Source organism: Nocardia sp. NPDC050630 (assembly GCF_044457245.1).
In the GTDB taxonomy this organism is placed as follows: Bacteria; Actinomycetota; Actinomycetes; order Mycobacteriales; family Mycobacteriaceae; genus Nocardia.
The window spans coordinates 172,527-230,197 of record NZ_JBITGN010000012.1 but is presented as its reverse complement, the minus strand read 5'-3'; the positions used below and the strand labels follow the sequence as shown (position 1 = coordinate 230,197).

53 protein-coding genes (2 of these 53 cut by a window edge) are annotated in these 57,671 nt (G+C 65.6%); 28 read left to right on the top strand and 25 right to left on the bottom strand.

Translation table 11 applies throughout. The features are described from left to right. On the bottom strand, positions 1-603 hold the 5' portion of the coding sequence (locus ACIBG0_RS27835; protein ID WP_397036196.1) for an SOS response-associated peptidase. Its footprint begins 189 nt before the window's first position; 603 of the gene's 792 nt are visible here — the first part of the coding sequence; the start codon lies at positions 601-603; its stop codon lies off the left edge, out of view. Between the two features lie 132 nt (positions 604-735). Between ACIBG0_RS27835 and ACIBG0_RS27830 the strand changes: the two genes are divergently transcribed. The 5 genes from ACIBG0_RS27830 (at position 736) to ACIBG0_RS27810 (ending at position 5,498) form a co-directional block, all read left to right on the top strand. Beyond that, entirely contained in the window at positions 736-2,244 is a 1,509-nt protein-coding gene (locus ACIBG0_RS27830; RefSeq protein ID WP_397036194.1) for an aldehyde dehydrogenase family protein, read from the top strand. A 365-nt stretch (positions 2,245-2,609) separates the two neighbouring features. After that, positions 2,610-3,920 (top strand): 3-phosphoshikimate 1-carboxyvinyltransferase, encoded by a 1,311-nt coding sequence (gene aroA / locus ACIBG0_RS27825; RefSeq protein WP_397036192.1) that lies wholly within the window; start codon positions 2,610-2,612, stop codon positions 3,918-3,920. Next, entirely contained in the window at positions 3,869-4,903 is a 1,035-nt protein-coding gene (rsgA, locus tag ACIBG0_RS27820) for a ribosome small subunit-dependent GTPase A (protein WP_397036190.1), read from the top strand. Before aroA ends, rsgA begins: the two co-directional genes overlap by 52 nt. Before the next feature lie 53 nt (positions 4,904-4,956). Further along, positions 4,957-5,235 (top strand): type II toxin-antitoxin system Phd/YefM family antitoxin, encoded by a 279-nt coding sequence (locus ACIBG0_RS27815; protein WP_397036188.1) that lies wholly within the window; start codon positions 4,957-4,959, stop codon positions 5,233-5,235. After that, positions 5,232-5,498: a type II toxin-antitoxin system RelE/ParE family toxin gene (locus ACIBG0_RS27810; RefSeq protein WP_397036186.1), complete on the top strand. Its 267-nt coding sequence runs from the start codon at positions 5,232-5,234 to the stop codon at positions 5,496-5,498. The genes ACIBG0_RS27815 and ACIBG0_RS27810 overlap by 4 nt, the downstream gene beginning before the upstream one ends. Positions 5,499-5,561: 63 nt before the next feature. Here the strand turns inward: ACIBG0_RS27810 and secA are convergent, their stop codons facing one another. Continuing rightward, positions 5,562-8,390, bottom strand: a complete 2,829-nt coding sequence (gene secA, locus ACIBG0_RS27805) for a preprotein translocase subunit SecA (protein WP_397036184.1) — start codon at positions 8,388-8,390, stop codon at positions 5,562-5,564. 587 nt (positions 8,391-8,977) lie between these two features. Here secA and ACIBG0_RS27800 point away from each other — a divergent pair. The 6 genes from ACIBG0_RS27800 (at position 8,978) to bluB (ending at position 15,917) form a co-directional block, all read left to right on the top strand. Then, complete coding sequence (locus tag ACIBG0_RS27800) at positions 8,978-10,390, top strand: wax ester/triacylglycerol synthase family O-acyltransferase (RefSeq protein ID WP_397036182.1); 1,413 nt, start codon at positions 8,978-8,980, stop codon at positions 10,388-10,390. 7 nt (positions 10,391-10,397) lie between these two features. Next, entirely contained in the window at positions 10,398-10,955 is a 558-nt protein-coding gene (locus ACIBG0_RS27795; protein WP_397036268.1) for a DUF6912 family protein, read from the top strand. Between the two features lie 94 nt (positions 10,956-11,049). Next, positions 11,050-12,207 carry a ferredoxin reductase gene (locus ACIBG0_RS27790; protein ID WP_397036180.1) on the top strand — a complete coding sequence of 386 codons (1,158 nt, stop codon included), beginning with the start codon at positions 11,050-11,052 and terminating at the stop codon, positions 12,205-12,207. A gap of 81 nt (positions 12,208-12,288) precedes the next feature. Continuing rightward, the gene (locus ACIBG0_RS27785) at positions 12,289-13,704 is read left to right on the top strand and encodes a fatty acid desaturase family protein (RefSeq protein WP_397036178.1); all 1,416 of its coding nucleotides are present in this window, start codon (positions 12,289-12,291) and stop codon (positions 13,702-13,704) included. A 99-nt stretch (positions 13,705-13,803) separates the two neighbouring features. Continuing rightward, positions 13,804-15,051 carry a fatty acid desaturase family protein gene (locus ACIBG0_RS27780; protein WP_397036176.1) on the top strand — a complete coding sequence of 416 codons (1,248 nt, stop codon included), beginning with the start codon at positions 13,804-13,806 and terminating at the stop codon, positions 15,049-15,051. 221 nt (positions 15,052-15,272) lie between these two features. Further along, on the top strand, positions 15,273-15,917 hold the full coding sequence (bluB, locus tag ACIBG0_RS27775) for a 5,6-dimethylbenzimidazole synthase (protein WP_397036174.1): 645 nt from the start codon (positions 15,273-15,275) through the stop codon (positions 15,915-15,917). Positions 15,918-15,992: 75 nt separating this feature from the next. Here bluB and ACIBG0_RS27770 read toward each other — a convergent pair whose 3' ends face one another. Then, positions 15,993-17,285: an acetyl-CoA C-acyltransferase gene (locus tag ACIBG0_RS27770; RefSeq protein WP_397036172.1), complete on the bottom strand. Its 1,293-nt coding sequence runs from the start codon at positions 17,283-17,285 to the stop codon at positions 15,993-15,995. Positions 17,286-17,706: 421 nt separating this feature from the next. On the opposite strand from ACIBG0_RS27770, the gene ACIBG0_RS27765 reads away from it, so the two are divergent. From ACIBG0_RS27765 to ACIBG0_RS27755, 3 genes are all read left to right on the top strand, one after another. Then, a complete protein-coding gene (locus tag ACIBG0_RS27765) occupies positions 17,707-18,411 on the top strand; it encodes a helix-turn-helix domain-containing protein (protein ID WP_397036170.1) in 705 nt (234 codons plus the stop codon). Between the two features lie 10 nt (positions 18,412-18,421). Further along, complete coding sequence (locus ACIBG0_RS27760) at positions 18,422-18,844, top strand: hypothetical protein (protein ID WP_397036168.1); 423 nt, start codon at positions 18,422-18,424, stop codon at positions 18,842-18,844. Between the two features lie 78 nt (positions 18,845-18,922). After that, a complete protein-coding gene (locus tag ACIBG0_RS27755; protein ID WP_397036166.1) occupies positions 18,923-19,468 on the top strand; it encodes a hypothetical protein in 546 nt (181 codons plus the stop codon). 158 nt (positions 19,469-19,626) lie between these two features. Here ACIBG0_RS27755 and hpf read toward each other — a convergent pair whose 3' ends face one another. From hpf to cofD, 15 genes are all read right to left on the bottom strand, one after another. After that, entirely contained in the window at positions 19,627-20,328 is a 702-nt protein-coding gene (hpf, locus tag ACIBG0_RS27750) for a ribosome hibernation-promoting factor, HPF/YfiA family (RefSeq protein WP_397036267.1), read from the bottom strand. Positions 20,329-20,573: 245 nt separating this feature from the next. Next, positions 20,574-21,218: a ComF family protein gene (locus tag ACIBG0_RS27745; protein ID WP_397036164.1), complete on the bottom strand. Its 645-nt coding sequence runs from the start codon at positions 21,216-21,218 to the stop codon at positions 20,574-20,576. 72 nt (positions 21,219-21,290) lie between these two features. Beyond that, positions 21,291-23,108 carry an MtrAB system accessory lipoprotein LpqB gene (lpqB, locus tag ACIBG0_RS27740; protein WP_397036162.1) on the bottom strand — a complete coding sequence of 606 codons (1,818 nt, stop codon included), beginning with the start codon at positions 23,106-23,108 and terminating at the stop codon, positions 21,291-21,293. Between the two features lie 2 nt (positions 23,109-23,110). Continuing rightward, positions 23,111-24,982: an MtrAB system histidine kinase MtrB gene (gene mtrB / locus ACIBG0_RS27735; RefSeq protein WP_397036266.1), complete on the bottom strand. Its 1,872-nt coding sequence runs from the start codon at positions 24,980-24,982 to the stop codon at positions 23,111-23,113. A gap of 71 nt (positions 24,983-25,053) precedes the next feature. Next, the gene (mtrA, locus tag ACIBG0_RS27730) at positions 25,054-25,731 is read right to left on the bottom strand and encodes an MtrAB system response regulator MtrA (RefSeq protein WP_062984230.1); all 678 of its coding nucleotides are present in this window, start codon (positions 25,729-25,731) and stop codon (positions 25,054-25,056) included. Between the two features lie 78 nt (positions 25,732-25,809). Then, on the bottom strand, positions 25,810-26,451 hold the full coding sequence (locus ACIBG0_RS27725; protein WP_397036160.1) for a dTMP kinase: 642 nt from the start codon (positions 26,449-26,451) through the stop codon (positions 25,810-25,812). Positions 26,452-26,613: 162 nt separating this feature from the next. After that, positions 26,614-28,098, bottom strand: coding sequence for an adenosylhomocysteinase (gene ahcY, locus ACIBG0_RS27720; RefSeq protein ID WP_397036158.1), 1,485 nt, complete (start codon positions 28,096-28,098; stop codon positions 26,614-26,616). A 69-nt stretch (positions 28,099-28,167) separates the two neighbouring features. Beyond that, positions 28,168-29,325 (bottom strand): alkane 1-monooxygenase, encoded by a 1,158-nt coding sequence (locus ACIBG0_RS27715; protein WP_397036156.1) that lies wholly within the window; start codon positions 29,323-29,325, stop codon positions 28,168-28,170. Positions 29,326-29,517: 192 nt separating this feature from the next. Then, positions 29,518-30,138 carry a TetR/AcrR family transcriptional regulator gene (locus tag ACIBG0_RS27710; protein WP_397036264.1) on the bottom strand — a complete coding sequence of 207 codons (621 nt, stop codon included), beginning with the start codon at positions 30,136-30,138 and terminating at the stop codon, positions 29,518-29,520. A 39-nt stretch (positions 30,139-30,177) separates the two neighbouring features. Next, positions 30,178-30,360: a rubredoxin gene (locus ACIBG0_RS27705; protein ID WP_062984220.1), complete on the bottom strand. Its 183-nt coding sequence runs from the start codon at positions 30,358-30,360 to the stop codon at positions 30,178-30,180. Further along, positions 30,357-30,530 (bottom strand): rubredoxin, encoded by a 174-nt coding sequence (locus ACIBG0_RS27700; RefSeq protein WP_397036154.1) that lies wholly within the window; start codon positions 30,528-30,530, stop codon positions 30,357-30,359. Before ACIBG0_RS27700 ends, ACIBG0_RS27705 begins: the two co-directional genes overlap by 4 nt. A 2-nt stretch (positions 30,531-30,532) precedes the next feature. After that, on the bottom strand, positions 30,533-31,771 hold the full coding sequence (locus tag ACIBG0_RS27695) for an alkane 1-monooxygenase (RefSeq protein ID WP_397036152.1): 1,239 nt from the start codon (positions 31,769-31,771) through the stop codon (positions 30,533-30,535). A 208-nt stretch (positions 31,772-31,979) separates the two neighbouring features. Next, a complete protein-coding gene (locus tag ACIBG0_RS27690) occupies positions 31,980-32,495 on the bottom strand; it encodes an NUDIX hydrolase (RefSeq protein ID WP_397036150.1) in 516 nt (171 codons plus the stop codon). 156 nt (positions 32,496-32,651) lie between these two features. Further along, on the bottom strand, positions 32,652-34,016 hold the full coding sequence (locus tag ACIBG0_RS27685; RefSeq protein ID WP_397036148.1) for a coenzyme F420-0:L-glutamate ligase: 1,365 nt from the start codon (positions 34,014-34,016) through the stop codon (positions 32,652-32,654). Further along, positions 34,013-35,011: a 2-phospho-L-lactate transferase gene (gene cofD, locus ACIBG0_RS27680; RefSeq protein WP_397036146.1), complete on the bottom strand. Its 999-nt coding sequence runs from the start codon at positions 35,009-35,011 to the stop codon at positions 34,013-34,015. Before cofD ends, ACIBG0_RS27685 begins: the two co-directional genes overlap by 4 nt. A gap of 543 nt (positions 35,012-35,554) precedes the next feature. Here cofD and ACIBG0_RS27675 point away from each other — a divergent pair. The 7 genes from ACIBG0_RS27675 (at position 35,555) to ACIBG0_RS27645 (ending at position 42,205) form a co-directional block, all read left to right on the top strand. Further along, positions 35,555-35,788, top strand: coding sequence for a WhiB family transcriptional regulator (locus tag ACIBG0_RS27675; protein WP_029901515.1), 234 nt, complete (start codon positions 35,555-35,557; stop codon positions 35,786-35,788). 151 nt (positions 35,789-35,939) lie between these two features. After that, positions 35,940-36,419 (top strand): metallopeptidase family protein, encoded by a 480-nt coding sequence (locus ACIBG0_RS27670; RefSeq protein WP_169338101.1) that lies wholly within the window; start codon positions 35,940-35,942, stop codon positions 36,417-36,419. 106 nt (positions 36,420-36,525) lie between these two features. Further along, positions 36,526-36,906, top strand: coding sequence for a DUF3499 domain-containing protein (locus ACIBG0_RS27665; RefSeq protein WP_084483993.1), 381 nt, complete (start codon positions 36,526-36,528; stop codon positions 36,904-36,906). A 60-nt stretch (positions 36,907-36,966) separates the two neighbouring features. After that, positions 36,967-38,337, top strand: coding sequence for a phosphomannomutase/phosphoglucomutase (locus tag ACIBG0_RS27660; protein ID WP_397036262.1), 1,371 nt, complete (start codon positions 36,967-36,969; stop codon positions 38,335-38,337). A 241-nt stretch (positions 38,338-38,578) separates the two neighbouring features. After that, positions 38,579-39,802: a tobH protein gene (locus ACIBG0_RS27655; protein WP_397036143.1), complete on the top strand. Its 1,224-nt coding sequence runs from the start codon at positions 38,579-38,581 to the stop codon at positions 39,800-39,802. Next, on the top strand, positions 39,802-41,022 hold the full coding sequence (gene manA, locus ACIBG0_RS27650) for a mannose-6-phosphate isomerase, class I (RefSeq protein WP_397036141.1): 1,221 nt from the start codon (positions 39,802-39,804) through the stop codon (positions 41,020-41,022). The genes ACIBG0_RS27655 and manA overlap by 1 nt, the downstream gene beginning before the upstream one ends. Positions 41,023-41,284: 262 nt before the next feature. After that, complete coding sequence (locus ACIBG0_RS27645) at positions 41,285-42,205, top strand: cation diffusion facilitator family transporter (protein WP_397036139.1); 921 nt, start codon at positions 41,285-41,287, stop codon at positions 42,203-42,205. 78 nt (positions 42,206-42,283) lie between these two features. Here the strand turns inward: ACIBG0_RS27645 and ACIBG0_RS27640 are convergent, their stop codons facing one another. After that, positions 42,284-43,747, bottom strand: coding sequence for a phytoene desaturase family protein (locus ACIBG0_RS27640; protein ID WP_397036137.1), 1,464 nt, complete (start codon positions 43,745-43,747; stop codon positions 42,284-42,286). Between the two features lie 250 nt (positions 43,748-43,997). On the opposite strand from ACIBG0_RS27640, the gene ACIBG0_RS27635 reads away from it, so the two are divergent. Next, positions 43,998-44,417, top strand: coding sequence for a DUF4267 domain-containing protein (locus ACIBG0_RS27635; protein ID WP_397036135.1), 420 nt, complete (start codon positions 43,998-44,000; stop codon positions 44,415-44,417). Between the two features lie 113 nt (positions 44,418-44,530). On the opposite strand, the gene ACIBG0_RS27630 is transcribed toward ACIBG0_RS27635, so the two are convergent. Beyond that, a complete protein-coding gene (locus ACIBG0_RS27630) occupies positions 44,531-45,919 on the bottom strand; it encodes a cation:dicarboxylate symporter family transporter (protein WP_397036133.1) in 1,389 nt (462 codons plus the stop codon). A 113-nt stretch (positions 45,920-46,032) separates the two neighbouring features. Between ACIBG0_RS27630 and ACIBG0_RS27625 the strand changes: the two genes are divergently transcribed. Together ACIBG0_RS27625 and ACIBG0_RS27620 are read left to right on the top strand one after the other, a co-directional pair. Then, on the top strand, positions 46,033-47,706 hold the full coding sequence (locus tag ACIBG0_RS27625) for an ATP-binding protein (protein ID WP_397036131.1): 1,674 nt from the start codon (positions 46,033-46,035) through the stop codon (positions 47,704-47,706). Beyond that, positions 47,703-48,404 (top strand): response regulator, encoded by a 702-nt coding sequence (locus tag ACIBG0_RS27620; RefSeq protein ID WP_397036130.1) that lies wholly within the window; start codon positions 47,703-47,705, stop codon positions 48,402-48,404. Before ACIBG0_RS27625 ends, ACIBG0_RS27620 begins: the two co-directional genes overlap by 4 nt. 5 nt (positions 48,405-48,409) lie before the next feature. On the opposite strand, the gene ACIBG0_RS27615 is transcribed toward ACIBG0_RS27620, so the two are convergent. Next, complete coding sequence (locus ACIBG0_RS27615; protein ID WP_397036128.1) at positions 48,410-48,997, bottom strand: helix-turn-helix domain-containing protein; 588 nt, start codon at positions 48,995-48,997, stop codon at positions 48,410-48,412. A gap of 141 nt (positions 48,998-49,138) precedes the next feature. On the opposite strand from ACIBG0_RS27615, the gene ACIBG0_RS27610 reads away from it, so the two are divergent. Further along, positions 49,139-50,149 (top strand): NAD(P)/FAD-dependent oxidoreductase, encoded by a 1,011-nt coding sequence (locus tag ACIBG0_RS27610; protein ID WP_397036260.1) that lies wholly within the window; start codon positions 49,139-49,141, stop codon positions 50,147-50,149. A 124-nt stretch (positions 50,150-50,273) separates the two neighbouring features. Here ACIBG0_RS27610 and ACIBG0_RS27605 read toward each other — a convergent pair whose 3' ends face one another. From ACIBG0_RS27605 to ACIBG0_RS27595, 3 genes are all read right to left on the bottom strand, one after another. Continuing rightward, on the bottom strand, positions 50,274-51,587 hold the full coding sequence (locus tag ACIBG0_RS27605) for a cytochrome P450 (protein ID WP_397036126.1): 1,314 nt from the start codon (positions 51,585-51,587) through the stop codon (positions 50,274-50,276). Positions 51,588-51,690: 103 nt separating this feature from the next. After that, complete coding sequence (locus ACIBG0_RS27600; RefSeq protein WP_397036124.1) at positions 51,691-52,413, bottom strand: TIGR03089 family protein; 723 nt, start codon at positions 52,411-52,413, stop codon at positions 51,691-51,693. 18 nt (positions 52,414-52,431) lie between these two features. Further along, positions 52,432-53,907: an LCP family protein gene (locus ACIBG0_RS27595; RefSeq protein WP_397036259.1), complete on the bottom strand. Its 1,476-nt coding sequence runs from the start codon at positions 53,905-53,907 to the stop codon at positions 52,432-52,434. A 242-nt stretch (positions 53,908-54,149) separates the two neighbouring features. Between ACIBG0_RS27595 and rfbD the strand changes: the two genes are divergently transcribed. From rfbD to ACIBG0_RS27580, 3 genes are all read left to right on the top strand, one after another. Then, entirely contained in the window at positions 54,150-55,016 is an 867-nt protein-coding gene (gene rfbD, locus ACIBG0_RS27590; protein ID WP_397036123.1) for a dTDP-4-dehydrorhamnose reductase, read from the top strand. Positions 55,017-55,107: 91 nt separating this feature from the next. Next, positions 55,108-56,004, top strand: a complete 897-nt coding sequence (locus ACIBG0_RS27585; protein ID WP_397036121.1) for a glycosyltransferase family 2 protein — start codon at positions 55,108-55,110, stop codon at positions 56,002-56,004. A gap of 115 nt (positions 56,005-56,119) precedes the next feature. Further along, positions 56,120-57,199 (top strand): sugar phosphate nucleotidyltransferase, encoded by a 1,080-nt coding sequence (locus ACIBG0_RS27580; RefSeq protein ID WP_397036120.1) that lies wholly within the window; start codon positions 56,120-56,122, stop codon positions 57,197-57,199. 253 nt (positions 57,200-57,452) lie between these two features. Here ACIBG0_RS27580 and ACIBG0_RS27575 read toward each other — a convergent pair whose 3' ends face one another. Beyond that, positions 57,453-57,671: the final stretch of a carboxylesterase/lipase family protein gene (locus ACIBG0_RS27575; protein ID WP_397036118.1), read on the bottom strand. It continues 1,359 nt past the right edge of the window; the window shows 219 of its 1,578 coding nt (coding positions 1,360-1,578); its start codon lies off the right edge, out of view; its stop codon occupies positions 57,453-57,455.

Sequence of the window (57,671 nt, the reverse complement as noted above, 5' to 3'; positions counted from 1 at the left end):
GTCCGCCCAATGCTCCTGCGGCATGGGCAGCGGCATCCGGTCGTGAATGCGGGTTAACTCGCCGACGGCGTCGGTGGTCAGAATGGTGCACGACAGCAGCGGTTCGCTCTCCCGCTGCGAACGGTCCCGCCATACCGACCACAATCCGGCCATATACAGCCGCGAACCATCGGCATTCGACATGAAGTACGGATGTTTGGCGACCTTACCCTTCGCCCCGGCATCCGGTTCGACCAACCACTCGTACCAGCCGTCCATCGGGACCAGACAGCGGCGATACTTCACCGCATCGCGAAACGATGCCGTGGTAGCCGCCTTATCGGCGCGGGCATTGAACAGCGGTTTGCCCTTGACCGGTACGCCCGGCTCGGCGGCCTTGGTCCACACCGGGATCAGACCCCAGCGCATGCGCCGGATGCGCAGCTTGGGGTCGTCGTCCGGGTGGTCGTGCTCATGCCGCTCGACAACGGTCAGCACCTGGGTGGTCGGTGCGACGTTGTAGTTGGCGGAACCACCCTTGTTATCGGTCGGCGTCTCATCGATGGCATCCAGTTCGGCGGCGAGCCGACCGGGATCGGTAGTTGTCGCGTATCTGCCGCACATATCTCGATACTTGCACGCTGCGCCGACAGACTCGGGAAGAATTGGCGGTGGGGGTGACCTGGTGAGAGTTCTGACATAGCATCATCTCAGAGAATGGCCGTTAACTTATCTCGGCAAGAGGAGAGACCAACCGTGACAACCATCGAGACCACCCCAACGGCACCGGAGACGGCGTTGAAATCGGTCGATCCGGCCACCGGAGAGGTCATTGCCACCCACACCATCGCCGATGCCGACGCGGTGCGCGCCGCCGTCGCCAAGGCCCGTACCGCCGCCGCGACCTGGGGCGGACTCGGCTTCGACGAGCGGCGCAAACATCTGCTGCGCTGGTCGAGCCAGTTGGTCGCGGATTCCGAGGAGTTCACCGCGCTCATCCACAAGGAGAACGGCAAACCACTCGATGATGCGTTCCTGGAGTTGATGCTCGCGCTCGAGCACATCGCCTGGGCGGCCAAGAATGCCAAGAAGGTGCTGTCGCCGAAGAAGATCGCCCCCGGCGCGTTCATGGCGAACTTCTCCGCGCGATTGGAGCAGCGTCCGCTCGGTGTCATCGGCGTGATCGGCCCGTGGAACTATCCGGTCTACACCCCGAACGGCTCCATCGCCTACGCCCTGGCCGCGGGCAATACCGTGGTCTTCAAGCCGAGCGAATTCTCCACCGGCATCGGCAATTTCCTCTCCGATGCGTTCAAGAAGGCCAATCCGGAACTGCCGGAAGGCGTCTTCGAAACCGTCAATGGTTACGGCGCGACCGGTGCCGCGCTGGTCCAGTCGGGGGTGGACAAGATCGCGTTCACCGGCTCCACCGCGACCGGTAAGAAGATCATGGCCGCGGCCGCCGAAACGCTGACCCCGGTACTGCTGGAATGCGGCGGTAAGGACGCGGTGATCGTCGCGGGCGATGCCGATATCAAGGCCGCGGCCGATGCGGTCGCCTGGGGCGCCACCGCCAACAGTGGCCAGACCTGCGCCGGTGTGGAGCGGGTGTACGTGGAACGCTCGGTGCGCGACGACTTCGTCGCGGAGGTCAAGCGCATCTTGAGCGAGGTCAAGCCGGGCTCGGGCGCCGATGCGGCCTACGGTCCGATGACCATGCCCAGCCAGATCGATATCGTGCGCCGCCATATCGATGACGCGCTGAAGAACGGCGGCACCGCGGTGCTCGGCGGCCCGGACTCGGTCAAGGGTCCGTTCATCGAGCCGGTCGTGCTGGTCGATGTGGACGAGAACTCCGAGGCCGTGGCCGAGGAGACCTTCGGGCCGACCGTCACCATTCGGACGGTGGACGGCGTCGACGAGGCGGTCGAGTTGGCCAACAAATCAAAGTACGGCCTCGGCTCGGCGGTCTACTCGAAGAAGAACGGCCTGGAGATCGCCCGACGGCTGCGCGTCGGCGCGACTTCGGTGAACTCGGTGCTCGGCTTCGCCGCCATCGCCGGACTGCCCTTCGGAGGTGTCGGCGATTCCGGAATCGGGCGCATCCACGGCGAGCCCGGCCTGCGCGAATTCTCCCGTCCGCATTCGATCGCGGTGCAGCGCTTCGCGATTCCCGGCATGGCACTGCTCAGCTACTCCCGGACCCAGTCCACTATGAAGCTGCTGCGCCGCCTGGTGCCGATCGTGCACGGCCGCCACAAATAGCCGCCCCACCCGCCGGGCTCGCCTTTCGAGGCGAGCCCTTCGACCACAACGGAGCGAGTCTTCCGAACGGGGAGTTCGCGGCCCGTCTCGCGTCCGAGCCGTCCAAGCGCATGCGCCGCAGGCGCGGGACTCGCCCTTCCCGGATGCGTGCGCCAGGTGCCGAACGGCCCCGCCATCCCCAACCACAACGAAGCGAGTCTTACGAGCGACCGTTCGCGGCCCGTCTCGCGTCCGAGCCGTCGAAACGCATGCGCCGCAGGCGCGAGTCTCGACGGCTCGGACGCGAGACACCAGGGGGCCGCGAACACGCCGCGGCGCAGCCGCGGCAAATCAAACACAGCCCAGCCCGCGTGTCCGGTGACGCGATGGGTGAAGATGGACGGGTGAGTTTCTGGCCAGCGCCCCAAGTCGATGTCCCCGTGCACGCGACCGTGACCCTGCCCGGATCTAAATCGATCACGAATCGGGCCCTGATCCTGGCTGCCCTCGCCGAGGGCCCCTCGACCATTTCCGGCGCGCTGCGCAGCCGCGATACCGAACTCATGATCGGCGCCCTGTGCGCATTGGGTGCGCGGATCGAAGGCGACGCCGAAACGCTGACCGTGACACCGGCGCCGCTGCACGGCGGCACCGTCGACTGCGGCTTGGCTGGCACCGTCATGCGGTTCCTGCCACCGGTCGCGACCCTGGCCACCGGCGACGTCGCCTTCGACGGTGACGAGCAGGCCCGGGTTCGCCCACTCGGCACCATCCTGGAGGCACTGCGCCGCATCGGCGCGGACATCGAGGGCGACGCGCTGCCTTTCACGGTGCACGGCAAGGGCGCGCTGCGTGGGGGCGCGGTCACCATCGATGCCTCCGGATCCTCACAGTTCGTCTCCGGGCTGCTGCTGTCGGCGGCCCGGTTCGACGAGGGCATCGTGGTGCATCACGATGGCAAGGCGCTGCCCTCGATGCCGCATATCGAGATGACGGTGGAGATGCTGCGGCGCGCCGACGTCGCGGTCGATGCCCCCGCCGACAGCCGCAAGGCCCAGACCTGGACCGTCGCCCCCGGCCCGATTCGCGCGGTGAACTGGGATGTGGAACCGGATCTGTCCAATGCCACGCCATTCCTGGCCGCGGCCGCGATCACCGGCGGCGAGGTCCGCATCCCGCATTGGCCGCGGCTGACCACGCAGCCCGGTGACGTGATCCGGGAGATCCTGGTGCGCATGGGCGCGGAGGTCACCCGGTTCGACGGCGTGCTGACCGTGCGCGGCCCGGAGCGCCTGGCCGGTATCGATATCGATCTGCACGAGGTCGGCGAGTTGACTCCGACCGTGGCTGCCCTTGCGGCACTCGCTGATTCGCCGTCCTGGCTGCGCGGCATCGCCCACCTGCGCGGCCACGAGACCGATCGGCTCGCGGCGCTGTCCACCGAGATCAACCGGCTCGGCGGCAATGTCACCGAGACCGAGGACGGACTCGAGATCACCCCGGCCCCGCTGCACGGCGGCAACTGGCATTCCTATGCCGACCATCGAATGGCAACGGCTGGTGCGATTCTCGGACTCCGGGTGCCCGGCGTGGCGATCGAGGATATCGGCACCACGGCCAAGACGCTGCCCGGATTCGTCGGCCTATGGGAGCAGATGCTCGATCCCACGCTCACCGATCAGGGAGCGGCCCGCTGAGACGACGCGATTACGACGAGTCGGATGTCCGGGTGCGCCCGGGCAAATCCTCTCGTCCACGCACGAAAACCCGTCCGCGGCACAATGATGCGGAATCGGCCATGGTCGTTTCGGTGGACCGCGGTCGTTGGGGCTGCGTGCTCGGCGGCGATCCGGACAAGCTGATCGTCGCCATGCGGGCCAGGGAACTGGGCCGCACCCCGATCGTCGTCGGTGATCAGGTCGACGTGGTCGGCGATCTGTCCGGGAAACCCGATACCCTCGCCCGCATCGTCCGCGTCGGCGAACGCCGAACGGTCCTGCGCCGCACCGCCGATGACACCGATCCGTTCGAACGGATCGTCGTCGGCAATGCCGAACAGCTGTTCATCGTGGTCGCCCTCGCCGATCCGCCGCCGCGCACCGGTTTCGTCGAGCGCGCCATGGTCGCCGCATTTGCCGGTGGGCTGCAACCGATTCTGTGTTTGACCAAACACGATCTGGCCGCCGAATCCGAATTCGCCGCGGCCTTCGACGATCTCGACCTCACCATCATCTACGGCGGCATCGACGATCCCCTGGAACCGGTCCTGGATTTGCTCACCGACCGACTCACCGCCTTCATCGGCCACTCCGGCGTTGGCAAATCCACTTTGGTGAATCGTCTTGTGCCCGACGCGGATCGGGCGGTCGGCGAGGTCTCGGGCGTGGGCAAGGGCAAACACACCTCCACCCAATCCGTCGCCTTACCGCTCCCGCGGGGTGGCTGGGTCATCGACACACCCGGTGTTCGTTCCTTCGGGCTTGCCCACATCACGCCCGACGATGTCATCGCCGCCTTCACCGATCTGGCCGCCGCCATCGAGGACTGTCCCCGAGGCTGCACCCATCTCGGTCCGCCCGCGGATCCCGAATGCGCCCTGGATACCTTGCTCGGCAAGGAACGCCGCGTCGCCGCGATTCGCCTGCTGCTGGGCGCCCTGAACTCCAACGATCCCTGGTAGCTCCCGCCCGCCGCCCCGGGTCTGGTGTACACGACCGGGTGTACACTCCAGATATGGAAGACCAGCTCAGCATTCGTGAGGCCCGCGCCCAGCTTCCTGCCGTCGTCAACGCCGCGGTTCAGGACGGGCACGTGACCGTCATTACGCGTGCCGGGGAACCCGCCGCCGCAGTCATCCCGCTGCACATGCTCGCCAAGCTCGAGGAGTGGGAAGATGAGCAACTCGGACGCATGGCCGACGAAGCACTCGCCGAAGGTGGTGAACCGGAAAATATCACCCTCGGCCAGATGATGGATGAGATCCTCGCCGCTGACCATCACGGTGCGGCGTGAAATACGAATTCCGTTGGACCCCAGCCGCGCGTCGTGCACTGCGGAATATTCCGCATCCCGATGCCATGCGCCTGCTGATCGCGCTCACGCTGCTGGGCGACGACCCATACCGACGCGATGGGGTAGACGTCCGGGCCCTTACCGGCCGGCCAGGATTCCGGCTACGAGTTGGCAACTACCGCTTGGTTTACGAGGTTGACGACGGCAAGCTGATCATCCTGGTTGTTACCACCGGACACCGTCGCGATATTTACGAACGCTAGACGCGGGGCGGCCACTACGAAACGCGCCCATGGAGATTCATGGGCGCGTTCGTGATTCGGCGATCAGTGCCGACGGCGCGACTTCGGTGCGCGCTTGCCCTTCGATTCGGCGCGTGCCGCCTCGCGGCGCTCACGGCGGGTGCCGCCGTCGCCGTATTCCTCGACGTCACTGTGCACCGCGGCGTGTCCACCCTCGTCCGGACCCGAGTAGTGGAAGCCGTTGTTGGCCCGGGAATCACCGATTCCCTTGGCGCGCAACGCCGCCGGCGCGCCATTGGCTACCGGCGTCTGCTGGGTGGGCAGTGGACGTGGTGCGGTGGCGCCGACCGGCGAGCGCAGGCCCGGATCGACCGCGACGCCCTCTGGCTGCGGCTGCTGTACCTCGACCTGCAGGTTGAACAGGAAGCCGACCGACTCCTCTTTCAGGCCCTCTAGCATCGCGGCGAACATGTCGAAGCCCTCACGCTGGTATTCGACCAGCGGATCACGCTGCGCCATGGCGCGCAGGCCGATGCCCTCCTTGAGGTAATCCATCTCGTAGAGGTGCTCGCGCCATTTGCGGTCCAGCACCGAAAGCAGCACCTGGCGTTCGAGATTGCGCATCGAACCCTCGCCGGCCAGACCGTCGATCTGCTGTTCGCGCTTCGCGTAGGCATTGTGCGCGTCATCGAGCAGCGCGTCGACCAGTTCGTCCTTGGTCAGATCCCCCGCCTCGCCGACACCGGTCTCGCCGGTCAGCTCCCTGTAGTCCACGCTCACCGGGTACAGCGTCTTCAGCGCGGTCCACAGTTTCTCCAGATCCCAATCCTCGACGTAGCCCTCGGCGGTGGCGCCGTCGACATAGGCGGTGACCACGTCGGTGATCATCTCCTGGACCTGGCCCTCCATATCCTCACCGCGCAGGATCCGGTTGCGCTCGTTGTAGATGACGGTGCGCTGCTGGTTCATCACCTCGTCGTACTTGAGCACATTCTTGCGGATTTCGAAGTTCTGCTGCTCGACCTGGGTCTGCGCACTCTTGATGGCCTTGGAGACCATCTTCGCTTCGATCGGCACATCGTCGGGCAGGTTGAGCCTGGTCATGATGGCCTCGAGCGCGGCGCCGTTGAAGCGCCGCATCAACTCGTCACCCAGCGACAGGTAGAACCGGGACTCACCCGGGTCACCCTGACGACCGGAACGACCACGCAGCTGGTTATCGATGCGCCGCGATTCGTGCCGCTCGGTACCGAGCACATACAGACCGCCGGCCTCGCGCACCGCGTCGGCGTCCTCGGCGGTCTGCTCCTTGACCCGCTCCAGCGTCGGCAACCAGGCGGCCTGGTACTCCTCCGGCGTCTCCACCGGATCCAGCCCCTCCTTGCGCAGGATGATGTCGGTGATGATGTCCGGGTTACCGCCGAGCACGACGTCGGTACCACGACCGGCCATATTCGTCGCCACCGTGACCGCGCCCGGGCGACCGGCCTCGGCGATGATCTCGGCTTCCTTCTCGTGGAACTTCGCGTTCAGCACGTTGTGCGCGATGCCGCGCTTGGTGAACTGCTTGGACAGGTACTCCGAGCGCTCGACGCTGGTGGTACCGATCAGCACCGGCTGACCCTTCTCGTGCCGTTCGGTGACATCGTCGACCACGGCCGCGAACTTCGCCTCTTCGGTCTTGTAGATCAGATCGGACTGGTCCGCGCGGATCATCGGCTTGTTCGTCGGGATCGGGACAACGCCGAGACTGTAGATCTGGTGCAGCTCGGCGGCCTCGGTCTCGGCGGTACCGGTCATACCGGAGAGCCTGTCGTAGAGGCGGAAGTAGTTCTGCAGCGTGATCGTGGCCAGGGTCTGGTTCTCCGGCTGGATCTCGACGCCTTCCTTGGCCTCGATCGCCTGGTGCATGCCCTCGTTGTAGCGGCGCCCGACCAGGATGCGGCCGGTGAATTCGTCGACGATGATGACCTCGCCGTCGCGGACAATGTAGTCCTTGTCCCGGTGGTAGAGCTCCTTGGCCTTGATGGCGTTGTTCAGGTAGCTCACCAGCGGCGAATTGGCCGCCTCGTAGAGGTTGTCGATACCGAGCTGATCCTCGACGAACTCGACACCCGCCTCGTGCACACCGATGGTGCGCTTCTTGATGTCGACCTCGTAGTGCAGGTCCTTCTTCAACAGCGGAGCGATGCGTGCGAATTCGGCATACCACTTCGAGGAGGCGTCGGCCGGACCCGAGATGATCAGCGGGGTGCGGGCCTCGTCGATGAGGATGGAGTCGACCTCGTCGACTACGGCGAAGTTGTGCCCGCGCTGGACCAGATCATCCAGCGAGTGGGTCATATTGTCGCGCAAATAATCGAAGCCGAATTCGTTGTTGGTGCCGTAGGTGATGTCGGAGTTGTAGGACTCGCGACGCTCGGCCGGGGTCATACCGGACAGGATCACCCCGACGCTCAGCCCGAGGAAGCGGTGCACGCGGCCCATCCACTCGGCATCGCGCTTGGCCAGGTAGTCGTTGACCGTGACCACGTGCACGCCGTCGCCGGAAATCGCGTTCAGGTAGGCGGGCAGCACACAGGTCAGGGTCTTGCCCTCACCGGTCTTCATCTCGGCGATATTGCCGAGGTGCAGCGCCGCGCCACCCATGATCTGCACCTTGTAGTGCTTCTGGTTCAGCACCCGCCAGGACGCCTCACGGGCTACCGCGAACGCCTCCAGAAGCAGATCGTCCAGCGATTCGCCGTCCGCGTAGCGTTCCTTGAACTCGTCGGTCTTGGCACGCAACTCGTGGTCGGTGAGCTCCTCGACCTCGGGCCCGAGCGCGAGGACCTCGTCCGCGAGGTGGGCGAGCCGCTTGACCGTGCGTCCCTCACCAATCCGTAGCAACCTCGTCAGTGTCAGCGCAGGCACGGGTCTCGTCAGTCCTCTGGTCGGTGTGTCAAATGTTCGGCCGTCACCCGGGGCGGGCAGTGTGCATGTGGCCCCCGCCGAGCATGGCGGGATCCGCAGCACGCTTCATGGTAATGCGGCATCCATGGTAGGTGCCGATGACCAGCGACATAGCGCCGCATCCGCCGCCACCGCCGAGGCGATGGCCGTTTCTTTTCACCGTACCCGCGTGGCGGCCACCGGAGCGGATGGGAATCCGCTGGACCGGAACCTGTTTCAGCGCAGGTGTCATACGATGTAAGTCGTTCGTCGTGCCGGACGCCGTGACCTGGTCCACCAGGGACGACCCGTTATCCGACGGCACGCGACGACACCCAAGGGGCAGCGCGGCTCAAAAGGCATCCGTTATGCGGCACCCCGATTAATGTGTGCGAATCGAGTTCCTCGCTCTCGAACCAGGGCAGCCTTCCACGGAACCAGGCGTGGGTAAAGGGATGCGCGAATATCGCTGGATATGCCACAGGGGGCAGGACGAACCGTTGTGGGCGACCACAATGGGCGATGAGACGGCTCGGGTGGGAGCCACATCGGAAGGAGCACCGGGCAGCGTGATCACGAGATTGACGCCGCAGGACGCGTCGTTCTATCGGCTCGAGTCGAGCAGCAATCCAATCCATATCGGCTCTCTCGCGATCGTCCGAGGTAGCGACTCGGCACAGGGGGAAACGGCGCTCGACTACGACGGACTGGTCGATCTGGTGGAGAGCCGGCTTTCCCTGGTCCCCCGCTATCGCAGGAAGGTGCGCGAAATCCCGTTCGCGCTCGGCCGCCCGGTCTGGGTCGAGGACAGCCATTTCGATATCAGCTATCACATCCGCCGTTCCGCGCTGCCCGCTCCGGGCAACGACTGCCAGCTGCACGATCTGGTGGCCCGGCTGGCATCGCGATCGCTCGATCAGAGTCGCCCGCTGTGGGAGATGTATCTGATCGAGGGCCTGGCGCAGGGCCGGTCCGCGATCTTCACCAAAACCCATTCGGCGCTCGTCGACGGGGATACCGCACTCGAGATCGGGCACGTCATCCTCGATACCAGCGCATCACCGCGCGGTATCGCCGATGACGCCTGGGTGGCCCCGCGCGAACCCAACGAGATGGAACTGATGATCGGCGCGCTTTCCCAACTCGCGGCGCAGCCGCGCGAGGCGCTCGAGGTGGCCCGCGATGTGAGCGCCCACGCGTTCTCGGTGGTCGCGACCGCGGGTAAGGCGGTGGATTCGATGGTTTCGGCCGTGCGCACCGCCGCCATCGGCGCACCGGACAGCCCGTTGAACGCCAAGACCTCACGCAATCGCCGCTTCGATGTGGTGCGCACGGATCTGGAGGACTACCGCAAGATCCGCAAGCGCTTCGAATGCTCGATCAACGATACGATCCTGGCCGTCGTCACCGGGGCACTGCGCAATTGGCTGCTCTCGCGCGGTGAGGCACTCACCGAATCGACCGTGCTGCGCGCGGTGGTGCCTATGTCGGTCTACGTCGAAGGCATCGACGACCAGCTGAAACCGGCCAGCGAAGTCTCCTCCTTCCTGATCGATCTGCCGGTGGGCGAACCGAATCCGGTGATGCGCCTATCGCACATCTCCCATGCCACCGAGGCCAATAGCCGGCATCGGCGCGGGGTGCGGGCGCGCACCCTGGTGCACCTGGCCGGCTTCGCTCCGGCGAGCCTGCATGCGATGAGTGTGCGTGCGGCGAGTACCTTCGCAGAGCACACGTTCAATCTGGTGATCACCAACGCACCGGGTCCGCAGACCCCGATGTATATCGGCGGCGCGCGGATGCTGGAGATGTATCCGGTGTCGCCGCTGCTGCGCAACCAGGCCTCGAGCATCGGGATCACGTCCTATGACGGACGCGTCTTCTACGGACTCAACGCCGACCGCGACGCGATGGCCGATATCGGCGTGCTGGCCGCGTCGGTGCACGAGTCCATGGAGGAGATGCTCGGTGCCTGCGTCTGAGAACACCATGCGGGTCTATATCCCGGCCACCGTGCCGATGCTGCGTGAGCTCGTCGAGAACCGGGAACTGCGCCCGGTCGGCGGCACCGCCTTCGCCGTCACGCCGACACTGCGCGAGGCCTATGCCTCCGGTGACGACGACGAATTGGCCGAGGTGGCGATGGCCGAGGCCGCGCGGGCCTCGCTGCGCCTGCTGGCCGCCGAGCGTGAAGAGGCCACCGAGGCGTCCGACGATGCGGACACCGACGCCGGCGACCCGGCCACCACCTACCACAGCCCGGTCTATCGACGCGCGGTCATCGCCGCCGATGTGACCGGCGCCAAGCTGCGCCCCGACCTCGACGACGCGGTAGTCCGACTGGCCGGATCGATCAGTTACGACCGGATCGCCTCGGTGCACGTGGACCTGGCCGAGGCCGAACCCGAGGTGGCCAAAGCGGTCGATGTCGTCGATGCCGCCGACCTCGGCGATGCCGATGCCGAATTCGTGCTGGGGGATGCCGAGGATCATCAGCTGGCGTGGTATGCGGCGCAGGAATTGCCGTTCCTGCTCGAATTACTGTGACGGGCAACCTACCCATCCCGTAGTAACCTACGATGCCGTAACCTGGCTGCGAGGCGGCCTCACCGGTCGCTACGACGGGAGACGAACGGCGGCAATGGTCTTGAAAAAAGCGGCACTCTCGGTGCGCACGGTCCGGGAGTGGCTGGAGGCTCCGGCGGCGGAAGTCGCCGAACGCGGTGGACGGCTGAATGTGCTGCGCGGCGCCGTCGCGCGCGTTACCACGCCACTGCTGCCCGACGATTATCTGCATCTGGCGAATCCGTTGTGGTCGGCCCGTGAGCTGCGCGGCCGGATTGTCGAAGTGCGCAAGGAAACCGCCGATTCGGCCACCCTCGTCATCAAACCGGGTTGGGGCTTCGACTGGAAGTACGAGCCGGGTCAGTACATCGGCATCGGCATCCTGGTCGACGGCCGCTGGCACTGGCGCTCGTACTCGCTGACCTGTCCGCCGAACTGGACCGATCCGGAACATCGTGGCAAGCGCCTGATCTCGATCGCGGTCAAGGCGATGCCCGAGGGTTTCCTGTCCAGCCACCTTGTCAGTGGGGTCGCCGCGGGCACCATCGTCCGGTTGGCCGCGCCGCAGGGCGGTTTCGTGCTGCCGTCACCGCCGCCGCAGAAGGTGCTGTTCCTCACCGCGGGCAGCGGTATCACCCCGGTCATGGCCATGCTGCGCGCGCTGGATCGTCGCGATGTGGTCACCGATGTGGTGCACGTGCATTCCGCGCGCACCCGCGAGGATGTGATGTTCGGCGCCGAACTGCGCGATCTGCACGATCGCCACCCCAGCTTCTCCTCGCATCTGCACCTCACCGATGAGCAGGGCCGGTTCTCCCTGACGACATTGGACGAACAATTCCCGGATTGGCGCGAGCGCCAGACCTGGGCCTGCGGTCCGGCCGCCATGCTGGACGAGATCGAGCAGCACTGGCGCGAGGCGGGCATCAGCGACCGGTTGCATGTCGAGCGCTTCGAGATCGAGCGCTCCGCTGTCGGCGAGGGCGGCACCGTGACCTTCGGCAAGACCGGGCGCACTGTCGAGGTCGATGGTGCGACAAGTCTGCTGGAGGCGGGCGAATCCGCCGGTGTGCAGATGCCGTTCGGTTGCCGGATGGGCATCTGCCAAACCTGTGTCGTCACACTGGCTTCCGGACATACCCGCGATCTGCGCAACGGTGATGAGCGCCGCGAGGGAGACAAGGTGCAGACCTGTATCTCGGCCGCGGCGGGCGACTGCACCCTCGACGTCTGAGACAGCGACGCTCGCAGACGCACCGTCGGGGGGGATCCGACAGGTACCCTCGAGATACATCCAGTCAGGGAAAGGACCCCGGTGGCCATCACCGATATCAAGGCGTTCGCTCATCTCACAGCCGCCGACATCGAAACACTGGGGCAGGAACTCGATTCCATCCGGCGTTCCGTCGAACTGTCCCGCGGCGAACGTGACGCCAAGTACATCCGGCGCACGATCGCTGCGCAGCGCGTGCTCGAAGTGCTCGCGCGCGGCGTGCTGTTCGGCAGCCGGAATCGGTGGGGCTGGCTGACCGGGACGGCACTGCTGTCGGTCGCCAAGATCATCGAGAATATGGAGCTCGGGCACAACATCAGCCACGGGCAATGGGACTGGATGAACGATCCGGAAATCCACTCCGGCACCTGGGAGTGGGATATGACCGGGCCGTCGGCGCAGTGGCGGCGGGCGCACAACTATTCGCACCACACCTACACCAATGTGCTCGGCAAGGATGAGGATCTCGGCTTCGGCATCCTGCGGATGACCCGCGACGAGCAGTGGCGGCCGATCCATCTGGTGCAGCCGCTGGCCAATATCCTGCTCGCGGCCACCTTCGAATGGGGTATCGCGCTGCACGATTGGAGCATCGAGAAGGAACTCTCCGGCGTGCCGCCCAAGGAGCTGATGTCGGAGCCGAACAAGGAGTTCGCCCGCAAGATCACCCGCCAGGTAGCCAAGGACTTCCTGTTCTATCCCGCGCTCACCGGACCGGCCTTCATGTCGACGCTCAAGGCGAACGCGACCGCCAACCTGGTGCGCAACCTGTGGGCCTATGCGGTGATCTTCTGCGGCCACTTCCCCGACGGGGCCGAGAAATTCACCATCGAACAGCTCGAGGGCGAGACCAGCGGCGAGTGGTATCTGCGCCAGATGCTCGGCAGCGCCAACTTCAAGGCCGGGCCCGCGATGGCCTTCATGAGCGGCAACCTCTGCTACCAGATCGAACATCACCTGTTCCCCGACCTCCCGAGCAACCGGTATCCGGAAATCGCCGAGCGGGTCCGCGAACTGTGCGACAAATACGACCTGCCCTACACCACCGGCTCCCTCGGTAAGCAGTATCTGCTGGCCTTCCGGACCATCCACAAGCTCGCGCTGCCGGACCGCTTCCTCAAGCGCACCGCCGATGACGCACCGGAGACCTCATCGGAGCGCAAGTTCGCCGGCGTCTCACTGCCCGCCATGCCGTCCATGCCGAATGCCGAGCGCTGGGCCGACAAGTGGAACGAGACGCACTGGCTGCCCGTCGACCCCGAGACCGGTAAGCGGCGCGGCCTACGCTCGGCGCTCAACGAGGCCAAGGTGGTCTTGCGGGAAAAGGCTCGGCACGAGAAGGAAGTGCTGCGCGAGGCCAAGCTGGCGCTGCAGGAAAAGGCACGTCAGGAGAAGGCGACACTGCAGCGTAAGGCCATGCGTGAGCGGGCGATCCGGCGCATCCGACGGCGCCGATGAGCTAGCATTCCCCGGCCGCCTTCGCAATGCGGGATTTGCCACAACACGGAAAGGGTCCTCGCAACCTACGGTCTCGTAACTTACGGTACTGTAACCGCCATGGCGATCTCGGATGTCAAGGAATACGCGCACCTCACCGAAGCCGATGTGGAGGCGCTCGGTGCGGAGTTCGACGCGATCCGCCGCGATATCGAGTCCACGCGCGGCGCTCGGGACGCGCGGTATATCCGCAATGTCATCCGCCTGCAGCGTGCGCTCGAGATCAGCGGCCGCGCGGTGCTGTTCGCCAGTTTCCTGCCGCCCGCCTGGCTCGCCGGTGTAGCCCTGCTCAGCACGGCCAAGATCATCGAGAATATGGAGATCGGGCACAACGTCATGCACGGGCAGTGGGACTGGATGAACGATCCGGAAGTCCACTCCAGCACCTGGGAATGGGATAACACCGGCCCGTCCAAGCACTGGAAGCAGACGCACAACTATCTGCACCACAAGTACACCAATGTGCTCGGCATGGACGACGACATCGGCTATGGCCTGTTGCGCGTCACCCGGGATCAGCGGTGGAAGCCATTCAATATCGGCAATCCGGTCTACAACCTGGTGCTGCAGCTGTTCTTCGAATACGGCGTTGCGGTCCAGCATCTGGAGCTGGGCAAGGTGCATCGGCTGAAGGAGGGTTCGCCGGAGCGGGCCGCATTCGAGGTCAAACGTCGCGAGGTGCTGGTCAAGATCGGCAAGCAGGTCGGCAAGGACTATCTGCTGTTCCCGCTGCTGACCGGGCCCGCCTTCTTCTCGACGCTCACCGCGAACCTGACCGCCAATATCATCCGCAATGTCTGGACCAATGCGGTGATCTTCTGCGGGCACTTCCCGGACGGCGCCGAGAAATTCACCAAGGCCGATATCGACGGCGAATCCAAGGGCCAGTGGTACCTGCGCCAGATGCTCGGCAGCGCCAATATCTCCGGTGGGCCGGTCATGCACTTCATGACCGGCAATCTGAGCCACCAGATCGAACACCACCTTTTCCCGGATCTGCCGAGCAACCGCTATGCCGATATCGCAGTGCGAGTGCGGGCCCTGGCCGAGAAGTACGACCTGCCCTACACCACAGGCTCGCTCCCGGTGCAGTACTTCAAGTCCTGGCGCACCATCCTGAAGTTGGCGCTGCCGAACAAGTACCTGCGCGCGACCGCCGACGATGCCCCCGAGACCGCCTCGGAGCGCAAATTCGACGGCACCACCATGCCGAGCTTCGACCCGGTCACCGGCAAGCGCCGCGGCCTGCGCACGGCGTTGAAGGATGGCCGCCGCCGGTTCACCCGTCGGGCCGCGGCCGTCGGCTGACGCGAGTTCGGTTCGGGCCGCTCTTCCAGGATTTCCTACGCGGCGACCCTGATCGGTTCGGCCCGGATGTCGCCGAAGACGTGCGAAGGCGCCCATGGAAGCCCGTGGGCGCCTTCGCCTTTCGGTGGGTCATATCGAAGCACTGGTATTCCGGGCACACCGCGCCGGCAATATGCCTGGCCCTCGGCGGGAGCGCCGATTGTGGCTGGTTGACTGAGGGCGTGTGTGCTGAAGATCTGAGCGTTTACGAGGCCATTCGGATGCGGCGGGATGTGCGGGCCGAGTTCACCGGTGACCTCGTCGATGATGCGACACTGTGGCGGATACTCGATGCCGCACATCGCGCGCCCAGTGTCGGCAATTCACAGCCATGGGACTTCGTGGTGGTGCGCGAGTGCGCGACGCTACGCAAATTCGCCGACCACGTCGCGCAGAAGCGGATCGAATTCCGGGACGCACTGCCGCCGGACCGGGCGGCGACCTTCGATCCGATCAAGATCGAGGGCATTACCGAGAGTGGCACCGGCATTGTGGTCACCTACGACCACGACCGCGGCGGCCCGCAGGTCCTCGGCCGCGCCACCGTCCCCGAAACCGGCATCTACTCGGCGGTTCTCGCCATCCAGAACCTCTGGCTGGCCGCCACCGCCGAGCACATCGGCGTCGGCTGGGTCTCGTTCTACGATGCCGAATTCCTGACCGACCTGGTCGGCCTACCCGACGGCATTCGCCCCGTCGCCTGGCTTTGCGTCGGCCCGGTACACGAATTCCAACGCGTACCCGACCTCGAACGCTTCGGCTGGCGCACCGGCCGACCCCTCACCGACGCCGTCCACCAAGAAACTTTCCGCACCCTACCGAGCTGAGTCGAAGCGCGGTTCTAGCTCGCAATAGGCTCGGCCATTGCGCGGTCGAATCTATGGGGAGGATGCCCAGGGCCGTCAGACGCGCTCCAGCACCGCCGATGCACCGATTCCGCCTGCGGCGCAGATGCCGAGCAGGGCGGCGTTCTTTCCGGTGCGGGCCAACTCGTTGGCCATTGTGGTGACCATGCGTGCGCCGGTCGCGCCGAATGGATGCCCGAGCGAAACCGAACCGCCGTGCACATTGAGCTTGTCGATATCGACCTCGCCGACCGCGGTATCGCGATCGAGGCGGGTCTTGGCCCATTCGTCGCTGTTCAGCGCGGCCAGTACCGACAGGGTCTGGGCCGCGAATGCCTCGTGGATATCGACCAGATCGATATCGCTGAGCGACATTCCGGCCTTGTCGAGGGCGCGCGGCATGGAGATGGCCGGGCCGATCAGTACTTGATCGGTCGGGTCAACGCTGACGTAGCTCCAGGAGCGGAAGGCGGCCAGCGGACGGTAGCCGAGCGCGTGCGCCCGCTCCTCGCTCATCAGCAGTACCGCGGACGCACCGTCGGTGAGCGGGCTGGCATTACCCGCGGTCACGCTGCCGTCGCGGGCGAAGACCGGCTTCAAGTCGGCCAACTTCTCGATACTGGTATTCGCGCGCACCAGTCCGTCGCGCGTGACATCGGCCTCATCGGGGGTGCGCACCCGCAGCACCTCGTCATCGAAGCGGCCGGAGTCGATGGCCGCAGCGGCCCGGTGGTGTGAGCGCGCCGCGAATTCGTCCTGATCCGCCCGGCTGATGCCGTGGATGCGAGCCATCTTCTCGGCCGACTCCCCCATCACTTCACCCGTGGTGCGTTCGGCGATTTTCGGCCGGCTCGGCAGCAGATCGGTGAACGGCGCGAGCTGGCGCACCGCCGCGAGATAGTCCTTCGGCTTCGGTTTGCCCAGTGCCAGCGGCGCACCGGCATGCACCAGCTTCTGCGGCAACTTCACCTCGGCATTGCTGGTCGAATCGCTGCCACCGGCGATCATGATGTCGTATTCGCCGCGCTCGATGGCCGCCACCGCCGAAGTGATCGCCTGGAGTCCGGAGGCGCAGGCCCGCGTCACCGTGTAGCCCTCACACCCAGGATCGAGACCCAGATCCAAGGCAATCTCCCGCGCGATATTCGGCGCGGCACTCGGCAGGATGACGCCACCCCATACGATCGCCTGCACCTGCGCTCCCGGCAGCCCGGTCCGCTCCAATAACCCACGCACCGCGGCATCGGCCAACGCGATCGAATCCATCCGCGTGTAATCACCGAACGCCTTGACGAACGGCGTCCGCGCACCGGAAACGATGACGGCACGGCGAGCAGCGTTGGTAGCCATGGATTTTCCTCCTCGAGAAATCTATCCCACAAACTTACTCGGAAGTAAGTTCGAGGTCCAGACCCCGGAGAACCCGGCTCAGCGATCCCCTCCATCGCCGCTGAGCCGGGCGTTCTCCTCAGACCCGCTGCGCACTGATTTCGCAAGCACATCGGTAACTCATCGGGCACGCCCGTAAGCGAGCCCGGCACTCAACCGCCCGCCCACGACGACACTGTCGGGGCGTCCGCGGCCGACAAGGCACGCAGAGGCGGATGAGCGGCGCCCGTCCCGGCGAACGCCCCTGCTCGTCTCGGAACCCGCAAGGTCGACGTCGACACCACTCGGCGCGAAGGAACAGTAGCAATCTTTTCATTAGTTTTTCAAATACTTTCTATAAACTTGTCTTTTCTCCCAAAAGCGGCCTACCATGATGGTCACTATGCAAAGCCCTTCGGAGCTGTCGCGACATAAGCGCTTCGGCCGAATCATCAAGGAACGCCGGGACGAACTCGGCCTCACCCAGATGCAGATCGGCGATCTGGGAGGGCCCTCGGCGCCGACGATCCGCAAAATCGAAGACGGCGATGCGACCATCAGCACGCACACCCTGAACAAACTCGACGCGCCGCTGCGCTGGCTTCCCGGAAGTGCGGCACGCACCTATGCGGGCGGCGATCCGACCGCGCACGAGCTCGCCTCACACGCCTCGAGCACTGACGAGTCGATCGTCTCCGGGCCCGACTCGATCCGCTTCGAACTCTCCGATCTGACCGGACTGCTCGCCGCCGCCGGGCGGCTCAACGACGCGGTGGAGCGCGGCCGGACCACCGAACCCCATGTGATATCGGCCATTTCGGAACTCAACGGGGTTGTTTCCCGGCTGTCCGCGCGCTATGCCACCGCGATGCTGGAACGCAACGGCGGACCCGGAAAATCCCTGCACCCGTTGGTCGCGATGGCGTTCTCGCATCTGCTCGATGTGCCCGCCGAGTCCAGCGATCCCGCCGATCTGGAGGAACGCCGCTATCGCCGCTGGCTGGCCGGACGTGCGGAGGATCTGGACGCAAGCACCGAGGGCCGCTTCCGCGCACGCTGGCTGGCGGCCAATCCCGGTGCGGCATCGATTCGAAACGGCAAGCAGTAGAGGCATACAGATGACTGACGATGCGACGAACCGAGCGCCACTGACGCTCAGCCACAAGGTGAATCGACTATTCGCGACCGTGCACCCGCGGTCGGAGCCCGAGCGAACGACGGCAGCGGTGGCCGAACAGATCGGCGCGCAATTGGGCCGCACCGTCCCGCAGGAGCAGCTCGATCGGCTGCGGCGCGGCGAATTCGATTCCGCGCCGGTGGGATCCGAACTGCTCACCGCCATCGCACAGTGCTTCGGCGTGCGCGCCGACTACCTGACCACCACGGGCTCGGCGGCGGCCGCGATCGATCAGGAACTCGAATTGCTGGCCACCATGCGCGATGCCAATGTCGCAAGCATCGCGCTGCGCGGATCCGATATTGATCTCGCCACGCTGACCGCACTCATCCACCGCACGGATCAACCGGTCGAGCGACCGTAGACTGGGCAGTTTCCGAACACTCGGTAGCATCGTCGGTTGCACGGGCGGGATCGCAGCGCTGTAGGAGATTGCCAACGAATGCCCGGTATGGAGAGCCGGTTCCGGGAAGTAGCCCGGGACGTACCAATACCGTCCCCCTGGAATCTGACCGCATACCTCGATGCCGTCGCCGACCATCGCGGTCGCCCCATCACCTTGCAACCCGTCGATACCGCGCTGCTCACGGGCACCGGCTGCGGTACCGGCAGCGGTCTGTGGATTGCCAAACGCGACAGCGACATCGTCGTCTACGGCGCCGACACCACCGAATGGCATGCCGAGCACATCATCGTCCACGAGTTGGGTCATATGCTGCTCGGCCACGGACCGGAATCGGCGACCGAAACCCCCGCGCCACAGCCGATGTCGGCCCTCGCGGAACTGCTCCCCTCGATCTCCGCGGAGTCCATCGCCTACGTGCTCGGGCGCAGCGATTACACAACCGCCCGCGAGCGCGATGCCGAAACCTTCGCCGACCTGGTCATGCTTCAGGCCATGCGCCCGCAGCGCCGAGATTCCTTGCTGCACAGAACCTTTTTTCGTGAACGGCTCCCCCGCTTCCCCGGACCTCATGCCGGAGATTGACTGCCGCGGACCGGGCGAAGCCCGGCCAAGGGGATGGACGTACCCGATGAGTTACCCATGTGCTGGGGAAATCCGTTGTTATGCCGAGCAGGCAGATAATGCGACTCTCCGGGCATCCAACTCGCGCTGAATACCCGGAGAACAACGGTGGCGACTGACTACGCGAGCCGAATAAGGCCGTAGTCGAATGCGTGGCGGCGGTAGACGACCGACGGCCGGTCGGTCTCTTTGTCTTGGAAGAGGAAGAAGTCGTGCCCAACGAGCTCCATCTGGTAGAGGGCGTCGTCGACCGACATCGGTGTCGCGGAATGGACCTTGGTTCGGACGATATGGCCGGGGCCGGCCGCGTAATCCGGAGCCTCCGTTTCGGGCCGACTCCGTTCGGCCTCGGGATGCTCATGCGCGGTGGCGCCCTCAGCCTGGGCGAACAGTGATTCATCGATCAGATCGGCGGTCGCCTCGGCCACCGAGACCGGGGTCTTGTCCCCGTAGTGGACGCGGCGGCGATCCTTGGTTCGACGCAGTCGGCTCTCCAGCTTCGCGGTCACTGATTCCAGGGCAGCGTAGAAGCTGTCCGCACATGCCTCCGCCCGGACGACCGGGCCCTTGCCGCGTGCGGTGATCTCGACGCGTTGGCAAGCCTTACGCTGACGACGGTTGCGTTCGTGGAACAGCTCCACATCGAAGATGAATATCGACGGATCGAAGCGTTCGACACGGGAGAGTTTCTCCGCGACGTAAATTCGGAAATGGTCAGGAACCTCCACATTGCGGCCCTTCACCACGACATCGCCGCGGGGCGCGCGAGGTCGGTCCGCTGTGGATTGCTCTGTCGCATCCAGGGTGCTGTCATCCAGCACCGAGGCCTGTGTTTCTTTCACAGCGAGGGCGTCTTTCACTGAAGGTCGTGAAGAAGTCGTCACGCGTACCTCCCGGATATGGCCGCACAGACCAGCGTGCGTGCGGCGGGATGAGCCGTGCCGATTGACAATCTCTCGGCACTTGATGTCCGAGGCGCCACCTCCAAACTCCCGGTTCGGGTGTGTGACCGCGACGCTAGTACGTCAACGGGCGGTCCGCCACTGTTCACGCAAATTTCCCGGAGTCAAGCCGAACACGTCACCAGCACGGCGCGTACCGGCACCCCGATCCGGTCCAGCGCGCGTACCGATTCGTGGGCCGTGGCACCTGTCGTGAGCACATCATCGACCAGTACAACCTCGGCATTCGCCGCGATTTCCGACCCGGTTCCCGAACCGGGTCGAGCCACTATCCGACCGCGCAGATTGTGTTGCCGCTCACCGACTGTCAAGCCCACCGAATCGCGCACACCCCACCACACACGCAACATCGGTATCATCCGGCTATCGGGCAGCCACCGCGCCGCCGCCCGCGTCGCGCGCGCCACCGGATCCCCGCCGCGGCGACGTGCGGCCACCCGTCGACTCGGCGCCGGGATCAATATCAGCGGCCGCTGGTCATCGCGCAACCGCGCCAGACCGTCGGCAAGTGCCAGCCCCAACGGCTCGGCCAGATCGCGACGTCCGTGCTCCTTGGCCGCGAGCACTGCCCGCCGGGCCGGACCCGCATACCTCCCGAGCGCCCAGCACGGCACACCTGGATCGGTGCGCGGCCGTACCCGCATCGGCGGCCGCATCAGGGTCGCGGCACAGTCCGCACACCAGCCAACCCCGACCGCACCGCATCCGGCACAGGCCGTGGCCAGGATCAGATCCAACAGGGTCCGCATCGCCCGAGTCTGCGCCCTCCCACCGACAGATACGCGAATGCCGGTGTCGCGGTATCCATTTCGGTGCCACGATCAGCCGGGAAGCACCGGGACCGAGTTGTCGCCGTTGAGACCGGGCACCTCGCGCCAGAACCGGTCGGAGGTCTGCTCGCTGTACTGCAGTTGGAGCACAGCACGCGAGTCGCCGACGTACTCGGTCTCCGGCGAGGCACTGACCACCCGGACCGGCGCGGTCAGATTCTGGCTGGTCTGCGGTGCGAACTGCGATCCGTCGATGGAGACGGTCGAGAGCGGATCGACATTGCCCTCCCTGGCAATGACGATGGTGTCCGCGGCCAGCCAGCTCAACGAAACCGCACGGGTGCTGAGGCTGAGCGCGAGCGGCAGTGGCGAGGTGAGTGCGTACTTGCCATCCGGGCGTCGTTCGACCACCGCGACATAGACCTTGCCGTCGGCGATGAGCGCCGCACGCACGCCGGTGCGCGAGACCCGCAACTCGGTAATCGGAAGCCGCAGCGCCGATCCCTGTACCGAGGCCATCAGTGCCGAGATGTCCACATCCTGCACCGAGACGTTTCCGGTTGCGCGATCGTTGACCGCGCGGATGACTCGTTCGCCATCGATGACGGCCCAGGCGGCGGTGCCGTCGGCATTCCAGGACGGTCGGCTGATGGTGGAACCCGCGGCGACCGGGAAGGCGTTGCCGCCGTAGCTGCCGATCATCAGTGTGCGCGGCGGCTCCGGTGGCGGCCGTCCAGCGTCGGCGACCGCGGCGACCAATTGACCGTCCGGGGAGAGCGCGACCGACTGTAGATTGTTCACCGCGCCGAAGTAGCCGGGCGGGGTGATCATTCCGCTGTCGGTGACCTGTACCAGCGAGCCGTTGCGCAGCGCGTGCAGTCCGATCTGGTTGCGCGCGTAGACAGCTGGACTCAGCTGTTCGACATCGGCGACAGACCAGCCGTTGGCGGCGAAGCGGTCGTCGAACGGTTTGCCATCGGCGAGCAGCATGTACGGGCCGAGGATATCCGCGCCCGCGAGCGTGAGCACCACCTGTCCGGCCAGCAGCTCCTTGTCACGCGGGGACAATCCGGAAGCACCGGCGAAATCGATACGCACCCCGCCGAGCCCGACGCCGACGTCGTTGTCGTCGTTGTTCGGTTTGGTTATCGGACCGCGCAGCGTCACCGGTGGTGCGAGCTCATTGCGCACGACCGGGGCGAGCGCAGGCTGGGTGCCCTCGGCCAGCAGCCCGAGCAGACGCTGGGCGAGCTGGTTCTTGGCCACCGAGATCCAACGCAGATCCGGGACAACGGTGGTACCGGTCGGGTCGACGAAGTACAGGACGTAGCGGCGATAGGACTTGGCGAAGGCGGTCTGCTCCATCACCACGCCGTCGGGCAGCTCGTCGATGCGCCATTCCCCGTCGATCTTGGTCATTTCGATCTTGTTTTCCAGCGGCGCGTCGATGGCTCGATAGGCGCCGTCGGCGGCCAGTTCGCCGACCTTGTGCGCCCGGATCACATAGGTCGCCTTATCGCCCGAGCGCGATTCGCGCAGGGTATCTGCCTTGTCCACGATCAGGGTGCCCGCCGCATCGTCCCACTGCGACGACGCGTACGGCGTCATGTACTGGCGTGCGGCCACATGCCGGTTGGTCGGATCCGCCGTGGCCTGCAGGAAATCGCGCAACAGCAGGTCCGGATCGCGACCGCCGATGGGCGCCGGCGGGCCTTCGGAGGTGGGCTGGCGGTTGATGGTGCCGAGCGCCTGCGGTGCGGAGGATTCCGGCAGGCTCGCGCATCCGGAAAGTACCAACAGCGCGGCCACGGCGGCCGCACCCAGCGCGGACAGCCGTAGCGTTTTGCGCATCGGATACCAGCTACGCATCCTCATGACTGTACGTCCCCGCCGTCACCCGGCACGCTGTGCCCGGTCTGCTTCGGTTCGGTGGATTCGGTTGGCTCGGCCTCCGGTCCCGTGCCATTGGTCGGTACGGATTCGATCGGCCCGCCCCCGTTCACATCCGCCGAGTCGGTGTCCGTCGAATCCGGCGCGACCGCATCGGTTTCACTCGGGGCCGATTCGCCACCGTTGGTCTCGACGCGGATCATCGACAGATCCGTGACCGTCGCTTCGGTCGTCTTGTCGGTGCCCGGATCCCCGGCCGGATCCGGATCGACCCGCGGCGCCGGCAATGCCTTGCGCAGCCCCGGTTCCAGCGGCAACGGGCTAGCACCCATCTTCTTGCCGCGCACCAGCGGCAGGGTGAGTCGGAAGCTGGCGCCGATACCGATCTCGCCCCACGCCTCGAGTTTGCCCTCGTGCAGATTGGCGTCCTCGACGCTGATCGACAGACCGAGTCCGGTGCCGCCGGAGCGCCGCATCCGCGACGGATCCGAGCGCCAGAACCGGTTGAAAACCAATTTCTCCTCGCCGGGCCGCAGGCCGACACCCTGATCGCGCACAATGACCGCGACCGCATTGGCCTCGACGTCGCCACGCATCCGGATCAGTACGGGCTTGCCCTCGCTGTGGTCGATCGCATTGGCCAGCAAATTGCGCAGCACGCGCTCCACCCGGCGCGGATCGACCTCGGCGACCAGCGGGTCATCGGGCATATCGATGACCACTTCGACACCGGATTCCTTGGCCAGATGTCGCACGGTGGAGATCGCCGCCCGCGCACACATCCGCACGTCGAGCGATTCGATCTGTAGTTCGGCCACACCGGCGTCGTGGCGGCTGATCTCGAGCAGATCGTTGAGCAGACCTTCGAAGCGGTCGAGTTCGGTGACCAGCAATTCGGAGCTGCGGGCCAGGGCCGGATCGAGATCGTCGCTGCTGCCGTGGATGAGATCCGCGGCCATGCGGACGGTGGTCAGTGGGGTGCGCAGCTCGTGGCTGACATCGGAGGTGAAGCGGCGCTGCAGATTTCCGAACTCAGCCAACTCGTTGATCTGGTTGGACAGACTTTCGGCCATCTCGTTGAATGCCTGGGCCAGCCGCGCCATATCGTCCTCGCCGCGCACCAGCATGCGTTCCTTGAGCCTGCCGTCGGCGAAGCGTCCCGCGATCCGCGCGGCCGAGCGAATCGGCAGCACCACCTGTCGGGTAACCAGTGCGGTGATCGCGGCCAGTAACACCAGCAGCACGACGCCGCCGATCAACATGGTGCCGCGCATCAGCGACAGGCTGCGCTCCTCATTGGCCAGCGGGAAGATCAGGTAGATCTGTAGCGTCGGAATCTCCGCGCTCGGGCTGCCGATGATCAGAGCCCGGCCGTGGTAGCCATCCGGATCCGCGACCGTGGCGAACTGGTAGCTGACCTGATTGCGCGCGACGAAGCGACGCAGTTCCTCGGGCACCTCCTGGATCGGCCCGGTCGAGATCGGCTGCTGTGGAGTACCGCCGACAATGCTCAGCGCCGAATCGAAACTGCCTGCGACACCGGTGGATTGACCCGTACTGCCGCGATTGGACAGCGCATTGCGGGCATCGATCAGACGCTGCTGCTGGGTGCCGATATCGTGCACACCGGCCAGCTGGCTCTCCACCGTATTGCGGGCCCGATCCATCTCCTCGACCGCGCCGTTGATCTTCGCGTCGATCAGCCGATCGGTGATCTGACTGGTCAGCACCACGCCGAGGATCGTGATGACGATCAGCGACAGGGTGAGTGTGGACACGATGACGCGCAACTGCAGCGAACGCCGCCAAACATGGCCGAGGGCGCTGCCGACCTCTTTGAGCCAAGCGACCACCGGTGCGAGGGATCGTTCGAGACGCTGCACGAGACCGGGCGAGGCGGTCGAACGATCCGCATCGCCTCCGATCACGGGGGTCCGGCCTTGTAACCCACACCGCGAACGGTCAGCACGATCTCCGGATTCTCGGGATCCTTCTCGACCTTCGCGCGCAACCGCTGCACGTGCACGTTCACCAGTCGGGTGTCGGCTGCGTGCCGGTAGCCCCAGACCTGCTCGAGCAGCACTTCACGGGTGAAGACCTGACGCGGTTTGCGGGCCAGGGCGACGAGCAGATCGAACTCCAGCGGTGTCAGCGAGATCTGCGCACCGCCGCGGGTCACCTTGTGCGCGGGCACATCGATGACGATATCGGCGATGGAAAGCAGCTCGGCAGGTTCTTCCTCGGTGCGCCGCAGGCGAGCACGCACGCGGGCGACGAGTTCCTTCGGCTTGAAGGGTTTGACGATGTAATCGTCGGCACCGGACTCCAGACCGAGCACGACGTCGACCGTATCGGTCTTCGCCGTGAGCATCACGATCGGAACTCCGGAGTCGGCCCGCAGCACCCGGCATACGTCGATACCGTTCATGCCCGGCAGCATCAGGTCGAGCAGCACCAGATCGGGACGAATCTCCCGAACCGCCGCCAGCGCCTGCGTGCCGTCGCCGACCACATGCGGGTCGAACCCTTCCCCGCGCAAGACGATCGTCAGCATCTCAGCGAGTGCCATATCGTCGTCGACGACCAGAATCTTCGGCTTCATAAGTACTATGTTGTCATCTCTCGCGCTCGGAACGGGCCGCCACGCCAACACTGGTGCAATCCCGCCGCACATCCAACCTTATCCGGCAACAATTTCGACCAAACGCGTAGCGAGCGTCGTCGGATCGTCACCGGATCGGTATCTCGACCACGGCCCGTACCAGTCCCGTTCGGCCAGCTCACGGTACACCTCGCCGGTGCGCCGCTGGAGTCCGCCGTCGCGCTCGTAGGCATCGAGGGCACGACTGTCGTCGAGTTCGCCACGCAGGCGGGCACGCTCGGCCGCGACCTCGGTCGGCACGTCCAGCAACAGCTGCAGGTTCGGCACCGGCAACTCGAACCGACCGAACTCCAATTCGCCCACCCAGCGCACGATTTCGCCGTCGGCCGACTGATGCAGGCGCGCAGCCGAATACGCGGCATTGGAGGCCACATAGCGGTCCAGGATCACGATGTCGTTGTCGGCCAGCGACTTCGACAGGTCATCGCGGGCCGCGGCCCGATCGAGCGCGAACATCAGCGCCATGCCGTGTACCGAATCGGCCAGATCGCCATGGGCGCCGCGCAATGCCTCGGCCGCGAGATCCGCGTGGATGGACTGGCCATAGCGCGGAAACGCAAGTGTTTGCGCGCGCAGACCTCGTCCGCGCAGATTCGCGACAACGCTGTCGATCAGCGTCCGCTTCCCTGCGCCGTCGAGACCCTCGACCGCAATCAACACGACTGCTCCGCCTCCCCGCGCCTTGCCGGTCGTCGGTGCCTCGACAGTCACGTCGCGGGCCAGCGGTCCGGATCCGAGTGAGTTCTTGGTGTACCCATGTACTGACCGAAATCAGTTGTTACCTGGGCCCGTCGGCCCACTTCGGGCCGACGGGTGATCCTACTAGTAGCGGTAGTGGTCGGGCTTGTACGGGCCCTCGACGTCGACGCCGATGTACTCGGCCTGGTCCTTGGTGAGCTTGGTCAGCGTGCCGCCGAGCGCCTCGACATGGATGCGCGCGACCTTCTCGTCCAGATGCTTGGGCAGGCGGTAGACCTCGTTGTCGTACTCCTCGGGCTTGGTCCACAGTTCGATCTGTGCGATCACCTGGTTGGAGAAGCTGTTCGACATCACGAACGACGGATGTCCGGTCGCATTGCCGAGATTCAGCAGTCGGCCCTCCGACAGCACGATGATGGACTTGCCGGACTCCTTGAACGTCCACAGGTCGACCTGCGGCTTGATATTCAATTTCGTTGCGCCGGAACGCTCCAGCGCCGCCATATCGATCTCGTTGTCGAAATGACCGATATTGCCGAGGATGGCCTGATCCTTCATCGCCTTCATATGGTCGAGGGTGATGATGTCCTTGTTGCCGGTCGAGGTGATGACGATATCGGCCTGACCGATCGCCTGCTCCACGGTGACGACGTCGTAGCCGTCCATCAGCGCCTGCAGTGCATTGATCGGATCGATCTCGGTGACCTGGACCCGGGCGCCCTGTCCCGCAAGCGATTCCGCGCAGCCCTTGCCGACGTCACCGTAACCGCAGATCAATACCTTCTTGCCACCGATCAAAACGTCGGTGCCCCGGTTGATTCCGTCGATGAGCGAGTGACGGGTGCCGTACTTGTTGTCGAACTTGGACTTGGTGACCGAGTCGTTGACATTGATCGCCGGGAACACCAGCTCCCCCGCCGCCGCGAACTGGTAGAGCCGCAGCACGCCGGTGGTGGTCTCCTCCGTGACGCCCTGCACCGACGCGGCGATCTTGCCCCACTTGGTCTTATCGGTTTCGAAGCGCTCGCGCAGCAGGTTCAGGAAGACCTTGTATTCGGTCGAGTGGTCCTCGTCCTCCGGCGGCACCAGGCCGGCCTTCTCGAACTGCGCGCCGCGCAGCACGAGCATGGTGGCATCACCGCCGTCGTCGAGGATCATATTGGCCGGCTCGCCCGGCCAGGTCAGCATCTGTTCGGCGGCCCACCAGTACTCCTCCAGGGTCTCGCCCTTCCAGGCGAAGACCGGGGTGCCCTTGGGCTCGTCCACGGTGCCGTGCGGTCCGACGACGACCGCGGCCGCGGCATGGTCCTGGGTGGAGAAGATGTTGCAGGAGGCCCAGCGGACCTCGGCGCCCAGCGCGGTCAGCGTCTCGATCAGCACCGCGGTCTGGATGGTCATGTGCAGCGAACCGGAGATGCGCGCACCCTTGAGCGGCAGCACCTCCGCGTATTCGCGGCGCAGCGCCATCAGGCCGGGCATCTCGTGCTCGGCGAGGCGGATCTCCTTGCGGCCGAATTCGGCCAGCGACAGGTCCGCCACCTTGTAATCGATGCCGTTGCGGACATCGGCGGTCAGGGACGTGCGTGCGGGAAGTTCTGAGGTCGTCATCTGCCTCTATCAGCCTCTCCTGATTCGTCAGTATCGGGTCAAGGCTAACCGCTGAGCGCACCCGACGGACTACGCGGTCACGCCATGGGACATCAGGATCCGACGGCGCTTACGCGGCTGGATATTCGCGAGGGTGATGTCGCCGCCGTAATGGGCCAGTACGCGGTGATCCATGATGTGTCGCCACAGCGGCGGAATGGCCGCGAACACGATCATGGACAGGTATCCGGCGGGCAGTTGCGGCGCCTGCATCGAACTGCGCAGGGTCTGGTACCGACGGCCCGGATTCGCGTGATGATCGCTGTGGCGCTGTAGATGGAACAGGAAGATGTTGGTGACCAGATGGTCGCTGTTCCAGCTATCGCGTGGCGAGCAGCGCACATACATGCCATTGGGTCGGCGGGCCCGCAGCAGCCCGTAATGCTCGATGTAGTTCACCGTCTCCAGCAGCATGACGCCGATCACCGCCTGCAGCGCCAGATACGGCAGCACGCGCCAGCCGAAGATCGCGATGAGCGTGCCGAACAGCACCACGCTCATTGCCCACGCCTGCAGAATGTGGTTGTCCAAGGTGAACCAGCCTTTACCCTTGCGGGTAAGGCGCTCGCGTTCGAGCCGGATGGCGGAGCGGTACCCGCCGGAAATGCTGCGCGGCAAGAACTCCCAGAGTGATTCGCCCATCCTGGCGCTGGCCGGATCCTCTGGTGTCGCCACGCGCGCGTGATGACCGCGATTGTGCTCGACGAAGAAGTGTCCGTATCCGGATTGCGCCAGCGAAATCTTGGCCAACCAGCGCTCCAGATGTTCGACCCGATGCCCGAGTTCATGCGCGGCGTTGATGCCGATACCGCTGACGAACCCGAGAGTCATTGCCAGCCCGAGCTTATCGACCACGGCCAACTCGTCGCCCGCCCACATGACGGCGGCGATGACCAGGCCGATCAACTGAACCGGCAGGAAAAGATAGGTACACCAGCGGTAGTACCGATCATTGGACAGCAACTCGTAATCCTCGTCGCGAGGATTGGTGCCGTCCACACCGACCACCCAGTCCAGCACCGGGATAACGATCAACACGATGATCGGCCCGATCCACCAGAAGACCGGCGTGCCGGTATGCAGGACCAGCTGCGACGGCAACAGCGCGATCGCAGGCGCGATGAGCCCGAGAACCCACAGATGGCGTTTGGGGTCGGGCGACCCCGCCGGTTTGCCAACCGTTTGCACGTTTGCCCCGCTAAATAAGTTCCATGAACTCCGACGCATGAGAATACATACAGACCTTACGTCCGTTACACAGCAGCACGGCGTCGAAAGTTGTCAACCGTTACATGCGTGCCAGTCGGTTCTCTAGCACCTTCACGTGTGGCCATGATCCGGGCATACTCACCGCAAACAGTCAATTTCCCAGTGGTGGAATCACTGCCGCTCGCGGGCTGCCAGGATCGCCTCGACATACGGGCTGAAAACGGCACTCAATTCGGCGGGCGCATTGCGACCTTCCGCGGGCGGCGTCGGGATGTAACTCAGCGCGATCCGCACCAGAGCTTGTGCCAGCACATCGGATTCGGCAACCGTCGCCTGTACCCAGCTGTGCTGGAACGCGATGGACAGCCGTGCGGTCGCATGTTCGACCAACGGCTCGGCCTCGAGGGTGATGAGCCGCAACAGATCCAGTTTCACTTCACCGGCGATCAGCGATTGGACCAGCGGGTCGGCGGCGGCCGCTTGGAAGAAGTCGCGCAGTCCCTCTTCGAATGCGGCACGCGCGTCGCCGATATTGCCATCGATCGCGGAGCCGACATGATCCACCAGATCGTCGGCCAGGCGTAACGCATAGGACTGCGCGAGCCCGGCGCGCGAACCGAATTCGTTGTAGAGGGTCTGTCTGCTGACACCGGCGCGGGTGGCCACATCACCGAGGGTGATCTTGGACCAATCCCGCTCCGTCAGCAGCTCGCGCATCGAATCCAGGACGGAGGTGCGCAGAAGTTCCCGCGCCGCCTCCTGATAGGAAACTCTGGGTCCGTTGCGCGGCATACCCGCGAGGTTGTCACGGGTGGTTGCCGCAGTCAAAATTCACGACCGTTCGATCTCGACCATATAGAAGTCGGCCTTGGCGGCGCCGCAGTCCGGGCAGGTCCAGTCGTCCGGGATGTCATCCCAGCGGGTGCCGGGCTCGATTCCGTCTTCCGGCCAACCCTTTGCCTCGTCGTATTCGAAGCCGCACTGGATGCATTGGAACAGCTTGTATTCACTCATTTGGGAACCCCCATCGGTTCGAAGTCGATCTTCTCGCGCACGCCGCAGTCCGGACAGCACCAGTCGTCGGGGATCTTTTCCCACGTCGTGCCCGCCGGAAACCCTTCGTGCGGTGCGCCTTTCAGCTCGTCGTAGACGTAATCGCAAACCGGACAACGAAATCTGCTCATGATCACGCCTCCGACCCGGCCGTACCGTAGCGCGCGATCACCTTGTCCCGCTTGGCCGGATGGATATTCGCGCGGGTGATATCGCCGCCGTAGTGCGCGAGCACCCGCTTGTCCATTACGCGCCGCCACAGCGGAGGGAAGTAGGCGAGCAGGATCATGCTGGCATAGCCGCTCGGCAGGTTCGGCGCACCGTCCCAACTGCGCAACGTCTGGTAACGCCGGGTCGGGTAGGCGTGGTGATCACTGTGTCGCTGCAGGTGGTACAGGAAGATATTGGTGACGATGTGGTCGCTGTTCCAGCTGTGCACCGGGGCAGGCCGCTCGTATCGGCCGGATGCGGTGCGCTGGCGAACCAGACCGTAGTGCTCGAGGTAGTTGACCGCCTCCAGCAGACTGAATCCGACGATGGCCTGCAGGATCAGATACGGCAGCAGCCCGATTCCGAATACCGCGACCAGGACCGCGAACAGCGCCAGCGACATCAGCCAGGCACTGAGCACCTCATTGCGTAGGCTCCACGACTTCTTGCCGAGCCGATCCAGCCGGGTCTTCTCCAGCCGCCACGACGAGATGAAGCTGCCCCATACCGTGCGCGGCCAGAACGCCCAGAACGATTCGCCCACTCGGGAACTCGCGGGATCCTCGGGCGTCGCGACGCGCACATGGTGGCCGCGGTTGTGCTCGATGTAGAAGTGGCCGTAGCAGGACTGGGCCAGGGCGATACGCGAGAGCCAGCGCTCCAGATCGACCTTCTTGTGGCCGAGTTCGTGCGCGGTATTGATGCCGATGCCGCCGATCATGCCGATGGTGATGGCCAGGCCGATCTTATCGATGATGTGCAGCCCGCCGTCGATGCCGAGCCAGCTCAGGTTGTCCGCCGTGATCAAGTAGCACCCCATGACCAGCGTGGCGTACTGGAACGGCAGGTAGAGATAGGTGAGATAGCGGTAGTACCGGTCGTTCTCCAGGTACTCCATCACCTCGTCCGGCGGATTGTCGCCGTCCGGGCCGAAGAAGATATCGGCCAGCGGAATCACCACGTAGACCAGCACCGGGCCCAGCCAGAACGGGACCTGAGCCAGCCGGTGCCAGCCGAATTCGTTGAATGCCCAGACCAGTGGAAGGCCGATGGTGAAAAGCCCGGTCGGCGCGAACAACCCCCACAGCCACAGGTATCGCTTGCGGTCGCGCCAATCGGTCGCCGCCGCCTGGCGGCCTGGTGCATGGGTTTCCGTGGACATCATTGTCTCCTCATCCAAGCGGCACATCACATGTGATGCGCAGTACCACTTACTTGGACATTAGAGATCAACTTGTCTTCTGTCTAGACAAATTTATGATTTTGTAAACTCTGGCCAAAACGGCAAATCGGACGCGGCGTGCCTGATACGACGATCGCCGCGTCATCCCATCGAGTACGGGATGACGCGGCGATCGAGCTGTGGAGATTCAGCGAAGCAAGACGTCGGCGTTGGCGGGCAGTGCGTCGATCGGCCACCAGCGCAAGTCGGTGGATTCGTGGCTGCGGACCGGAACCGCACCGGGCGGCGCGACGATGCGGAACAGCAGGTCCAGGTGCCGGGTCGGGATGCCAAGGGAACAGGTGATCGGATGGGCCTGCGCGCCATAGAGGTCGGTATCCAAGCGCAGGCCCGTCATCCCGGACTCCTCGGTCGCCTCGCGCAGTGCCGCATCGGCCACCGTCTCGTCACCCTCCTCGCAGTGCCCGCCGAGCTGGATCCAACGGCCGACCCGCGGATGAAGCGTCAGCAGCACTTCACGCTCGTCATGCGAGAAGACGACGGCCGAGGCCGTGATATGACCGGGTGCGTGCTCGCGCAGACACCCGCGCGGTGCGGATCCGAGGAAGGCGAGCATCGCCTCGCGTAGCGAGGCATCGATACCCGTCGGCTTCCACGCCTCGAGCAACCGCGTTGCCGAGAGGTGCAGCGAACTGACGCTCACGACTGCACCCCGCCAGTGCTCGGCTCCGTCGCACGCGCGGACGCACTGTGTTCACGGTTCCCTCGCCGACCCTCACTCACGACTGCACCCCGCCAGCGCTCGGGTCCGTCGTACCCGGCGACGCACCGTGTTCACGGTTCACTCGCTCGCGCACGCTCACAGCTCGACCAGGCCGGGGCCGGGCCCGAAGACGGGGCGGGGGGTGAGTTCTTCCAGGGGGTGACCGATCGCGATGGCGCCCAAGGGGTTCCAGTCATCGGCGAGGCCGAGAACTTCGCGGGTGATGTCCGGGGCGAAGATGGTCGACCCGATCCAGCAGCTGCCGATGCCCTCGGTGGCCAACGCGACGAGCAGGCCCTGTACCGCCGCACCCACCGCGACGGTGAACATGGTGCGTTCATTGCCGCGCCGCCGCTCATCCGGATAGTCGTGTGCGCCGTCGGGCACGCAGAACGGGATGATCACCTCGGGTGCGTCGTGCAGGATGCGGCCGCGGGCGATTCGGCGTTGCACCCGCTCCGGATCGAGACCATCCGCGGTGAGATCGGCTCGCCACTTCTCGGCCATGGCCTCCAACAGTCGCGCGCGCAGGCCGGGCTTACGAACCCAGACGAACCGCACCGGGCGGGTGTGATGCGGCGCGGGCGCGGTCAGCGCCTTCGCGACCGCGGTGCGGATCCGTTCGGGATCGACTGGGGTTTCGGCGAATTGACGAATCGAGCGGCGCAGCAGCAGCGCCTCTGAACGCCCCTGTTCGATCGCCTCGGCGGTACCGAGCCAGAAAAGATCATCCGTGCCGCCCCTCAGCAGATCCGCGGCGCAGGACCCGTCGTCGATGACCGGTAGCCCGCGTACCACCGCGACCGGCACGCCGCCGAGCTTGCCCTTCACCAGATCCGCGGCCGCGGCCAATTCATCGGCCACCGCCACCTGGGTGACATGCAGTTCATTGCCCTGTCCGTCGACCGCGCCCGCGTAGTCGTGCAATACCCGCAATCCGGCAGCGCCGATGGCGGTATCGGTCTGACCGTTGCGCCAAGCACGACCCATGGTGTCGGTGATGAGCACCGCGACATCCACCCCGAGCCGCTCGGACACCGCGGTGCGCAACGCCTTCGCACTCCCGTCCGGATCCGATGGCAGCAATACGAGCTCACCCTGCTCGACATTGGAGCCGTCCACCCCGGAGGCGGCCTGCACGATCCCGAGCTTGTTCTCGGTGATCAGCGTGCGGCCCCTGCGCGCGAGCACGCGCACCGCCTCCTGCTCCACCAACGCGCGGCGCGCGGTATCGCGTTCCTCCGGATCCAGCGGCGCCTCGACGATGCGGCCCTCGACTTTGGCCACGATCTTGCTCGTGACGACGAGAATGTCGCCGTCGACCAACCAGGGTGCGGCGGCGGCGATGCGTTCGGCGAGATCGTCGCCGGGCCGAAACTCCGGCAGACCGGTGATCGGCAGAATCCGCAATTCGCCTGCCGCGTGATCGGCGGGTCCGGTCAATGGCCCTTGCATAGTCATGGCTTCACCCCAACCAAGTCGAGCGCCTCCCGCACCATCTCGGCGGTGGTCGGCGGATCGGTCATCAATAGCGGCACGCTGCGCACTTCGACACCGGGCACATCCGCGGTATCGGTGCTGTGGATCAGCCATCCGTCCAGAATGCCGGTGGCCGAGCGCGCGCCGTAGTGCCGTCCGATCGCCTCGGCGCTGGTTTCCACGCCGATCACCGAAAGGCATTCATCGGCCATACCGCGCAATGGCTTCCCGTCGATCACGCCGGAGATGCCGATCACCTTGGCCTCGGTGGTGCGCAGCGCCCCGCGAATGCCGGGCACGGCGAGGATGGCGCCGATGCTCACCACGGGGTTGGAGGGGGCCAATAGCACCGCGTCCGCCTCGGCTATGATCTGCGTCACATTTGGTGCCGGTTTGGCTTCATCGGCCCCAATTGTGGCGAATCCGTGCGTCTGGATGTCCGCGCGGTAGCGAACCCACCACTCTTGGAAATGGATCGCGCGGCGTTCGCCAGGGTTGTCGGGGTCACTGACAACGACATGTGTTTCGCAGCGATCGTCGGTAGCCGGGATGAGTTTTACGCCCGGCTGCCACCGTTTGCACAACGCCTCGGTGACCGCGGAGAGCGGGTACCCGGCACGCAGCATTTCGGTTCGAACCAAGTGCGTGGCAATATCGCGATCCCCCAAACCGAACCAATCGGGTTGGGCATGGTATTTGGCGAGTTCTTCCTTGGCGTGCCAGGTTTCTGCGACCCGACCCCAACCGCGTTCGGTGTCGATTCCACCGCCGAGGGTGTACATGCAGGTATCGAGGTCGGGGCAGATCCGGAGGCCGTGCATCCAGACGTCGTCACCGACATTGACGATGGCGGAAACGTCCGCATCGGGCAGGAGTTCCCGGACGCCTTGAAGCAAGCGCGCGCCACCGACCCCGCCCACCAGGACGGCGATCTTGGGCCCACTTGCGGGTGCGGTGTCCGCTTGTTGTGGAGTCACATCGACACAGCCTATGCGCTGCCGGAGCGGCCGCGGTTCACCGCGTATTTGCTGCTCATTTGCTATTCCATGTTCAAGATCAGCTACGGAAAGCGGTAGCGGATAGTAACGGAATTGCGACGGCGGCTTGACCATCGACACGTCCGGCGTGTCTAATCACAGTCATGTCATTTCGGGTTCGCGCGAGAGTTCAAGGCGCGGACAGCTTTTCGAACAAGTGTTCGCACCGGGGTGGCAAGCTCGGGGATGTCCGCGGGACAACGTCGCGGGGTACGGCCGTCGGTGTGCGTGTTGGTCCGACGGAAAGAATCATTCTGCGCTAACACACAGTGAGGAGGCGGAGCGATGGCCAATGAGCTGGTCCCTTCGGGCATGACCCCTTCGGGCATGCCGGGCGGCGTATCGCAAACCGATTCCACAGCAGGCGCAGCACGTGGCGTCTGCGCAGAGATCGGTCGGATCGAACCGGACCGGATCGGGCCTGAGATGACCGACGGAGTGTCAGCCCCCCGGCTCAGCTTGGTCGTGACGGGCTTCGACGAGATGTTCGAATCGATCGAGGAGCAGTGGCAGGAACGTGCCCTGTGCGCACAGACCGATCCGGAGGCGTTCTTCCCCGAGAAGGGCGGCTCGACCCGTGAGGCCAAACGGATCTGCATGGGCTGCGAGGTACGTGACGAGTGCCTGGAGTACGCACTCGCACACGATGAACGCTTCGGTATCTGGGGCGGCCTCTCCGAACGAGAGCGGCGCCGCCTGAAGCGCGGCATCGGCTAGAGACTTGGGGCATGCCCCGGAGTTACCGCGGGTAACTCCGGGGGCACGCCCAGAAGTCGAACCGCACCCGACCCTCGGCCGCCGACGCGGCGCACGCGGACCCGATGGGGCGCCGAAGGTCAGAGGAGGCGGATTAGCCTAAGTTTTAGTCATGGCCCGTTCACGTAATCGTCGTCCACCGACCGCACGATCGGTGATCCGTCGTGGGCGCGGGGTGCGCGGGCCGATGCTCCCACCGACGGTGCCGGCATGGCGAACCAGGGGGCAGCAGTTCGACCGACTGGTCCTCGAGGCGTTCGCGCCGCTGGACACCCGGTGGCACGATCGACTCACCAAACTCGATATCGCGGTGGACGATGTGCCGAAAATTCGTCCGCTGCACCCGGATTCGGTTACCTGGCCGGATGAGGTGGTGGCCGATGGACCGGTGCCGCTTTCCCGGCTCATTCCGGCCGGAGTGGACCGGCACGGAGTGGCCACCCGCGCCCGAGTTGTGTTGTTCCGCAAGCCACTCGAACTGCGCGCGGGCGATCCGGACGATCTGGTCGATCTGCTGCGTGAAGTCCTCGTGCAACAGATCGCGACCTATCTCGGCGTCGATCCGGACATCATCGATCCCGAAGGCGCGTGACGAACACACCGCCGAGGGCAGCTGAACTCGCCCGAAATCGCCGAATCCTTAGCGTGTCTGAGCACATCGCAACGTCGAGCGCGTTACTCTCATCGGCGTGATCCCCATGCGTCGTTGCTGCCGACCAGGTTGCAAGAATCCCGCTGTTGCGACGCTCACCTACGTGTACTCCGACTCCACCGCGGTGGTCGGGCCACTGGCGACGGTGGCCGAACCGCATTCGTGGGATCTGTGTGAAACACATGCTTCCCGCATCACCGCGCCAAAGGGTTGGGAAATGGTTCGCCACGAAGGCGGATTCTCTTCCAGCACACCGGATGACGATGATCTGACGGCATTGGCCGAAGCGGTCCGCGAGGCGGGCCTGCGCCGCCGTCCCTCGGAGCACGACCAGCGTGGCTATTCCGATTACGCCCCGCCCGCACCGCGCGCCACGCGCACCGGGCGGCGCGGCCACCTTCGAGTACTCCCGGACCCGCCGAGTTAGCAGTCGGACGGGACCGTGTCAGGGGCGTCGGCGCCAGCCACTAGGGTGGTCACCATGACAGTGGCCCGCTCTGCCGAATTCGTGAACGCGGTGATCAAGGCTTATGACGTTCGCGGCGTCGTCGGTGAACAGATCGACGGAGAATTCGTCAAGGATGTGGGGGCCGCGTTCGCGCGGTTGATGCGCGCCGAGGGCGCGACCCGCGTGGTCATCGGACACGATATGCGCGAATCCTCCCCGGAACTGGCCGGTGCCTTCGCCGACGGCGTGCTCGGCCAGGGCCTCGACGTGGTGCACATCGGACTCGCCTCGACCGATCAGCTGTACTTCGCCTCCGGTCACCTCGACTGTCCCGGCGCGATGTTCACCGCCAGCCACAATCCGGCTCGCTACAACGGCATCAAACTGTGCCGTGCGAAGGCGCTTCCGGTCGGTCAGGACACCGGCCTGGCGACGATCAAGGACGAGGTGATCAACGGCGTACCCGGCTACGACGGAACACCGGGCAGCGCCACAGAAATCGATCTGCTGGCCGATTACGCGAAGTTCCTGCGCGGGCTGGTCGATCTCGACAACATCCGCCCGCTCACCATCGCCGTGGACGCGGGCAACGGCATGGGCGGACACACCGTGCCCGAGGTGCTGGGCACCGTGGCGCAGCTGACCCTGGTGCCGCTCTACTTCGAGCTGGACGGCTCGTTCCCCAATCACGAGGCCAATCCGCTCGATCCGAAGAATCTGGTCGATCTGCAGGATCTGGTCCGCAAGTCCGGCGCCGATATCGGCCTGGCCTTCGACGGCGACGCCGACCGCTGCTTCGTGGTCGATGAGAACGGCAATCCGATTTCGCCATCGGCCATCACCGCACTGGTCGCCGAGCGTGAGTTGGCCAAGGAGCCGGGTGCGGTCATCATCCACAATCTGATCACCTCGCATGCGGTGCCCGAACTCGTGCACGAACTCGGCGGCACCCCGGTGCGCACCCGGGTCGGGCACTCGTTCATCAAGCAGGAGATGGCCGCCACCGGCGCGGTGTTCGGCGGCGAGCATTCCGCGCACTACTACTTCCGCGATTTCTGGGGCGCCGATTCCGGCATGCTCGCGGCCCTGCACGTGCTCGCGGCGCTCGGCGAGAAGGACCGGCCGATCTCGGAGCTGATGTCGTCGTACGAAACATATGCGGCCTCCGGAGAGATCAACTCGACAGTGGCGGACGCGAAGGAGCGGACGATGGCTGTAGTGGACGCGTTCAGGGATCGGGCCAAGTCGGTGGACCGGTTGGACGGGGTAACCGTTGTGCTTGCCGACGACGCCTGGTTCAATCTGCGCGCGTCGAATACCGAACCGTTGCTGCGGCTGAACGTGGAAGCCCGCTCGACGGAGGAAGTAAGCGCACTGGTGACCGAGATCCTGAGCATCGTCCGGTCCTGACTGGGATAGTGGAAGCACAGCCCGGAATGGACGTGCAGGCTCAGAATTCGACGCCCGAGGCAGTAGACGACTCAGCCCGATACCGAGATTCTGAGCATCGTTTGCTCCTGACTGGAATAGTGGAATTACAGACGTTGGATTCGCCCGACCTGGGCGCCCCTGCCGATCCCTCCGAATCGGCAGCCCGGGTGGGAGCAGGGCGGGACCGCACACACCGCGATGAGGGGAGGTGGGATGCCCGATGATCGCTGGAACACCGGTGCTCGACCTCGATGATGCCGCTTCGCTCGAGGCTGCCGATGTCGGCGGCGCTCTGCGCTCCGCGGCATCCGGCGGCGCGCAGGTACGTGCGACCGCTGCCGCGGTCACCGAGGACGCGCTCGCGCGCCTCGCGGATTTGCGACCACGCAGTGTGGTGTTGGTCTCCGGCGCAGGCCGGGCCGCGCGCGCCGCGAGTCTGATCGTCGCCGCACTCGGTGACCGCGCGGGCCTACCCCTGGTCCCGGTCACTGCCCTTCCGCCATGGGTCGGTCCGCTGGATGTGGTGCTCGTCGCGGGTGACGACGCGGGCGATCCCCGATTGATCGATGCGGTCGACAGGGCACAGCGCCGGGGTGCGGAGGTCGTGGTCGCGGCGCCGCACGAAGGCCCGCTGCGGGCCGCGGCGGCAGGGCGCACCTCCCTGCTGGAGCCGCGGATTCCGGTCCTGGACCACAATCGGCTGCTGCGCTTCCTCGCCGCCGGTATCGCGGTGCTGCGCATCGTCGATCCGACTCGCTCCGGTGCGGTCGTACCCGATCTGACCGAGCTGGCCGCTGTGCTCGATGCCGAGGCATTGCGCGATGGCCCGCACAACGAGGTCTTCCACAATCCGGCCAAGACGCTGGCCGCCCGCATGCAGCAGCGCGCCATCGTGCTGGCCGGGGATTCCCCTGCCGCCGGCGAGCTCGCCGAGCACGGCGCCGAGGTGCTGTTGCAGGCGGCGGGCAAGGTGGCCACCGCGGTGCATCTGGCCGAGGCCGTTGCCGCCAATCCCCGAATGGTCGAGGCCGCAGGCCAATCCGCGCCGAACTTCGATCCGCTGTTCCACGATGAGGAACTCGACGGACCCGTGCCGGTGGAACGCATCCAGGTGTTCGTGCTCAGCGCTGATCTGGATCAGGCCGCCGTGCGTCGCCGGCTCGCCGTCTTCGGCGGCAACGGATCGGGTCTGGTCGACGCCGATCTGGTGAGCGCGGATGTCGCACTGCTACACACCTCGCTCACCGATCCCGTGGCGCCGATGCCCGCCCTGGTGGGTGATTCGGGTGCACCCATGCCCGGCACTATCGCCCACGCCAGCGAACTCGAACAACTCGCGGTGCTCGCGCTGCGCTTGGAAATGGCCGCCGCCTATCTACGCTTGATCGGCTCGCGTGGCGGTGCGGCACCGTCCACTGAACAGCTCGACGGGGGACACTACTAGTGCACGAACTCGTTGGTGCGCTGCGTTCCTATGCCTGGGGTTCACGCACCGCACTCGCTAAGTTGTGCGGCCGACCGGTCCCTTCCGCGCATCCGGAGGCGGAACTGTGGTTCGGCGCGCATCCCGCCGATCCGGCGCATGTCCGCCTGGAGAACAGCACCCGCTCGCTGCTGGAATTGGTCGCCGACGATCCGGAGCGCGAACTGGGTCCCGCCGCACCGGAATTCGGCGGGCGGCTGCCGTTCCTGTTGAAGATTCTCGCCGCCGAGGAACCGCTATCACTGCAGGCGCATCCGAGTTCGGCGCAGGCCCGGGTCGGATTCGAACGGGAGAACCTCGCACGGGTACCGCTGGATTCGCCGATGCGCAACTACCGCGACGAGAACCACAAGCCGGAATTGGTTGTGGCGCTGGACCGGTTCGAGGCGCTGGCCGGATTCCGGGATCCACGGCGCACGGTCGAGCTGCTGCGCGCACTGAACGTGCTCGGGCTGCGCTCGTATGCTGATCTGCTTGCCGCCCAACCAGATTCGGCCGGGCTGCGGACGCTGTTCACGACCTGGATCACGCTGCCGCAGAGTGTCCTCGGTACCCTGCTGCCCCAAGTGCTCGACGGGTGCGTGCGCTACCTCTCGGAGAAGGGCACTCGTGAGTTCACCGCAGAGGCACGCACCACACTCGAACTCGCCGAGGCATATCCGGGCGATGCCGGTGTGCTGGCCGCGCTGCTGCTCAATAGGTTGACGCTGGAACCCGGCCAGGGACTGTTTCTCGCGGCAGGCAATCTGCACGCGTATCTGCGCGGACTCGGTGTGGAGATCATGGCCAACTCGGACAATGTGCTGCGCGGCGGTCTCACGCCCAAGCATGTCGATGTGCCGGAATTGCTGCGAGTACTGGATTTCGAGCCGATCGATCTGCCCGTGGTGCTGCCGGAACCGGCCGACGACGGATCACTGTGTTATCCGACACCCGCACCGGAATTCGCGCTTCGGCGGTTCGACCTGACCGCCGAATCCGGGCAGGTGCCGCTGACATCCGCGGGGCCGGGGATCATGCTGTGCACGGAGGGTCGGGTGCGACTGTCGCAAGGGGTGAGTGAGCTGGTGCTGGAACGCGGCGCGGCGGCGTGGATATCCGCGGCTGACACCGAGATTCGCGCCCAGGCCCTGGAGGCTGACGCCCAGTTGTTCTGCGCGTGCGTTGGTGGCGCTAACTGACCTGTCGCCCAGTTCGCCCGTCTGCTCCCCTAGGCTGTTCGTTCGACGGCCTCCTAACCTGGCCACACCGGAGCGAGTCTTACGAGCGAGGAGTTCGCGGCCCGTCTCGCGTCCGCGCGAAGGCGCGGCCATCGACTCAGCCGAGTCGTCGAAGCGCAGGCGCCGCAGGCGCGAGTCTCGACGGCTCGGACGCGAGACACCAGGGGGCCGCGAACACGCAGCGCCGAAGGCGCTGCCATTAAACACAGGAGGAAGTACCTACATGTCGGCTGGTGGTGGCAAGAAGGCGATTATCGCCGCATTGTCGGCGAATGCGGGGATCGCGGCGGCGAAGTTCGTCGGCGCGTTCATCACCGGTTCGGGATCAATGCTGGCCGAGGCGGTGCACTCGGTCGCGGACACCGCCAACCAGGGGCTGCTGCTGCTCGGTCAGCGCCGGGCCGCGCAGGATGCCGATGAACTGCACCCGTTCGGATACGGGCGCAATCGCTACTTCTACTCGTTCATCGTGGCGCTTGTACTGTTCACACTCGGCTCGATCTACGCCATCTACGAGGGCATCCACAAGATTCAGCATCCGGAGGAGCTGACCAATCCAATAGTCGCGATCGTCATCCTGTTTCTCGCGATCTGCCTGGAGGGCTTCAGCTTCGTGACGGCGATGCGGGAATCCATCCCGCTCAAGGGCAATTCGAGTTGGTGGCGGTTCATCCGCAATTCGCGCAGTCCAGAACTGCCGGTGGTGCTCCTGGAGGACACCGGCGCGCTGGTGGGTCTGGTCTTCGCATTCGCAGCCGTTGGGCTGACCATGCTCACCGATGATCCGGTCTGGGACGGCATCGGCACCCTGGCCATCGGCGCACTGCTCGGCGTTATCGCGGTGATCCTGATCGTGGAGATGCAGAGCCTGCTGATCGGTGAGGGCGCGACGCCGGAGGAGGATAAGGCGATTCGCGCCAACCTGGTCGACGGCAAGCGCATCGATCGCGTGATCCATCTCAAGACGCAGTATCTCGGGCCGGAGGAGATCCTGGTAGCGGCCAAGATCTCGATCGTGCCGGATCTGGATATCGAGGATATCGCCGCGGCCATCGATGACGCGGAGGCCAGGGTGCGGGCGGCCGTGCCTGCCGCACGGGTGATGTATCTGGAACCCGACCTGTACCGGACGCCGCGGGCCTGAGTCGGCTCGCTCGCGCGTCCTGCCACGCAATCCGGTCTGGCTGCGGCCTGATCTAGGGACTCTTGCCATAGTGCATGCTCAGGGGTGATTCGGTGTGCGCAGTAGATCCAATGGGTTGGTGTGGATGCCGAACTCCGTGCGCAGCACGTGCCGCGCGGCATTCGAACCGGACATGCCGTGGACACCGGGGCCGGGCGGGGTCGAGGCGGAGCAGAGGTAGACGCCGGGTAGCGGTGTGGCGTAAGGATTCCAGCGCGGGACCGGGCGGAAGACGAACTGGCGCAGGGTCATCGCGCCCGCGGAGATGTCGCCGCCGATGTAGTTGGCATTGTGCGTCGGCATTTCGGCGCCGGTGACGACGTTCTCGGCCAGGATCAGGTCGGTGAAGCCCGGGGCGAAGCGTTCCACCTGGGCGATGACGGCGGCGCTGATATCGCGGGTAGACCCGTTCGGAACGTGGGCGTAGGTGTAGAGCGTGTGACCACCCGCTGGCGCACGCGTCGGGTCGACCACGCCGGGCTGGATGGCGAGGACATACGGACGATCGGCGTGTTGGCCTGCGGCGACGGTCTTTTCGACGGCCATTGCCTCGGCGCGAGTGCCGACCAGATGCAGTGTCCCGGCGAGTTCGCAGCCCGGTGCCTCCCACGGCACCGGACCGGACAGCGCGAAGTCGACCTTGCAGGCCGCGCCGCCATAACGGAAGCGGCGCAACCCGTTAGCGTAATGCTGCGGCAGCCGGTCCCCCGCCATGCGCAGCAGTTCGGCGGGCGCGGTGTCCAGCACAATCGCACGCGCCCCGCCGAATTCGTCCAGCGATTCGACGCGGTGTCCGGTGACGAGCTTGCCGCCGAGCCGTTCGAGTTCGGTGATCAGTGCGTCCGCGATGGCCTGACTCCCGCCGCGTGGCAGCACCCAACCTCCGGCGTGGGCGAGTGTCGCGAGCAGCATGGCTGCCCCTGCCGCGGGGATGGCGCGTGGCGGTGTGATCGCATGCGTGGCGACGCCGGTCAGTAGTGCCGGTGCCGTCTGCTCGCGAAATCGCAGGTTCCACAGTGGCGATCCCTGTTCGAGCACGCGCAGTCCGAAGCGCAGCCCGGTCAGCAAATCCGCGGGCGGGCGGCGCAGATCCGACATCGCGAGATCCACGACCTGCTGCCACTGTCGGACCATCGGTTCGAAGAGCGCGCGCCATGCGGCGCCGTCGCGGCCGAGACCGGCGGCGGTGCGGTCCAGATCGCGCCATGCCAGTCCGGCCGTGCCACCGTCGAGCGGATGCGCGTAGGACACCTCGGGCGCGAGCAGTTCGACACCGTGCGCGGTTAGGTCGAAGGCGCGAAAGAACGGCGACGCCAAGGCCATCGGATGCGCACCGGCGCAGACATCGTGTCGATATCCGGGCAGCGTCAGCTCAGCGGTGCGACTGCCGCCACCCGCTGTGGGCTGCGCCTCGTACACCTCGACGGTGAGACCGGCACGGGCCAGGATCACCGCCGCGGCGAGACCGTTGGGACCGGAACCGACCACGACGACATCGGGCATACCTCGATTCTGCCGGGCCGCCCCGGGCTGTGCCGTCATCCCTGCGAGGTATCGATCACCGATTCGCTCCCTGATTCGGCAAACGGCCGAGCAACAACCGGATTGCGCTGATTTCGTCGGGCGCGTTCGCGTTCTATGTGTCCCGCATGGTCACGCTCAGAATTCTAGCAACGCTAGACAAACTATCGTAGCTCTATTATCTTTGCTCGAAGCCCTAGCATCGCTACAGAGCAGCAGTTCGGGAGCATCCATGACCATCTCGCGCATCGCCACCGCCCTTTCCCTCATCGGTGCCGCCTTCATTCTCTACATCGGCATCAGCTACCTGGTGACCCCGGAAACCATTGCCACCGGATTCGGGCTGCCGGAATGGCCGACGGGTGACGCGGTCGCGTTCATGAATCTCAAGGGCGTTCGCGATACCGTCTCCGGGTTGATCATTCTGGTACTGCTCGCCACCGCGCAGCGCTACGCCCTCGGCATCGTCACCCTGGTCATCGCGCTGATCCCGATCGGCGACATGCTCACCGTCCTCAGCTGGGACGGTTCCACCGCGGCCGCATTCGGCATCCACGGGCTGACCGCCGCACTGGTCACGCTGACCGGCGTGCTGCTGATCCGCGAGCGGATAGTCGCGAACCGGCAGGAACGCACCGCCGTCAACGCCTGAGCGCCACGGCCACGCCACCGCGACTGCCCAGCACGAAGAAGTGGGCCGACCGACCCACCGACACCACGAAGGGGCCCGCAGATCCTGCGGGCCCCTTCGTTATACGGGTACAGCTAGGCCGGAACCAGATCCTTGGCGTCGTCCTGCTGCGGCTGCGAGCCGTGGTCATCGTCGACCATGGTCCGCTCGTCGAAGGGCAGTTTGCGATCGAGGACCGTGTGGACCCGGTCCACATCGATGGTCTTGGTCCAGGTACCGACCAGCACCGTAGCGATGGCATTGCCCGAGAAGTTGGTCAGCGCGCGGGCTTCGGACATGAAACGGTCGATGCCGACGATGAGGCCGACGCCGTCGAGCAGTTCAGGACGATGGCTCTGCAAGCCGCCCGCCAACGTGGCCAGACCAGCACCGGTAACACCGGCCGCGCCCTTGGAGGCGACGATCATGAACAACAGCAGGCCGACCTGTTCCCCGATGCCGAGCGGTTTGCCCATCGCATCGGCAATGAACAGCGACGCCATGGTCAGGTAGATGGCGGTGCCGTCCAGATTGAACGAATATCCGGTCGGCACAACGACACCGACGGTGGTCCGTTCGACACCGAGGTGCTCCATCTTGGCGATCAGCCTCGGCAGTGCGGACTCCGAGGAGGAGGTGCCCAGGATCAGCAGGTATTCCCGAGCCAGGTAGCGGACCAGTTGGAAGACCGACACCCGCGAGACGCCCCACAGCAGCACGCCGAGCACGCCGAAGATGAACACCAGGCAGGTCAGATAGAACGCGATCATCAACAGTGCGAGTTGCTTGACCGCATCGAGTCCGGTCTTGCCGACCACATTCGCGATCGCGCCGAACGCACCGATCGGGGCCAGCCACAGAATCATCGACAGAATCCGGAACACCAGTTTCTGCAGCGATGCGACACCGCGCAGAATTGGTTCACCCGTCTTTCCCATCGCCTGCAGCGCGAACCCGACGAGGAGCGCGATGAACAGTGCCTGCAATACGCTGCCGGTGGTCAACGAGGACAGCAGTGTGGTCGGAATGATGCCCTGGATGAAATCCCAGGTGCCTCCTGCGGCATGCGCCTGATCGGCCAGCTTCGCGCCTTGTTTGGCTGTCTTGGCGATATTCATGCCGGAGCCCGGCTCCAGCAGGTTGCCGACGACCATGCCGATGCCGAGCGCGACGGTCGACATGACCAGGAAGTATCCGAGCGCGAGTCCGCCGACCTTGCCGACATTGGCGGCCGAGCGCACCGAGCCGATGCCCAGCACGATGGTGCAGAAGATGACCGGCGCGATCATCATCTTGATCAGATTGACGAACATAGTGCCGAGCGGGCCGACATCCTGACCGAATTCGGGGGCCTGCCAACCGACCAGAATTCCCGCGATGACGGCGACGATGACGGCCAGATAAAGCCAATGGGTGCGGTCGCGTGGCACCGGCCGCTGTGTTGTTTCGGCGGTGACCGTTGTTCGGTCGCTGCTATCGCTCATGGTGGGTGAAGTCCCCTTCAAGTGGTACCGGCGTGAGGTGGCTCACGCCCTCACGTGCACAATGTTGGCTGCTAGAGGTGATGGCGGTCACGCTTTGGTGCATTACGTTCAAAATGGCACGAGGGAAGAAAGTGTTGCGCGGTGAGAAACACGGGGGACGCGGTCGGCTATCGCTGGCCGGACAGGCCTTCGTGCTCCAGCTCGTGGTACTCGGCCTGGTCATCGGAATCGGCGCCGTTCTAGCCGTACTGGACACCAGGCACCACAGCGATGTCACGACCACGCGCGAGGTCACCGATGTTGCGATGACCGTCGCAAACGCGCCCTCCACCATCGAAGCGCTGCGCACCGCCGACCCCACCGCCCTGCTGCAACCGGTGACCGAACGGACCCGCATGGCGACCGGGATGGACTTCATCGTGGTGATGGCGACGGATCGGACCCGCTATACCCACACCACACCCGCACTCATCGGGCAACCGTTCAGCGGCAATATCGATCGGGCACTGGCGGGGGAAACATTCACCGAGACGTATACCGGAACGCTCGGGCCCTCCATTCGGGCGGTCACACCGGTCTATGACGACGGGCGCATCGTCGCATTGGTCTCGGCGGGTGTGACGCGGGCGCGGATCGGCGCTCAGGTCGGTACGCAATTGCCGTTGATTCTCGGCGTGGCCGCGGCGGGTCTACTGGTAGCGGCGGCGGGTTCGTTTCTGTTGAGTCGCCGGATTCGTCGCCAGACGCACGGTCTCGCGCCGGATGAGCTACGCACGCTGTACGAACAGCACGATGCAGTACTGCATTCGATCCACGAGGGGCTCGTGGTGTTCGGTCCGAATGGCGATGGCGCGGAGGTCGTCAACGATGAGGCGCGCAGGCTACTGGATCTGCCCGATGGGCCCGTCTCCCGTGCGGATCTGCCGATTTCGATGCAGCGGATGAGTTGGGGCGTGGTCCGCGACGAGATGCATGTGACCACGGACCGAATTCTGCTGGTCAATCAGGATGTCGTCACCTGGGAGCGGCGGCCGATCGGCACCGTGATCACCATTCGCGACCACACCGAATTGCGCACCGTAATGGGCGAACTCGATTCGGTGCGCGGTTTCGCGGAATCGCTGCGCGCACAGGCGCACGAATCGGCCAACCGGTTGCACACCGTGATCACCATGGTGGAGTTGGGGCGCTATCGGGAGGCAGTGGAGTTCGCGACCGCGGAACTCCAACTGTCCCAAGCCCTCATCGATCGGCTGCTCACCTCGGTGGGCGATCCGGCTCTCGCGGCACTGCTGCTCGGCAAGGTGAACCAGGCGGCCGAGCGCGGCATCGAGTTGACGATCACCGAAGATACGGCGCTCGACTCGACCACGCCGCTGTCCGCGCAGGAGACGGTGACGCTGGTCGGCAATCTGATCGACAATGCTATCGATGCGGCTACCGACGGTGCCGCTGGATGGGTGGAAGTTACTGTGCATCAACAGGATTCGTCTGCCGCCGTGGATCCTGCGCCAGCACCGCCCATAGAGTTGACGACGGCATTCGATTCGGTGCGACCGGCGCACGATTCGGCACTGTATGTGCGTGTCGCGGATAGCGGACCCGGCATGTCGGCCGAAGCCTTCGCCCGTGCCGCCGAACGCGGCTACTCCACCAAGGCCGACCATCAGGGCCTCGGGCTGGCACTGGTCCATCGCCTGGTCGATCGGCACGGCGGCGTGATCGGCACCGAACGCGATCCGGAAAGTGCCGTGACCGTGACGATCCCACGAAAGGACGCGCGATGATCCGAGTGTTGATCGTCGAGGACGAGCCATTGATCGCCGAGGCGCACCGCGCCTACGTCGAACGGATTCCGGGCTTCAGCGCGGTCGCGGTCGCGCACACCGGTCGTGAGGCCATGCGCGCCGCCGCCGATGCGGCCGCCGAGAATGCGCCGATCGACTTGGTCCTCATGGATATCGGGCTTCCCGATGCCAGTGGCCTGGATGTGGCCGCCGCGCTGACCGGGCTCGCCCCCCGGCCGGACGTCATTGCCATCACCTCGGCCCGCGACCTGGCCATGGTGCGCACTGCCGTCTCCTACGGCGTGGTCCTCTACCTGCTGAAACCATTCACCTTCGCCGCCTTCCGCGACAAACTCGAGCGCTACCGCGAATTCCGCACCGCCCTGCCCGCGGGCGAAACCGCCATCTCCCAACACGATATCGACCGCGCCCTCAGCGCCCTACGCACCTCCGACCAACGCGCCACCGCCCCCAAAGGCGTTGCCCCCCACACTTTGGACGAAATCTCGCGCACCGTCCGCGACGCCCCCGGCGGCCTCACCGCCGCCGACACAGCCAGCACCGTCGGCGTCTCACGCATCACGGCTTGGCGGTACTTGGAAAAGCTCGCCGAAGACGGCCTGGTAGATCGCAAATCCGACTACGGCCGAGCCGGCCGCCCCAAAACCCGCTACATCTGGAAACCCCGCGCAGAATAAATTTCTTACTCAGGGCGGGCTTTGGGGGTGGTGCGCAGGTGGGCGCGTTCGCCTTGTTTGCCGAAGAGGCTGAGGAATTCGACGGGTTCGGGGGCCGCGGTGCCGAACCAGTGCGGGACGCGGGTGTCGAATTCGGCGGCTTCGCCTGGAGTGAGGATTACGTCGTGTTCGCCGAGGATCAGGCGGAGGCGGCCATTGAGGACATAGAGCCATTCGTAGCCCTCGTGGGTTCGCGGGTCGGGCTCGCGGCGGATGTTCGGGGGGATGACCAGTTTGTAGGCCTGGATGCCGCCTGCTCGGCGGGTCAGCGGCAAGTAGGTCATGCCGTGGCGGGTGGTCGGGCGCAGATGGATGCGCGGATCGCCGGTGGGCGGGGCGTCGACGAGTTCGTCGAGGGTGACCCCGTGCGCCTTGGCCAGCGGCAGCAACAGTTCGAGGGTTGGGCGGCGGTCTCCGGATTCCAGGCGCGACAGGGTGCTCACCGAGATACCGGTTTCCGTCGAGAGGTCGGCCAGTGTTGTTTCGCGCTGGCGGCGCAGCGTGCGTAACCGAGGTCCGACCGCGTCGAGTGCTCGGCCGAGGTCGTTGTCCATGCCACCCAGTTTGCCATATCGGCAAGGTTGTTTGCCATTATCGCCGACTCTCCTGCATGGTCGTCTCGAGGAGGTGGTCACGTGACCGAGCAATACAGCACCAACGGTCGCAGCGGAGCCGAGCGCCAGCGAGGCGAAGCTGTGACCGATCTGAAGGACGGCTATGACGTGGTGGTGATCGGGGGTGGCGCGGCCGGATTGAGCGGTGCGCTGATGCTGGCCAGGATGCGTCGGTCGGTGGTTGTCATCGATGCGGGACAACCGCGGAACGCTCCGGCCGAGGGGGTGCACGGACTGCTCGCCCGGGACGGAACGCCGCCGGGCGAGTTACTGGAACGCGGTCGAGCCGAGGTCAGGGGTTATGGCGGGCATGTGGTGAACGGCGAGGTCATCACGGTCGCGCGGGATGCCGACGGATTCGCGGTGTGCCTCGGTGACAGGTCGGTGCGCGCGCGTCGGCTATTGGTGACCACCGGGCTCGTCGATGAGCTGCCCGAGATCGCGGGACTGCGGCAACGTTGGGGCCGCGATGTGATCCACTGCCCGTACTGCCACGGGTGGGAGGCCCGCGACCAGGCCATCGGCGTGCTCGGTACCGGCCCGATGGCGGTGCACCAAGCACTGCTGTTCCGTCAGCTCAGCGCGGATGTCACCTACTTCTCGCACACCATGGCATTGACGGCCGAACAGTCCGAGGAGTTGAACGCCCGCGGTATTCCCGTGGTGCGTGGTGCAGTAACTGCACTCGAGATCGTCGACGACCGACTCGCGGGAGTGCGGTTGAGCGACGGCACCGTAGTCCCTCGCGAGGTCGCGGTGGTCGGCTCCCGGATGGTCGCCCGAGCGAACTTCCTCGAAGCACTCGGCCTGCGACCCACCCAACACCCGGCTGGCGTCGGCGAATACATCCCCACCGATGCCACTGGCCGAACCGATGTGCCCGGCATCTGGGCCGCGGGCAATGTCACCGATATGACGGCCCAGGTCGGCGCGGCCGCGGCAGCGGGCGCAGCCGCCGCAGCCCAGATCAACGCCGATTTTGTCGCCGAAGAGACCGCGGAAGCTGTCGCCGGTCTGCGCGCTTCCTTCTCAGCCGCGACCGAAGCGCGCCTGTGCGAGGAGGTGATGGGCGACCGGCGGCACGGCATCTGACGCTGCCACGCCGCAGCCGAGTCGCCCAGCAATGCCGTCGAGTCGTCGAGTCACTGAAATAGCGGTTCCGATCGGTTGCCGTACCACCATTTCACTATGCCCGGAGCGCGACTGCGTAGGGCACTCAGACCGTCGTCGGCTCGGGAGCCGGGGTGCTGGCCCGGCGACCGAGCCGAACCGGCATCCGCTCATATCCGTGCAGCGTGAACAGTTTTCGCCGTTGCGGTGTCCCATCCAGTCGCAGGTCCGGGAACCGCTCGAACAATGACTGCAGCGCGTAGGTGGCTTCCATTCGGGCCAGGCTCGCGCCGAGGCAGGCATGGATGCCACTGCTGAACGTCAAGTGCTCCTTGGCATTCGAACGTCCGACATCGAAGACATCCGGATCCTCGAAGACCGCTGGATCGCGGTTCGCGCCTGCCAGTGACAACACCAGAGTATGGCCCTTGTGCAACTGCACACCCTCGAGGTCCACGTCGGTCAGTGCGATTCGCGCCGTCGTCTGCACCGGCGCATCGATGCGCAGCACCTCTTCGATCGCATTCGGCCAGAGAGACGGTTCGGCCCGCAATCGATCCAATTGTTCCGGATGGGTGACCAATTGCGCGACACCGTTGCCGATCAGGTTGACCGTGGTCTCGAACCCCGCGCCCATCAACAGACTCGCGGTCGCCTTCAAGGCGAAATCGTCCAGTTCATCCGCGGTGACCAGACTGCTGAGAATATCGTCGCCCGGTTCGCGGCGCAGCCGAGCGATATGTCCGTCGAGGTAATCGTTCATCACCTCCATCGAGCCGAGCGCACGCCGGAATGCCCGCCAGGAAATCCCGAGATCGAGCAGCGGTGTCATCCGATCGCCCCACTCCAGGAATAACTTTCGGTCCTTTTCCGGGAAGCCGAGCATTTCCGAGATGATGGCGATCGGCACCTGCGCTGCGTACGACTCGATCAGATCGGCCGAACCGCCCGCGGGCAGCGCACCGAGCAGTTCCTCGGTGACCGACTCGACCCGATCGCGCAATCGCCCGATCGCGCGCGGGGTGAAGGCCGCGGCGACCGGCTTTCGCATCCGCGTATGCTCCGGCGGGTCGATGACCAGCATGGACGGTGGCTCGACCGGGTTGGGCGGCAAGGGAAGTCGCTTGGCGAGCAACTGCAGCGGCTTCGGGATATTGAACGTGTCGGTAGTGCGAACACCGAATCGGTTGTCCCGCAGCACCGCTCGGCACAGATCGTAATCGAAGCTCGCCCACGCGATCGAGGTGCGCTGCACCCGACCCCGTCCGCGCAGCCGCTCGATCAGCGGGTAGGGGTCGGCGAGACCGTCTGGTCCGCCCATGAGTTGGGCGAACGGATCGCCGCGCCGGGCCTGGGTACGCAGCGCCAAGCGTGGCGCACCCTGCACCGATAACCACCGGAACCAATACTGCGGCTTCATCACTTCACCAACCCCATCGTTGCGCGACAATTCCACCGTACGGACTGCCCGGGCAGAGTGGAACGTCCCAAGGTCGGACGCCGACCTATACCAGGGTAGGAACTCAGCCGCGCTGCGCGGTGACCCGCTCGGATTCGATGCGCCGCTCGCGCAGTGCCGGATCCGGATTCACCACCTGTACCAGCGAGGCCCCCGCGACGAGCACCGAAACGAACCCGTCGATCAGCTCGGCCGGGGTATCCCAGGACGTGCTCGACAGCACCCGGTCACCCTCGGAAAACCCTTGTAGCACAGCGGATTTCCTCGCCTCGGCCAGTACCTCGGAGACGGGCATGCCGTCCAGTGCCACCCCGGCGCCGCGCGGCATGAACTGGTCCCCGTGCACCCGCACGGAGGTGGCGAAATCGGTGACGCCGATCGGCAGATCACGCACCGGCATGCCGAAGGCATCCAAGGACAGCGCTGCGGCCTCCGGAATTCCGTCGGTCTCGGCCAACCGTTCGGCGGTCGCCAGCGCCAGATCGGCATCCGGATCGGGCCCGAGCACCACCTCGGTCCCGGCCCACCAACAGCCGAGCAGCACCGCGGCGGTCTGCCAGTGCGCGGGCAGCAGCACCGCGACGCGCGCACCCGGGCTGAGCCCGAACTCGTCGCGGATCAGGTTGCCGGTCTTGGCCGCCCAGTTCGCCAGGGTCAGCCCGGATAGTTCGATCCGGGCGCCGGTCGCATCGTCGTAGTAGGTGACGCGCGGACCTGCCGGATCGCGCTCGAGGATCGGATCCAGCACCGCCTCGGTGAGTGTCAGTACCTGGTCGTGGTCACGCATCGGTCAATACACGCATGGTCAATTCACGCATTTCGGTCCGTTCTGGCCTGCGTCGATCGGTGGAGCCGGTGGCACGGGCGTCGCGGTGCTCGACGTTCCGGAGAAGTCGAACATGCTGCCCGCGGTCGAGCCCGGACCAGAATAGTCGCTTGCCAGCACGACGCTGACCGAATCCGGGGACAACGTGCTGTCGGCGATGACCGTCAGCCCGCCGAGCGCCTGTGCGACCGCCTTGACCTTCGGATTCGAGGTGTCCATCGCAAGGACTCGACTGCTGGTGACGCTGGGCCCGGTGTAGTTGCCGACCAATCCCTCCTGGAAACCCTTGGCCGTCAATACCTGTGCCACCTGTCCCGCAAGCCCGCCGATTCCGCTCGCATTGAACACGCTGACGCTCACCGAGGCCGGATCGATGGTCGGCTCGGCATGATCGTCGGACTTGCCGTCGACCAGCGACGCCACATACGACTTGACCGCCTTCGGATCCACCCGCACGACGGACTCGCCGTCGCTGGTCGTGTCGTTGAGATCGGCGACCGGAATCGTCTCGAAACTGACCTGACCACCCGAAAGATCCTTCAGCTGTTGCAGAAACGCCAACACATCCCAATCGTCGTCCAGCACCACGGTGCGCCCGACCGCATCGCTGAGGTGCTGCAACTTGCCCGGATTGCTCAGCGTCTTGGCACTGAGCGCCTGGCCGACCAACTGCGCCATGAAGACCTGCTGGCGCACGATCCGGTCCAAGTCTCCGCGTGGCAGATCATGGCGCTGGCGCACGAAACTCAAAGCTTGTGCCCCGTCGAGCTGCTGGCGACCGGCCCGAAAGTCGGCGCCGGACATCCATTCGTCCACGGGATTGTTCAGGCACACATCGACACCGCCGACCGCATCGGTGAGCAGCACGAACCCGAGCAAACTGACCTCGGCGTAGTGGTCGACGGTAATGCCGGTGAGATTGGCCACGGTCTTGATCAGCGCCTGGCGCCCCGCCTGGGTGGATTGCTTATCCGCGTCGGCCTCCGAAACGCCCTGGTTGATGAGCTTGAGCCGCTGGGCCTCCTTGGTCGAACCATACGCCGAGTTGATCTTGCCGTTGCCCATGCCCGGAATGTCGACATAGGAGTCGCGCGGAATCGAGATGGCGGTGGCGGAGCGGCCGTCGTTCGGGACACGAACCAGCACGATGGTGTCGGTATTCGTGCCGACCTCATCGCCCGCGTGCAACATCGCGCGCTCGTTGCTGCTCAGCGGATTACCGTGCGCGTCGGTGCGGCTGTCCACACCGACCAGCAGTATGTCGACGGCGCCATCGCTGCCACCGCCGAGGCCGAGGCCGCCGATGCGTTCGATATTCGAGATCAGCGCGTCCACGCTGTGCCAGGCGAATCCGGTGATGAGTAGGACCAGCACCGCCCCGACCGCGACGAACGCGCGCAGCGGACCCAAGCCGCTCCCGCCTTCGGACAGTCGCGACGACGCTGTCGCCCTCATCTTCTGCGGCACCACTGCATCCTCTCGCCAAAAACCGAGCATCCTGCCCAAGCACCATGCTGCGCTTGCCCGCGCGCTCCCAGCTGATTCCGACTGTGCAGCGCCGGTTTCGTCGAAGCCGACGCGTCGCTGACTCGACCGGCCCGCCTCCGGTGGCCCCCGTCTCCGTTGCCCCGAGGCTAACCGACGGCTACCGCGGCGGACCTCAACCGCAGGTGCCACGGCGTGCCAGACTCGTGCCCGTGACCGCGATATCGCCCTCCTCGACCGTAGCCGCGCGCCTCGTCGTAACCGGAGCGGGTGGGCAGCTGGGACGCGAACTGCTGCGCCGCGCACCCGACGCCCACGCCTTCAGTCGCGACGAATTGGACATCACGGACGCAGCCGCTGTGCGCGCCGCACTCGAACCGGGTGATGTTGTGCTGAACTGCGCCGCCTATACCGCCGTCGACCAGGCCGAATCCGATCCCGAGGCCGCCTTCGCGGTCAATGCGACCGGACCGGCCGTACTCGCCGCCGCCTGCGCGAGGCTGGACGCTCGATTGATCCATATTTCGACCGACTATGTGTTCGCGGGTACCCACACCGAGCCGTACGACACCGCCGACCCGACCGAACCCACCACCGTCTACGGCCGATCGAAATTGGCAGGCGAACAGGCCGTGCTGGAAACCGCGCCGCACGCGCATGTGGTGCGCACGGCGTGGGTATACACCGGGCGCGGAAGCGATTTCGTCGCGACCATGCTGCGGCTGGAACGCGAACGCGACACCCTCGACGTGGTCGACGACCAACTCGGCTCGCCCACATACGCCGCCGATCTGGCCGCCGGACTGCTGCAGTTGACGGGTCGACCGGATGCGCCGCGAGTGCTGCACGCCACCAATTCCGGCCAGGTCAGCTGGTTCGCATTCGCGCGGGCGATATTCGCCGGAGTCGGCGCGGATCCGACCCGGGTGCGCCCATGTGACTCGACCGCATTTCCGAGACCCGCACGGCGCCCGGCATATTCGGTGTTGTCCAACCGTTCCTGGGCCGATGCCGGACTTACGCCATTGCGGCCATGGGAGGTCGCACTCGGGGACGCGCTTGCGGGGTTGTCACAGTAGGCTGCATGGCCGTGAGGGAGCGACAGCGAGCGAACCATCAACACAACGTGCGATCGCGCACGACGGAGCCGAGCGTCAGCGAGGCACGGTCGTGAGTGATTCCGGAGCGGCCCCAGGCGGGCTTGTCGTCGTCACGGTGACTTATTCACCCGGCGAGCACCTCGAGCACTTCATCACCACCCTGGCCGCAGCCACCAGCGAAAAACCCCAGGTAATCCTGGCCGACAACGGTTCGGTGGACGGTGCCCCGGAGCTGGCCGCTGAGGCCAACGCACACGTGCGACTGCTGCGGACCGGCGGAAATATCGGTTACGGCGGCGCGATCAACCGGGCGGTCGCGGAGATCGATCCGAGTGTCGAATTCATCGTCATCGCCAACCCGGATATTCGCTGGGGCACCGATTCCATCGACAAACTGCTGGCCGCCGCCAAGCGCTGGCCGCGAGCCGGCGCGCTCGGACCGATGGTGCGCGAGCCCGACGGCAGCGTCTATCCGTCCGCACGCTCGGTGCCCGGTCTGCTCGACGGCGCCGGACACGCCATTCTCGGCACGGTATGGCCATCCAACCCGTGGACCCTGCGATACCGCCAGGACAACGAGCAGATCTCCGAGCGGGCCGTCGGCTGGCTGTCCGGCTCGTGCCTGCTGGTGCGGCGCGCGGCCTTCGATTCGATCGACGGCTTCGACTCGCGCTACTTCATGTACATGGAGGACGTGGACTTCGGCGACCGGATGGGCAGGGCCGGTTGGCACAACGTCTTCGTGCCCGACGCCGAGGTGACCCACGCCAAGGGGCATGCGGCCGGCCGCCATCCCGAGGTGATGCTGCCCGCGCACCACGCGAGCGCGTACCGATTCCAGGCCGATCGGCATCCGCACTGGTGGCAGGCGCCGTTGCGGTTGGCGTTGCGGGCCGGACTTGCGATCCGTTCCCGAATTGCGGTTCGATCTGCGCTGCGTCAACAGGCACGGGAAGCCCAGAGCTAACGTCACGAGTTCGGCACGCAACGGTGCCGAACCCGTGTCGCTGGGTACCGAGACTGGTGTCTGTGGTGTTGACGCGCACCACCGAGCACACGATCCACTGTGAACAGGGAGCATGATGGCAGGAAATGCAGGCACCGACGCCGTGATTCTGGTCGGCGGCCAGGGCACGCGGTTACGTCCGCTCACCCTGTCGGCGCCCAAGCCGATGCTGCCGACGGCCGGACTGCCGTTCCTGACCCATCTGCTCGCCCGCATCGCGGACGCCGGAATCACCCACGTCGTGCTCGGCACCTCGTTCAAGGCGGAGGTCTTCGAGGAACACTTCGGTGACGGCGCCGAGCTCGGACTCGAACTCGAGTACGTCACCGAGACCGAACCGCTCGGCACCGGCGGCGGTATCCGCAATGTGCTGCCCAGACTGCGCGCCGACAACATCATGGTGTTCAACGGCGATGTGCTCGGCGGCACCGATCTCGGCGCGATCCTGGACACTCACGAGTCCACGAACGCGGATGTCACTCTGCATCTGGTTCGGGTGAGCGACCCGCGCGCATTCGGCTGTGTGCCGACCGATGAGCAGGGCCGGGTCACCGCGTTCCTGGAGAAGACGCAGGATCCGCCGACCGATCAGATCAATGCCGGTTGTTATGTCTTCCGGCGCGAATACATCGAGAAGATTCCGGCGGGGCGGCCGGTGTCGGTGGAGCGTGAGGTGTTCCCGGCGCTGCTCGCCGAGGGCGCCCGCGTGCAGGGACACGTCGACTCCTCCTACTGGCGCGATATGGGCACTCCCGAAGACTTCGTCCGCGGCTCGGCCGACTTGGTCCGCGGCATCGCCCCTTCCCCGGCACTGCCAGGTCAGCGCGGCGAATCGCTGGTTCATGAGGGTGCTGGCGTCGCCCCCGGTGCGCTGCTCATCGGCGGCACCGTGGTCGGTCGCGGCGCCGAAGTCGGCGCTGGCGCTCGCCTCGACGGCGCGGTGCTCTTCGATGGCGCCCGCATCGAAGCGGGCGCCACCGTGGAACGCTCCATCATCGGCTTCGGTGCGCGCATCGGTCCCCGCGCCCTCGTCCGCGACGCCGTCATCGGTGACGGCGCGAATGTCGGCGCCCGCTGCGAACTACTGCGCGGCGCCCGCATCTGGCCCGGCGTCGACATCCCAGACGGCGGAATTCGCTTCTCTACGGACGTCTGATCTCGAGGCGCACAAGGTATTCGGCGGGCGCGATGAAATCCCTTACCGCCGCATGTGAGAACGGCACGGTTCCAGGAAGATCGACCACTGTGCGTGCGACAGCCGCGACCCGCAGCCCGGCCACATACTCACGCCACACCGGCAATTCGTGGGCGAGCGCAGCCTAGGTGACCGGCACGGCCGAGACCGAGGGCGGCGTTCCCCGTGCCGCCAACCTTGGCTGCCCTCGCGTCGGGAAGGCGCGGGGCGGGCGTCAGCTGAAGCCGACCGCTTGTTCGCCCCAGGCGGTGTGCAGGTCGCGGTCCGGGTCGTCGATTACGCGGTCGATATTGTCGATGAGAAGGGTGGTGCGGGTGTCGGGGCGGTAGGGGGGCCAGTGTTTGGAGCCGTCGATGGCCGCCGGGACGCCGTGGGTGGCGAAGGCGAGCCAGCGGCGTTGCATGCGACCGGAGACTTCCATGGCGACCTTGCG

What these genes read in the sequence shown, in the direction of transcription:
- ACIBG0_RS27790 (WP_397036180.1), top strand. Translation starts at nt 11,050, where the DNA reads ATGGTCTTGAAAAAAGCGGCACTCTCGGTGCGCACGGTCCGGGAGTGG.
- ACIBG0_RS27745 (WP_397036164.1), bottom strand. Translation starts at nt 21,218, where the DNA reads ATGCGGACCCTGTTGGATCTGATCCTGGCCACGGCCTGTGCCGGATGC.
- ACIBG0_RS27705 (WP_062984220.1), bottom strand. Translation starts at nt 30,360, where the DNA reads ATGAGTGAATACAAGCTGTTCCAATGCATCCAGTGCGGCTTCGAATAC.
- ACIBG0_RS27710 (WP_397036264.1), bottom strand. Translation starts at nt 30,138, where the DNA reads ATGCCGCGCAACGGACCCAGAGTTTCCTATCAGGAGGCGGCGCGGGAA.
- ACIBG0_RS27765 (WP_397036170.1), top strand. Translation starts at nt 17,707, where the DNA reads ATGCAAAGCCCTTCGGAGCTGTCGCGACATAAGCGCTTCGGCCGAATC.
- ACIBG0_RS27645 (WP_397036139.1), top strand. Translation starts at nt 41,285, where the DNA reads ATGTCGGCTGGTGGTGGCAAGAAGGCGATTATCGCCGCATTGTCGGCG.
- ACIBG0_RS27595 (WP_397036259.1), bottom strand. Translation starts at nt 53,907, where the DNA reads ATGAGGGCGACAGCGTCGTCGCGACTGTCCGAAGGCGGGAGCGGCTTG.
- ACIBG0_RS27760 (WP_397036168.1), top strand. Translation starts at nt 18,422, where the DNA reads ATGACTGACGATGCGACGAACCGAGCGCCACTGACGCTCAGCCACAAG.
- ACIBG0_RS27655 (WP_397036143.1), top strand. Translation starts at nt 38,579, where the DNA reads ATGATCGCTGGAACACCGGTGCTCGACCTCGATGATGCCGCTTCGCTC.
- ACIBG0_RS27780 (WP_397036176.1), top strand. Translation starts at nt 13,804, where the DNA reads ATGGCGATCTCGGATGTCAAGGAATACGCGCACCTCACCGAAGCCGAT.
- ACIBG0_RS27580 (WP_397036120.1), top strand. Translation starts at nt 56,120, where the DNA reads ATGGCAGGAAATGCAGGCACCGACGCCGTGATTCTGGTCGGCGGCCAG.
- ACIBG0_RS27620 (WP_397036130.1), top strand. Translation starts at nt 47,703, where the DNA reads ATGATCCGAGTGTTGATCGTCGAGGACGAGCCATTGATCGCCGAGGCG.
- ACIBG0_RS27670 (WP_169338101.1), top strand. Translation starts at nt 35,940, where the DNA reads ATGGCCCGTTCACGTAATCGTCGTCCACCGACCGCACGATCGGTGATC.
- ACIBG0_RS27755 (WP_397036166.1), top strand. Translation starts at nt 18,923, where the DNA reads ATGCCCGGTATGGAGAGCCGGTTCCGGGAAGTAGCCCGGGACGTACCA.
- ACIBG0_RS27700 (WP_397036154.1), bottom strand. Translation starts at nt 30,530, where the DNA reads ATGAGCAGATTTCGTTGTCCGGTTTGCGATTACGTCTACGACGAGCTG.
- aroA (WP_397036192.1), top strand. Translation starts at nt 2,610, where the DNA reads ATGGGTGAAGATGGACGGGTGAGTTTCTGGCCAGCGCCCCAAGTCGAT.
- ACIBG0_RS27675 (WP_029901515.1), top strand. Translation starts at nt 35,555, where the DNA reads ATGTTCGAATCGATCGAGGAGCAGTGGCAGGAACGTGCCCTGTGCGCA.
- ACIBG0_RS27615 (WP_397036128.1), bottom strand. Translation starts at nt 48,997, where the DNA reads ATGGACAACGACCTCGGCCGAGCACTCGACGCGGTCGGACCTCGGTTA.
- lpqB (WP_397036162.1), bottom strand. Translation starts at nt 23,108, where the DNA reads ATGCGTAGCTGGTATCCGATGCGCAAAACGCTACGGCTGTCCGCGCTG.
- mtrA (WP_062984230.1), bottom strand. Translation starts at nt 25,731, where the DNA reads ATGAAGCCGAAGATTCTGGTCGTCGACGACGATATGGCACTCGCTGAG.
- ACIBG0_RS27685 (WP_397036148.1), bottom strand. Translation starts at nt 34,016, where the DNA reads ATGACTATGCAAGGGCCATTGACCGGACCCGCCGATCACGCGGCAGGC.
- rsgA (WP_397036190.1), top strand. Translation starts at nt 3,869, where the DNA reads ATGGGAGCAGATGCTCGATCCCACGCTCACCGATCAGGGAGCGGCCCG.
- ACIBG0_RS27635 (WP_397036135.1), top strand. Translation starts at nt 43,998, where the DNA reads ATGACCATCTCGCGCATCGCCACCGCCCTTTCCCTCATCGGTGCCGCC.
- ACIBG0_RS27605 (WP_397036126.1), bottom strand. Translation starts at nt 51,587, where the DNA reads ATGAAGCCGCAGTATTGGTTCCGGTGGTTATCGGTGCAGGGTGCGCCA.
- ACIBG0_RS27665 (WP_084483993.1), top strand. Translation starts at nt 36,526, where the DNA reads ATGCGTCGTTGCTGCCGACCAGGTTGCAAGAATCCCGCTGTTGCGACG.
- ACIBG0_RS27795 (WP_397036268.1), top strand. Translation starts at nt 10,398, where the DNA reads ATGCGGGTCTATATCCCGGCCACCGTGCCGATGCTGCGTGAGCTCGTC.
- ACIBG0_RS27630 (WP_397036133.1), bottom strand. Translation starts at nt 45,919, where the DNA reads ATGAGCGATAGCAGCGACCGAACAACGGTCACCGCCGAAACAACACAG.
- ACIBG0_RS27770 (WP_397036172.1), bottom strand. Translation starts at nt 17,285, where the DNA reads ATGGCTACCAACGCTGCTCGCCGTGCCGTCATCGTTTCCGGTGCGCGG.
- ACIBG0_RS27695 (WP_397036152.1), bottom strand. Translation starts at nt 31,771, where the DNA reads ATGTCCACGGAAACCCATGCACCAGGCCGCCAGGCGGCGGCGACCGAT.
- ACIBG0_RS27640 (WP_397036137.1), bottom strand. Translation starts at nt 43,747, where the DNA reads ATGCCCGATGTCGTCGTGGTCGGTTCCGGTCCCAACGGTCTCGCCGCG.
- ahcY (WP_397036158.1), bottom strand. Translation starts at nt 28,098, where the DNA reads ATGACGACCTCAGAACTTCCCGCACGCACGTCCCTGACCGCCGATGTC.
- ACIBG0_RS27625 (WP_397036131.1), top strand. Translation starts at nt 46,033, where the DNA reads ATGGCACGAGGGAAGAAAGTGTTGCGCGGTGAGAAACACGGGGGACGC.
- ACIBG0_RS27600 (WP_397036124.1), bottom strand. Translation starts at nt 52,413, where the DNA reads ATGCGTGACCACGACCAGGTACTGACACTCACCGAGGCGGTGCTGGAT.
- ACIBG0_RS27815 (WP_397036188.1), top strand. Translation starts at nt 4,957, where the DNA reads ATGGAAGACCAGCTCAGCATTCGTGAGGCCCGCGCCCAGCTTCCTGCC.